Raw genomic sequence first — 53,938 nt, forward strand, 5'->3', positions numbered from 1 at the left:
AGCGCGGTCTTGCCGGTCTGGCGGTCGCCGATGACCAGCTCGCGCTGGCCGCGGCCGATCGGGATCATGGCGTCGACCGACTTGTAGCCGGTCTGCACCGGCTGGTCGACCGACTTGCGCCAGATCACGCCCGGCGCCACGCGCTCCACCGGCGCGGTCTGGCTGGTGCCCAGCGGGCCCTTGCCGTCGATCGGCTCGCCCAGCGCGTTGACCACGCGGCCCAGCAATTCCTTGCCGACCGGCACTTCCAGGATGCGGCCGGTGGTCTTGGCCACGTCGCCTTCGCGCAGGTTCTCGTAGTCGCCGAGCACCACGGCGCCGACCGAGTCGCGCTCCAGGTTCAGCGCCAGGGCGTAGGTGTCGTTCGGCAGTTCGATCATTTCGCCCTGCATCACGTCGGCCAGGCCGAAGATGCGCACGATGCCGTCGGACACGCTGGTGACCGTGCCTTCGTTGCGCGACTCCGCGGCCAGCTTGACCTGCTCGATGCGGTTCTTGATCAGTTCGCTGATTTCGGAGGGGTTGAGCGTGGTTGCCATCTTGGTTTCCTTCGGATCGTCCATCGCGCAGCGGCGGATGGCGACGTGTGGTTAGCTTCTTTGAGAATCGGGAATGGGGAATCGGGAATCGCGGGTGGCGTCGCCGCCGGGCCGGGTTCTCTCCTCTCTATTCGCCATTCCCGTTTCTTAGTGGGCCAGTGCGGATTGCAGACGCGACAGCTTGCCTTTCAACGAACCGTCGATGACCACGTCGCCGGCGTCGATCACCGCGCCGCCGATCAGCGAAGCGTCCACCGCCGTGGTGATCTCGACCTCGCGGCCGAAGCGCTGCTTCAGCGCCACCTTCAGCGAGGCCACCTCGGCATCGCTCAGCGCCGTCGCGGAGGTCACGTTGGCCTGCACCACGCGCTCGGCCTCGGCCCGCAGCTGGTCGTACAGCCCGGCGATCTCCGGCAGCAGCGGCAGCCGCTGGCCTTCGGCCAGCAGGCTCAGGAAGCGCTGGTACTGCTCATCGGCCGCTTCCGGCGCCAGCAGCGACACCGCCTGCTCCCGCTGCAGCAGCGGGTTGTGCAGCAGCGCGGCCACGCGCGGGTCGGCGGCGACCTGGGCGGAGAACGCCAGCGCCTGCGACCAGGGCGCGAGCTTGCCGGCGTCGCTGGCCGCGGCGAACGCGGCGCGAGCGTAGGGACGCGCCAGTGTGAGGGCCTGGCTCATCTCAGATCTCCGCCGCCAGCTCGTCGAGCAGCGCCTTGTGGGCGTTGGCGTCGATTTCGCGCTTGAGCAGCTTCTCGGCGCCGCTCACCGCCAGCAGCGACACCTGGCGACGCAGGTCTTCGCGCGCGCGGTTGGCCGCGGCGTCGATCTCGGCCTGGGCCAGTTCCTTCTGCCGGGTGGCTTCGACGATCGCCTCGTGCTTGGCCGCCTCGACGATCTGGTTGGCGCGCGCATGGGCCTGATCGATGATCTCGTTGGCCTTGATGCGGGCATCCTTCAACGCTTCGTTGACCTTTTCCTGCGCCTGCGCCAGATCCTTCTGGCTGCGATCGGCGGCGGCCAGGCCTTCGGCGATCTTCTGTTGGCGCTCTTCGATGGCCTGCATCAGCGGCGGCCAGATCTTGGTCGCGACGATCCAGATCAGACCGGCGAACGCCAGCGCCTGGGCAAAGAGGGTGAGACCGATATTCATGGGGTACGCTCAGCCAATGGTGACGGGGTGGACGCGCCGCCAGCACGGCGACGCGTCCGAACCTTCATCCGTAGCGGCGGCCGCCGATGGCGACCGCACGCCGGTACGACGGGATCAACCGCCCTGCGGCAGACGCGCGACGAACTCGCCGATCATCGGGTTGGCGAACGCGAACAGCAGGCCGACCGCGACGCTGATGATGAACGCGGCGTCGATCAGGCCGGCGGTGATGAACATGCGGACCTGCAGCACCGGGATCAGTTCCGGCTGGCGCGCGGCCGATTCCAGGAACTTGCCGGCCATGATGGCCAGACCGAGGCCGGCGCCCAGCGCGGCCAGGCCGATCATGATGCCGACGGCGAGGACGGTGGAGCTCTGGACTTGGGCGAGGTTGGTCAGGACGGCGAAGTACATGGTTTTCTCCAGGAACAAAGTTGCTTGAGGATGGTGAATCGAACGAAGGGTTGCTTAGAACGCGTGAAACAGAAACGTCAGTGGCTGTCTTCCGCCAGGCTCAGGTACACGATGGACAGCATCATGAAAATGAACGCCTGCAGCGGAATCACCAGCAGGTGGAACAGCATCCAGCCGAAGCCGAACGCGCCGCCGGCCAGCGCACCGAGGATGCCGGCACCGCCCAGCACCCAGATCAGCAGGAACACGATCTCGCCGCCGAACATGTTGCCGAACAGTCGCATCGCCAGCGACACCGGCTTGCTCAGCCATTCGACGATATTGAGGATCAGGTTGAACGGCAGCATCCACTTGCCGAACGGCGCGGTGAGGAATTCCTTGGTCATCCCGCCCACGCCCTTGGAGCGCAGCGAGAAGAACAGCATCAGGAAGAACACGCTGATCGACATGCCCAGGGTGGCATTGACGTCGGCGGTGGGCACCGGCTTCCAGTAGTGCACGCCGACCCAGCCCAGCGGGATCGCGAGGAAGTCCGCCGGGATCATCTTGATGAGGTTCATCAACAGGATCCAGAAGAACAGGGTGATCGCGATCGGGGTCACCAGCTTGCTGGTGCCGTGGTAGGTGTCCTTGGCCTGGCGGTCGACGAACTCCAGCATGATTTCCACGAACGCCTGCCACTTGCCGGGCACGCCCGCGGTGGCCTTGCGCGTGGCCAGCCAGAAGCCGAACACCATCAGCAGGCCCATCAGCAGCGACATCACCAGGGTGTCGACATGCAATTGCCAGAACCCGCCTTCCTGCACCTGGAAGGTGAGGTTGTGCAGATGGTGCTGGATGTAGGAGGTAGGGGTTTCTGCCTCGCCCGCCATGAGTCCTGAGCCTTTTCTTGATTCGATCAACGCCTGGCCAGAGCCAGAACCTGGAACATCAGCCCGACGGCGATACCCGCCAACAGGGCCAGAGGAGGCAACCGCCACCAGGCAAAGCCCAGCGCCAGCACCGCGAACACCAACACCCACTTCAGCACCATGGCCACGATCAACCGCGCCAGCGCCGAACCCGCCGCCTGCACGCCGCCATTGAGCGCGGTGCGTGCGGCCAGCCATCCCCCTGCCACGGTCGCCAGCCCGGTTGCGGCGGCGCCCATCGCGTATTTCGGTCCCAGCAGCAGGAACAGCAGGGACACCACGGCCACCGCCACCAGCGGGTAAATCGCTGCGCGCAGCATCAGCCGCCGACCCGCATCAACGGAGTTCAGCACAGAAAATCCTGCAATTGGTGGTGGATTGAGGACGTCTTCGCGTCCGTCGAGCCGCGGAATTATAGCAATGGGACAATTTGCGAGACAACCGCCAGGGGTCCTGGCCGCGTCCGAATGCCCATCCGCCCGTAGACGATAACACGGCCACCGCCCGCCGCCGGCGCCGAATGCGGCGTTGCAGCACGCCTTTGCGGAGGAACTTTCTGTCCACTGCGCTGTCTGATCGGACAGGGACTGCGCCCATCCTCGTCGGCCCACAGCGCAGACCCACCGAGCCCCGGTCCTCCCGGGGCTCTTTTCGTTGCGCGTTCTGGGACGGGCGTGGCGGCCCGCGCCACCATACCTTCACGAATGGTGGACGCGAATTTAAGGATAGTGACGGCACGCGGTGGCCCTGCCATCGACGCCCCATCCAAAAAAATCCCAAGACGACGGAGCTTGCCCCCCCATGAAACACTTGCTTGCCCTGGCACTGCCGTGCGCGCTCGCCGCCGCTTATGCGCTGCCCGCCCACGCCGAAGACGGCGACGACCGCTTCACCCTGCGCCTGGGCGCGATGAACGTCGACAACAACAACACCCTGCGCGGCAACACCGTCATCAACGGCAATGCCATCTCCGGGTCGCAGGACTTCAAGCTGGGCGGCAAGGAGTGGGAGCCGCGCGTGGACGGCGTGTTCCGCATCAGCACCCGCCAGCGCCTGATCTTCGACTACTTCAAGTACGACAAGGACCGCCGCGAGGAGCTGGGCCAGGACGTCAGCTATGGCGGCGTCACCGTGCCGTCGGGCAGCTTCGTCAAGGGCCAACTGAAATATCAGGTCGCCAGCCTGGTGTACGACTACTCGGTGATCGATACGCCGCAGTTCAGCATGGGCCTGCAGCTCGGTGCCGAGTGGGCCAAGGTCAACGGCAAGGCCTATGCCGACCTGGGCCCGCTGTACACCGGCACCTTCGTCGACGAAAGCGACGACGGCGCCGCGCCGGTGGTCGGCCTGCGCTTCACCGCGCACCCGAACGAACACTGGCTGTTCAATGTGCAGGGGCAGTACGTCAACACCAAGTGGGGCGATTTCAAGAAATACGACGGCGACCTGAGCCGCGCCAACGCCATCGCCGAGTATCGCTTCACCCGCAACTTCGGCATCTTTGCCGGCTACGACTGGTTCAAGCTCGACGTGGACCGCAAGGGCGGCAACGCCGCGATCGGCCTGAAGCAGGAGTTCAAGGGTCCGGTCGCGGGCGTGACCTTCGCGTTCTGATCTTTCGGGACCCGGAACCCGGGACCCGCGAGCGGTTCCATGCAGAACCCCGCAGCGATGCGGGGTTTTGTCGTTCAACGGGGTGCGCGGCAGATCGCAGAGGCGGTGGCAGCGACTGCGGCAGCCGACACAGGCTCACGGCGGCTTGGTCGCTCCCGCCACCAGCAGATGCTGGTGCGTCGAGCAGTAGCACTCGTCGTGCCAGCCGTAGTGCGGATCGGTGCAGATCGCATGCTGCACCGTCGCCGGCAGCGCCGCCACGTCGCTGCGCAGGTCGCGCTTCAGCGACACGAAGACCGAGCCCGGATGCGGCCAGTCGGTCCGGCGCGGCGGCTCGGCGATGCGGTTGCCGCTGGCCAGTTCGCGCTGCAGCAGCGCCTGCAGTTCGGGACATAGGGTGCCCTGCCCCACGGCAACCTCCATGCGTGGATTCACCACGGCCGCGACCGCACCGCACGCAGCGGCACGGTCGCGCCGGGCGGCGTCACTTCTTCTTCGGGATGTACAGGTCGGTGATGGTGCCGTCGTAGACCTCGGCGCTCATGCCGACCGATTCGCTCAGGGTCGGATGCGCGTGGATGGTGTGGCCGATGTCCTCGGCCTCCGCGCCCATCTCGATCGCCAGGCCGATCTCGGCCAGCAGGTCGCCGGCGTGCACGCCGACGATCGCGCCGCCGATGATGCGGTGCGTCTCCTCGTCGAAGATCAGCTTGGTGAAGCCCTCGGTGCGGCCGATGCCGATCGCGCGGCCGCTGGCCGCCCACGGGAACTTGGCCACGCCGACCTTCAGCCCCTTGGCCTTGGCCTCGGTCTCGGTGACGCCGACCCAGGCGATTTCCGGGTTGGTGTAGGCCACCGACGGGATCACCCGCGCCACCCACTCCTTCTTCTCGCCGGCGGCCACTTCCGCGGCCAGCTTGCCCTCGTGGGTGGCCTTGTGCGCCAGCATCGGGTTACCGACGATGTCGCCGATGGCGAAGATATGCGGCACGTTGGTGCGCATCTGCCGGTCGACCGGGATGAAACCGCGCTCGGTGACGTTGATGCCGGCCTTGTCGGCGCCGATCTTCTTGCCGTTGGGCGCGCGACCCACCGCGACCAGCACGCGGTCGTAGGTGGTGGCGGCCAGCGCCGGGGTCTCGCCCGCGGTGGCGGCTTCGAAGGTCACGGTGATGCCCTTCTTATCGGCCTTGACCTCGGCCGCCTTGGTCTTGAGATGGACCTCCACGCCCTGCTTCTTCAAGCGGTCGGCCAGCGGCTTGACCAGGTCCTTGTCCGCGCCCGGCATCAGCTGGTCCATGAACTCGACCACGGTGACCTTGCTGCCCAGCGCGCTGTACACGGTGGCCATTTCCAGGCCGATGATGCCGCCGCCGACCACCAGCAGGGTCTTGGGGATCTCCTGCAGTTCCAGCGCGTCTGTGGAGTCCATCACCCGCTTGTCGTCCCACGGGAAATTCGGCAGCTTCACCGCCTGCGAGCCGGCGGCGACGATGCAGTGCTCGAAACGCAGCAACTGGGTCTTGCCGTCCGCGCCGACGATCTCCAGCTCGTTCGGCGACACGAACGACGCCACGCCGGTGACGGTGCGCACCTTGCGCTGCTTGGCCATGCTGGCCAGGCCGCCGGTGAGCTTGCCGACCACCTTTTCCTTGTACTCGCGCAGCTTGTCCAGGGTGATCTTGGGCTTGCCGAAGTCCACGCCGAAATCGCCGGCATGGGCGACCTCGTCGATCACCGCGGCCGCATGCAGCAGCGCCTTGGACGGGATGCAGCCGACATTGAGGCAGACGCCGCCGAGGCTGGCGTAGCGCTCGATCAGCACCGTGTCCAGGCCCAGGTCGGCGGCGCGGAACGCGGCGGTGTAGCCGCCGGGGCCGGCGCCGAGCACCACCATCTTGCATTCGATGTCGGCGGGCTTGCCGCTGGCCAGCGCCGGCTTCGGTGCCGGCGGCTCGGCCGGGGCGCGGTGCGACGGCGCCACCGGCGGCTTGCTGGCCGGCACTTCGGCCGGGGCCGCGGCGGGCGCGCCGGCGGCGGCACCATCGGCGGTCTCCAGCAGCGCGATCACCGCGCCCTCGGAGAGGGTGTCGCCGAGCTTGACCTTCAGTTCCTTGATCACGCCGGCAGCCGCGGACGGCACTTCCAGCGTGGCCTTGTCCGACTCCAGCGTCACCAGGCCCTGGTCCTTCTTCACCGTGTCGCCGACGGCGACCAGCACCTCGATGACCGGAACGTCGCTGTAGTCGCCGATATCCGGGACCTTGACCTCAATGACCGCCATGCAGCTTCTCCTGTGGCCCTTCGCCGCGGCGAGGGGCGTTTGCAGTTCGTCGGCGCGACCGCGCAAACAGGCGGCGCGCGCAGGTGGGGGAAAACCGGCGCCGCGACGGACGCGGCGCCGTGACGACAGGGCTTACAGCAGCACGCGGCGCATGTCCGCCAGCACCTGGCTCAGGTAGGTGGTGAAGCGCGCGGCGGCGGCGCCGTCGATGACCCGGTGGTCGTAGCTCAGCGACAGCGGCAGCATCAGCCTGGGCGCGAATTCCTTGCCATTCCAGACCGGCTGGATCGACGACTTGGACACGCCCAGGATCGCCACTTCCGGCGCATTGACGATCGGGGTGAAGGCGGTGCCGCCGATGCCGCCGAGCGAGCTGATCGAGAAGCAGCCGCCGCTCATGTCGGCCGGGCCGAGCTTGCCGTCGCGCGCCTTCTTGGCCAGCTCGCCGCTCTCGCGCGCCAGCTCGACCACGCCCTTCTTGTCCACGTCGCGGATCACCGGCACCACCAGCCCGTTCGGGGTGTCGGCGGCGAAGCCGATGTGGAAGTACTTCTTCAGGGTCAGGTTCTCGCCGCTGGCATCGAGCGAGGCGTTGAACTCGGGGAACTGCTTCAGCGCCGCGGCGCTGGCCTTGAGCAGGAAGGCGAGCATGGTCAGCTTGATGCCGGCCTTCTCGTTCTCCTTGTTCAACGCCACACGCAGGGCTTCCAGGTCGGTGATGTCGGCCTGCTCGAACTGGGTGACGTGCGGGATCATCGCCCAGTTGCGCGCCAGATTGGCGCCGGAAATCTTCTTGATCCGCGACAGCGGCTTGACCTCGACCTCGCCGAACTTGGCGAAGTCCACCTTCGGCCACGGCAGCAGGTTCAGGCCATTGCCGCCCGCGGCGGGCGCGGCACCGGCGGCGGCCGGCGCGGCGCCGGACAGCGCCGCCTTGACGTAGCGCTGCACGTCGTCCTTGGTGATGCGGCCACCCTGCTCCGAGCCGCTGACCTGGAACAGGTCCACGCCGAGTTCGCGGGCGAACACGCGCACCGCCGGGCTCGCATAGGGCACCTTCTGCGGCAGCACGCTGTCGGCGTCGAACGCCACCGGCGGGCTGCTCTGGGTGGCGGACGGCGCGGCGGCCTTGGCCGGCGCCGTGGCCTGGACCTGGGCGATCTCGCGCTGGGCCAGCTTGTCCGGCGCGGACGAGGCCGGCACCGGCTCCACGCCGCCGCCGGTCTCGGCGCTGGGCTGGACCGCGGACGCGGCCGGCGCGTCGGCATCGCTGCCGGCCACCTCGATCAGCGCCACCAGCTTGCCCTCGGACAGGCTGTCGCCGACCTTGACCTTGAGTTCCTTGACCACGCCGGCCACCGACGAGGGCACTTCCATCGTCGCCTTGTCCGACTCCAGGGTGACCAGGCCCTGATCCTTCTTGACCGTGTCGCCGACCGCGACCAGCACTTCGATCACCGGCACGTCGCTGTAGTCGCCGATGTCCGGCACCCGGGCCTCGACCACGCCGGCGGGCGCGGCCGGGGCCGGCTTGACCGCGCTCTGCGCGGGCGCCGCGGCCGGAGCGGCGGCCTGCTGGGCCGGCGCGGGCGTGGCCTTGGCGGCCGCAGGCGCGGCGGCTGCGGCGCTGGCGCCGCCCTCGGCCACTTCGATCAGCGCCACCACCTTGCCCTCGGACAGGCTGTCGCCGACCTTGACCTTGATCTCCTTGACCACACCGGCGAACGGCGACGGCACTTCCATCGTCGCCTTGTCCGATTCCAGGGTGACCAGGCTCTGGTCCTTCTTCACCGTGTCGCCGACGGCCACCAGCACTTCGATTACCGGGACGTCGCTGTAGTCACCGATATCGGGGACAAGTGCTTCCTTGATTTCGGCCATGCGGGGAACTCCGGCAACTAATGAGGGGGAAACCCCTATTGTGGCGGCCCGCAGCCGCAGCGCCAACCTTTGGCGGGCAAAAAAGCCCGATCGCCTGCAGGGGGCGCCACTGCCGGCGGACAGTACGCCGGCGCATGTTGCACAGCCATCGCCGGTGCACCGCCTTCACGGCGCCACGGCTAGGCTCGCCGCAGATTTCCGGAGGGCAGGCATGCGGATCCTGGTGCTGTTGATGGCGTTGGCGATGCCGTTGGTCGCCTGGTTCTCGCAACGCGGCGCGTTCGGCCCGACCAACGGCGCCATCTCCGACCGCTACCCGACCCTGATCGTCGCCGCCGGCTACGCCTTCGCGATCTGGGGGGTGATCTTCCTGCTCGACCTGGCCTTCGGCCTGTGGCAATCCAGCGCGCGGCGCCGTCGCATCAGCGCGCTGGCGCAGGTGCGGGCGCCGGCGGCGCTGGGCTTCGCGCTGACGGCGGCGTGGATGCCGGTGTTCTCGCAGCAGCACTTCCTGTTGGCGCTGGCGGTGATCTGGACCGCGCTGGCGGCGATGCTGCTGGCCGCGCTGCGGCTGTCGCGCGACCCCTCCCCCGAATCCGGCCAGACCCTGTGGGCCTGGCTGCCGCTGTCGCTGCACGCCGGCTGGCTGTCGCTGGCGGCATTCCTGAACACCGCGCAGGTGATCGTGGCCTACCGCTGGCTCTCGACCGAGCGGATGTTGCCGTGGAGCCTGGTGCTGTTCGCGTTGGCGGCGGTGCTGCTGCTGGGCATGAACCGGGCCATGCGCGGCAACCTCGCCTACGCGGCGGCGGCGCTGTGGGCGCTGGCCGCGGTCTACGCCAAACAGGCCGCCAGCACGCTGGCCGGTGCGCAGACTGCGGCGTGGGTGGCCTTGCTGCTCGCCGCGGTGCTGGCGCTGCAGACCCTGTGGCTGCGCCTGCGCGCGCGGCGCTGATCCATGGACGCAACGCCAGCGCGCCGCCAATCACCTGTTTTTGCCACATCGCGCTGTCTCGCAAGAGTGGCTTCGGCCGCGCCAGCGCTGTCGGGATCGCCGCGTCGCGGCTGAAGCCGCCCCTGCGCGTGTGCCTCGCGCGTGATTGGAGGCACCCGTCAATCGCCAGCCATCGGCACCCGCAGCCATTGCTGCAGCGGCGACCACGCCTGCAGCAGCCGCGGCCAGGCGAACGCCGCATTGGCCGGGCTGCTGGACGGCAGCGCCAGCAGCACCAGCGGCGGATCGCGCAGCGGCAGGTGCGGCTGCACGAAGCGCGCGAACGCCTGCGCCGCCGCCGCGCCATTGCAGGCGATGGCGCGCAGCTGCGGCAATTGCGCGATGCGCTCGGGCAAGGCATTGGGAATTTCGCTGCCGCGCACGATCGCCGCGTCCAGGCTGCCGCGGCGTCGGCACTGGCCGATCACATCCCACAGGCCCACGCCGGCCGCGTGCAGCGCCTGCATCCGCGCTTCGGCGTCCAGTGCCGCATCGAAGCCGCACAGCGCCGCCATCAGCGGCCAGAACCGGTTGCGCGGATGCGCGTAGTAACGCGCCTGCTGCAACGACGCCGCACCGGGCATGGAGCCGAGCACAAGCACGCGGCAATCGTCGCGAATCCGCGCGGGCAGGCCCTGCAACAGCGGCTGCGTCGTCACGTCGCGCGCACCTGGATGAACAGCCAAAAGCCTTAAAACCTCGTTATTTCAAGCATCGGGCGCAAGTGCCTGAACGTCGCCTGCATTCGTCCGGCGAGGGTCGGCGCCGATTCATCTTCTCATCGATACGGTGTGCGCGCCCACTCCCGTGGCCCCACAAGAAAAAGATGAGGAGATACCCCATGCGGTCCATTCAGATCCTGAGCCTGGCTGTCGTGTCCGCCCTTGCGTTTGCGCCCGCCGCATTCGCACAGGATGCCGATACCGCTTCCGGCAAGCACTTCTCCGTCGTCGGCAGCGCGACTCTGCTCGACCCGCATTCCAAGCCGGCGGCCGGCCTCGACGTCGATGGCGGCCCGGCGCCCACCATCAGCGCCAGCTGGCTGATCGACGACAACTGGGCGGTCGAACTGTGGGGCGCTGCCGACAAGTTCAACCACCGCGTCAAGGCCGACGGCATCGGCAAGGTCGGTACCGTCGAGCAGCAGCCGATCGCGCTGAGCGGTCAGTACCACTTCGGCCAGGCGGACAACGTGTTCCGTCCGTTCGTCGGCGTCGGTTACTACGAGTCCAACTTCAGCAACGAGAAGCTGGCTGGCCTGAACCCGGACCAGCACATCAGCCTGGACACCGCCAAGGGCGCCATCGGCACCGTCGGCGTGGACATGAACATCAACTCCACCTGGTTCGCCCGTGCCGATGCGCGCTACATGCACTCGCGTCCGGAGCTGAAGGTGGCCGGCGAAGGCACCGGCGAAGACCTGAAGCTGGATCCGTGGCTGTTCAGCTTCGGCGTCGGCGCGCGCTTCTAAGCGTTCCGTCTCCAGCGTTTGCGCAAACGGGCCCGCAAGGGCCCGTTTGTTTTTGTGCGTGCGCCGGATCGAGCGCGCGACCAGCGAAAACCGCAGTGCGCGTGCACGCGGGCGCGGCCGCCTTCAGCGCGGCGAGCGATCGAAACCGCGGTAGCGGTCGAACCGGCGCAGGCGCCGCCGCAGCAGCCAGGCGTAGGCGCAGGCATAGCCGAGCAGCAAGGCCGCGGCGGCCAGCAGACTGGCATGACTCATCCAGCCCTCGGTCGGCCACGCCGCACCATCGGCCAGACTGCGCCAGCCCTGCCACAGCCCGGCACCGATGCGTACCGCCACCAGCGCGGTCAGGCCCAAGACCAGCCACAGATTCGGCGTGTAGTGCAGCCCGTGCGGCAACGGCTCGAAGCGGGTGGCGACGATGCCGAGCGCCCCCAGCGGTACGCCGATGCCCCAGCCGGCCAGCGCATGCGTGGCCGCACCGGGCCACCAGTGCGCGGCGATCAGGGCGAAGACCAGCAACACCACGCTGGACAGCAGCGCCGACCACAGTTGCACCGCGACCAGCCAACCGCGCGCCTGACGCCGCGCCGTGCCCACGCGGAACCGCTGCAGCAGCGACAGCGGCAAGAGCACCGCGGTCACCGCCAGCGCGATCACGATCGCCAGCGGAATGGCCAGCAGCAGCGGCATGCGCGTGGCCGATCAGAACGCCGGCAGCACCGCGCCCTGGTACTTGCGCTGGATGAAGGCCTTCACTTCCGGGCTGGTCAGCGCCTTGGCCAGCTTCTGCACGCGCGGATCGTCCTTGTTGTCGCGACGCGCGACCAGGAAGTTCACGTACGGCGAATCCTTGCTTTCGATCGCCAGCGCGTCGCGGGTCGGGTTGAGGCCGGCGTCGAGCGCGTAGTTGGTATTGATCAGCGCCAGGTCGACCTGGTCCAGCACCCGCGGCAGCATCGCCGAATCCAGCTCGCGGAACTTCAGCTGCTTGGGATTGGCGACAATGTCGCGCTGGGTGGACAGCGCATTGCTCGGGTCCTTGAGCTTGATGACCCCGGCCTTGTCCAGCAGGATCAGCGCGCGGCTGTTGTTGCTGGGATCGTTGGGGATCACCACGTCGGCGCCCTGCGGCAGCGCGTCCAGCGACTTGTAGCGGCGCGAGTAGGCGCCGAACGGCTCGATGTGCACGCCGACCACGGTCACCAGGTCGCTCTTGCGGTCGCGGTTGTAGGCCTGCAGGTAGGGCTCGGTCTGGAAGTAGTTCACGTCGATCTGCTTCTGCACCACCTGGTCGTTGGGCTGCACGTAGTCGTTGAACACGCGCACGTCCAGGGTCAGGCCCTGCTGCTCCAGCATCGGCTTGACCACCTCCAGGATCTCGGCGTGCGGCACCGCAGTGGCGGCGACGCTGAGATGGTCGCCGGCGGCGCCGGCATCGGGCTTGCCGCAGCCGCCGAGCACGAGCACAGCGCTGGCGAGCAGAAGGCGGAACGGGAATCGGGTCATGGCAGGTATCCGGAGAAACGGGGGGAGTGGAGGAGCGCGACCCGCGGCCGCGATGCGTGCACGCTAGCAGACGGCCGTGCAGGCGGGGCGATCCATGCGCGTGGGAACGGCTTCAGCCGCGACCGCTCCACCGGTCAGGGGCGCGCTGAAGCCGTTCCTACCGCGGTACGCAGGACATCAGCGCCGGCTGTAGTGCGCGACCAGGCGGTCGCCGAGCATCTGCAGCGCCTGCACCAGCAGCAGCAGGATCACCACGGTCACCAGGGCCACGTCGGCGTGCGAGCGCTGGTAGCCGTCGCGGTAGGCCAGGTCGCCGAGGCCGCCCGACCCGATCGCGCCGCCCATCGCGGTGAAGCCGATCAGGGCGATGGTGGTCACCGTGGCGCCGGCGATCAGGCCCGGCCGCGCTTCCGGCAGCAGCACCCGCGTCACCAGTTGCCAGGTGGTCGCGCCCATCGCCAGGCTGGCCTCGACCACGCCGCGGTCCACTTCGCGCAGTGCGGTCTCCACCAGCCGCGCGTAGAACGGCGCCGCGCCCACCACCAGCGGCAGGATCGCGCCGCGCACGCCCAGCGAGGTGCCCATCGCCCACAGCGTCAGCGGGATCATCGCGATCATCAAAATGATGAAGGGCACCGAGCGCAGCACGTTGATGACCAGCGCCAGGCTGCCGTACAGCAGCGGCTTCTGGTGGGTCTGGCGCGGGCCGGTGAGGAACAGCAGCACGCCCAGCGGCAGGCCGATCAGCAGGGTCAGCGGCAGCGAGCCGCCGAGCATCAGCAGCGTATCGACGGTGGCGCGACCGATCTCGCTCCACTTGCCGGCATCGAGATTGCGGAAGAAGCCGGTGGCGGCGGTGGCGATCGGACTCATCGGCGCAGCTCCTGCACATGCACGCCGGCCGCGACGAAGGCGGCCTGCGCCGCATCCATGTCGCCGCCGACCAGGGCCACGGTCAGCTGGCCGTAGGGGGTGTCCTTGATCCGGTCGATGCGCCCGGACAGGATGTTGTAGTCCACCGCGGTGGCGCGGGCGATGCGCCCGAGCAGCGGCGCGTAGGTGTCGGCGCCGAGGAAGGTCAGCCGCAGGATGCGCCCGTCCACGGCGGTGAAATCGCGGTACAGCTCGGCCTCGTCGACGTGCTCGGCCTCGGACACGAAGCGCTTGGTGGTCGGATGCTGCGGGTGCAGGAACACCTCGGTGACCGGCCCGCTCTCGACCAGATGCCCGGCATCGAGCACCGCCACGCGATCGCACACGCGGCGGATCACTTCCATCTCATGGGTGATCAGCACGATGGTCAGGCCCAGCTCGCGGTTGATCTGCGCCAGCAGCGCCAGCACCGAGGCGGTGGTCTGCGGGTCCAGCGCGCTGGTGGCCTCGTCGCACAGCAGGATCCGCGGGCGAGTGGCCAGGGCGCGGGCGATGCCGACGCGCTGCTTCTGCCCGCCAGACAGCTGCGCCGGGTACTTGCCGGCATGCGCGGCCAGCCCGACCCGCTCCAGCAGCTCGGCCACCCGCGCGTCGATCTCCGCGCGCGGCGTGCCGGCCAGTTCCAGCGGGAACGCGACGTTGCCTGCGACCGTGCGCGAGGACAGCAGGTTGAAGTGCTGGAAGATCATGCCCACGCGCTGGCGCAGCGTGCGCAGCCCGGCGCGGTCCAGCGCGGTGACGTCCTCGCCGTCGATGATCAGGCGACCGCCGCTGGGTTCCTCGAGCCGGTTGATCAGCCGGATCAGGGTCGACTTGCCGGCGCCGGAATGGCCGATGATGCCGAACACCTCGCCGGCCTCGATGCGCAGGTCGAGCGGATGCAGCGCCACGACCGGCTGGCCGGCGACGGAATAGGACTTGTGCAGGCGCTCGAACTGGATCAACGCGCGGGACCGGCAGCGACGGGGGGCGCAAAGCCTAGCAGGCCAGGATGGCGTGCGTTATTCCATTCGATTCTAACGTAGGCGCGCATCGCGGGGCCTAGGGGCGTGCCTGCGGCGGCGGATGCGCCACCGCGCGGATCCGCTCGCGGTGCAGCAGGTACAGGCCGCTGGCGACGATGATCGCCCCGCCCACCCAGGTCCAGGCGTCGGGCAGCTTGCGCCACAGCAGCCAGTCCCAGGGAATCACCCACAACAGGCCGCTGTACTCCAGCGGCGCGACCAGCGAGGCGTCGCCGCGGCGAAACGCCTGGGTCAGCGCCACCTGCCCCAGCGCCCCGGCCAGGCCCATGCCGGCGATCCAGCCGGTGTCGGCCGGGCGCAGCGGGGTCCACTCCGGTAACGCCAACGCGCCGGCGCCCAGCGCCATGATCAGCAGGAACCACACCACCAGCGACTGCGACGTGTCGGTGCGCGCCAGCAGGCTGACCAGCACCGAGGCCACCGCATACGCGATGGCCGCCAGCAGCACCATCAGCCCCGGCAGCGAGACGAACCCGTCCATGCCCGGGCGCAGCACCACCAGCACGCCGACCAGGCCGACGCCGATCGCCGCCCAGCGCCGCGGACCCACGTATTCGCCGAGCAGCGGCACCGACAGCGCCGCCACCAGCAGCGGCGCGACGAAGTAGATGGTGTAGGCGGTGGACAGCGGCAGGCTGCGCAAGGCCCAGGCGAAACAGCCGATCATGGCGATGCCGAGCACGCCGCGCAGCAGGTGTAAGCCCCAGCGCACCGGCCAGATCGCGCGCGGCCCGGCGCTGGCCAGCACCCACACCAGCACGAACGGCAGCGAAGCCCCACCGCGCAATGCCGCGACCTGCAGCGCCGGATAATGCGTGCTGAGCTGCTTCATGGACGCATCCATCAGCGAGAAGAACGCGACCGCAGCGATCATCCACGCGGCGGCGGCATTGGAACGGGAGTTGGGCATCGGCGCATTATCGCCGCGATCGGCGATGTGCGTGGTGCCGGGGCTCATCGCGTCGGGACTGAAGTCCCTCCCACATGGCTCCAGCCCCGGCTGCATCGGCTGACACAGCCTTCTGTGAGAGCGACTTCAAGACATCTCCTGATCGTCGGGACTGAAGTCCCTCCCACATGACTCCAGCCGGCGCACCGGCCGATGCCGCTTCTTGTGGAAGCGACTTCAGTCGCGACGCGCGGCGCCCACCAACGCACGACATTGCGCAACGCGCCGGAACCGACATCCATTCCACGCTGCACCTGCCAGCCCCTGCGACACCTGCGCTGCCACTTCCCACCTGCCGCGCCCCACTCCTCGCCCGCACGTCTTACGATAGGCATCTTTGCCGAGGACTTGCCCATGCCTTCCTTCGATATCGTGTCCGAAGTCGACAAGCACGAACTGACCAATGCCGTCGACCAGGCCAACCGCGAGCTGTCGACGCGCTTCGACTTCAAGGGCGTGGACGCCAAGTTCGCGCTCGACGAGCAGGTCATCACCCAATCGGCGCCCAGCGACTTCCAGGTCAAGCAGATGACCGACATCCTGCGCGCACGCCTGCTGGCGCGCGGCATCGACGTGCGCTGCCTGGAATTCGGCGACGTGGAGACCAACCTCGCCGGCGCGCGGCAGAAGATCACCGTCAAGCAGGGCATCGAGCAGAAGCTGGGCAAGAAGATCGTGGCCACGCTCAAGGAAGCCAAGCTCAAGGTGGAAGCCCAGATCAACGGCGACAAGCTGCGGGTCAGCGGCAAGAAGCGCGACGACCTGCAGGACGCGATCGCGCTGCTGAAGAAGAGCGATTTCGAGCTACCGCTGCAGTTCGACAATTTCCGCGACTGAAGCCGCCGCGCAAACGCCTCGCGCGTCATCGCCATGCCGGTGCAAGGGTGCAGGACGACCACCGCGTGGCGATGGTCGTTCTGCAGTCGACCGCGCGATATCGTCGCCACGCTGCGTGAGTGCACACGGCTGCGCATCGCCTCGCCTTGCAGGGCGGCACGGCAGACAGGCGATACGCCCATGTCGCGACCTGCGCATGCCGTCCGGCCTGCGCAAGCAGGCATGCCGGCATGACCACGCGAGCGCATCCCGGCCATTGCAGCCCATGCGAAAGCGACGCACTCCGCATCGGAACGAGACGACACCACGCAACGGCACTCCCGCCTCCGCGCCGGGACGCGGACGCCTAGCGCCGCAATTTCTTGCTAGGCACCCGCGGTGACGCCCGCGGCCAGCATTCTCCGCCCCTGCGCCACTTCGGCTTCCAGGTCGTGCGTCCAGATCCAGTCGAAGCGCTGCGCCAGCGTCTGCGCCAGCCGCGTATCGTCGGCGCCGGCCTGCGGATCGCGCAGTTCGTACAGCTCGCCGGCCTCGCGCGAGGTGCGCTGCACGCGGCAGGCGCGCGGCAGGCGCAGGCGCTCGTAGACCTGCAGCAGGGCCGGCAGATCGCCGCGCGTCAGGCCAGGCGTGGCCAGCAGTTGCGCCAGCAGATAGGCATCCTCCAGGCCCTGCCCGGCGCCGGCGCCCTGGTGCGGCAACATCGCGTGCGCGGCATCGCCGATCAGCGCCAGCCGCCCATGCACATAGCCGGGCAGCTCGGCCAGATCGTGCAGCGCCCAGTGCGTGGGCGTGTCGATGCACTCCAGCAGCGTACGCGCCGCCTCGCCCCAGTGCGCGAACGCCTCCAGCATCTCGCGGCGGCTGGCCTCGCGTACCCAGGCCTGGCCAGCGCGCCATTGCGGCGCCGGCTCGCTGCGGTCGGAGACGAAGGCAACCACGTTGATCAGCCTTCCCTGCTTCACCGGGAAGGTCAGGATGTGCGCGTCCAGGCCCAGCAACATCTGCGGCACGTCGACCAGGTGCGCGTCCACGCCGCGGGCGGCGAAAGCGGCACGCAGCCGCGCGGCGTCGATCAGGCCGCGATAGGCGCAGGTGCCGGTGAAACGCGGTTCGGCCGGTGCATGGCCGAGCGCACGCAGCACTTCGCCGCGCATGGCGGACTTGATGCCGTCGGCGGCGATCAGCACGTCGCCTTCGTACTGGCTGCCGTCGGCGAAGCGCACGCGCGCCACGTCGGCGTCCTGGTCCACGGCGACTGCGCGTTTGCCGAACCTGGCCAGCCCGAACGGCAGGCGGGTGGCCAACGCATCGAGGAAGTCGGCGCGGTGCACCGACGACTGGCCGACGCCGGGCGCCAGGGTCTGGCCCAGCAGCCGCGCGTCCTCGCCGCGGCGCCATTCGAACCAGACGTCCTGCCATGGGGCGGGGGTGCGGTCGGCGAGTTCGGCATAGGGCTCGCCCATGCCCAGGCCGGCCAGCGCGCGTACCGCATTGGGGCCGAACGAGACGCCGGCGCCGATTTCGCCGAAGGCCGGCGCCGATTCGAACAGTTGCACGTCGAGATGGCGGTGCCGGCACAGGCCCAGGGCCAGACCGACGCCGGCGATGCCGCCGCCGACGATGCCGATGCGCAGGGGGGATGCAGGATTCATCTGGAGTCTCCGGTGGGGAATGTCAGTCGCGGCCAGCCAGCAGGATTTTCTCGGCCAGCAGCGCAGGCGCGCTGAAACACACTTCGTGGCTGCCCGGCAGGCTGACCAGACGGTAACCGCCCAGGCGCGCGCTCAGCCGCGGATGCCAGCCGTACTCGCCCGGCGGCAGTGCCACATCGTCGGTGGCATAGAGCCAGCTGCGCGGGATCTGCAGCTCGTGGAAACGCTTGAGCGGTACCGCGTCGAAATGGCTGCGCGCGGGGGTCGGACTCAACTGCGCGTACGCCTGCTGCGCCTGCGCCAGGTCGGCGTCGCCGATGAAGCCGTCGCGCCAGATCGGAAACGGCAGCATGATGCCGCCGTCGGCATCGACCGCGTTCTTCCACAGCGCCTGATAGTGCGGCGGCAACAGATCGAACAGCGCCTCGCCGTCGCGCAGCACGAAGGCGTTGTGGAAGATCAGCCGCTTGCAGCGCTCCGGCTCCTCCTCGGCCAGGCGTTGCACGATGCTGCCGCCCCAGCTGTGGCCGAGCACGACCAGGTCGCGTAGGTCGTGGCGGCGCACGTAGTCCACCACCGAGGCCACGCAGTCGGCGTGCGAGACGCGCTTGTCGGCGCCCACGCCATGCCCGGCGATGGTCGGTGCGTGCACCTGCACGCCGTGCGCGCGCAGATGGGCGGCGACGCCGTCCCAGGCGTGGCCGTCGTGCCAGGAACCGTGCAGCAACAGATAGGTTTGCATGGGGTCGTCTCCGTGTGGCTCAGCGGAAGGTCCAGCCGAGGCCGAAAGTGAGATAGGTGAGGTCGCGGGTCCCGGCCTGCACGCCGCCGCTGGCGACCGAACCGCCCGGTGCGTGGGTGACGCTGCCGGTCAGCGACAGCTGCGGCGACAGCCGCCAGGTCGCGCCAAGCGCGTAGTGGCGGTACTGCGCCAACGGCGCCAGCACCGCGAGTTGCGCCTGGCTGTCGGGGATCAGGCGGCTGCCGCGGGAATAGCCGGCCCGCAGCGACCAGGCATCGTTGAGGCGGTAGTCGGCACCCAGGCGGAACACGCGCTGGCTACGCCAGCCGAAGCCCGGACCGTTCGGATCGCCGAACGCGCCGCCCTCATCGACGCGATTGCCGTAGGAGCGCTCGCCGGCCCAGTCGATCCACAGCCAGTCGGCCGCCACGGTCAGCGCATCGCTGGCCTGCCAGGCCAGACCGACACCGGCCTGCTGCGGCATGTTCAGACGGCCTTCCGGCAGCAGCGCACGGTAGCGCTGCATCTGGCCGAAGCGGATGCGGCTGGACCAGGTGACGCCGGCGCTCAGGCGCGGCGCGAGCTGGCCGTACCAGCCCACGGCGACACCGTACCCGTAGGCCGCATCGGCCCCGGCCGACTGGAAGCCGACCCCCTCCAGGCCGGCGACGTGCAAGCGCTGGTAGGCCAGCCGCGGCGAGATGCCCAGGTACTGGTGCTCGCCCACGCGCCAGGCCAGGGTCGGCGCGAACACCACCTGCTGCAGCTTGGACAGGGTGTTGTGGCTGCCATACACCGGAGCGCCGTAGTCCAGCGCGACGCCGTGGCCGAACACCGACACCCCCAGGCTCAGGTCGTCGTTGAGTTGATGGTTGTAGCCGGCGGTGGGCACCGGAACCAGCGCATCGTCGCCGTAGCGGTTGGGGCCGACCTGCGCGCGCACCGGCGCCGCGATCAAGGTGAGGTCGGCGTCCATGCGGTCGCCGACCGCGCCCATGCCGGCCGGGTTGTTGGCGGACGCCGCCGCGTCCAGCGGCAACGCGATCGAGGTGCCGGCCAGGCCCTGGGTCTGCGCGCCGTAGCCGGGCAAGGCGACGCCGTTGTTGGCGGCGGCACCACCCGAAACCGCCGCCACGGTCCACAGCAGCGTGGTCCAGCGTGGCGTGCCCTGTCGTTGCGCCCTGCGGCGCATTGGATGTGCGAACTGCTGCATGATCGAGCCCTCCCTCCGAGCCGATGCGTGGGTGCGGCCGCCGACCGGCGGCACGCGGGGTCCGCACTGCCGTCGTGACGACCGGCAGCGCGGGATGTTGGAAACGGCACTCATCCTTTGTGCACGCGTCGGCCGACACGGCGACGCGGTACGACGCGAACGCAAGACCGTGCGCGCGACCGGTACGGACGCTCGCGACGATCGAAGCAGGAGACGACTGACCTCGGCGATGCATCCATGCGTCCGACACTGCCCCGCATCACACCAGGCGTCCAAGACCATGTCAGTCTCGTTTCATACCCTGCTGGTATGTTCATCGCGCGATGCGCGCTAGCACTGGATCTTCCGCGATGCAACATGCGCGTTCGATGGCGTGCATGCCGACGCAGCGGCAGCGTCGCCGCAGGCGCACGCCCGCATCGCTTGCGCAAACGCCAACGCCTGGACGCGCACGCACACGCGCTCTGCGCCGCCTCGGCAAGGTTGCGCATGCCAGTGTCTGCATGCCACTGGACACCCCGCGCGCCGCAGCGCGCAGACAGCCACGCACGCGCAGCGCAGCGGCGCGCGGCGCGCGGCGCTACACGGCACGGGCTTCATCGGGCGGCGGCGCGCCGCCATCGCACGCGCGCTGCGGCGGTGCGGTCCGGCAACGCAAGGTGGGCAACGCAGACACCGCTCAGGCGCTGCACTGCGGCGCAGCCTGGCACGCGCGCCGGCCTCCCGCGTCTCGGCCGAGGCAGGCAGGATGCCGGCGAACGCGCACGGCGAGGGCCCGATCAAAAAAAACGGCACCGGCATCGCCCACGGCAGCGTGTGGCGACGTCGGTGCCGAGGCAGGCGCGACGCCTGCTGCGGGGACACGCGCGACGGCAGCGCCGTCGCCAGCGCAAGGCTCAGCTGGCCATGCGCAGGATCGGCTTGAGGGTGATGCCGCTGCTGCTGTCGGCGGCGGCCTGGTTGATGTCGCTCAACGGATAGAACTTCACCAGCTTGTCGAACGGGAAGCGGCCCTGCTGGTACAGCGTCACCAGTTGCGGAATGAACACCTGCGGCACGCTGTCGCCCTCGACGATGCCGCGGATGCTGCGTCCGCCCAGCAGCAGGTTGTTGACGTCGAAACCGGCCATGGTGCCGAGCTTGGGTGCGCCGACCACGCCGATCGTGCCCAGGCTGGCCAACGCTTCGATGCCCGCCTCCAGCAACTGCGGACGCCCGGTGGATTCGAGCGCGAAGTCGGCGCCGCCGCCGGTGATCGCGCGCACCGCTTCCACCAGATCGCCTTCGCGGTTGTCGATCACGTGCGTGGCGCCCAGTTCCTTGGCCAGCGCCAGCCGCGACGGCACCACGTCCACGGCGATGATGCAGGCGGCGCCGGCCACGTGCGCGGCCATCACCGCGCTGAGTCCGACCGCACCGGCGCCGATCGCCACGAAGCTGCTGCCAGGACGCACCTTCAGCGCATTGATCACCGCGCCGGCTCCGGTCTGGATGCCGCAGCCCAGCGGGCCGAGCAGTTCCAGCGGCGCCTCGCGCGACACCCTGATCGCATTGTTCTCGCGCGCCAGCGCATAGGTAGCGAACGAGGACTGGGCGAAGAAGTGGTCGTGCAGCGGCTGCCCGTGCAGATCCTCGATGGCGGTATGGCCATGCGCGTCGGCACCGCCGAAGTTGCGCGGGAAGAACTCCTGGCAATACGCGGCATGCCCGCCATCGCAGGGATTGCAGTGGCCGCAGGCGCCATAGGTGAGCACCACGTGGTCGCCGACCTGCAGGCTCTTGACGTTGGGACCCAGCGCTTCGACCACGCCGGCGCCCTCATGGCCGAGCACCGCCGGCAGCGGCACCGGATAGTACTGATCGCGCACGATCAGGTCGGTGTGGCACAGGCCGGTGGCCACCACCCGCACCAGCACCTCGTCGTCCTGCGGCGCGCGGATGCGCGCCTGCTCGATGGTGAAGGGCTGTTGCGGCGCGTGCGCGACCGCCACGGTGATCTCGCGTTTATCGGTTGCTGCGTTCATCGCACTGTCTCCTGGGGTTCAAAGCGGATAGGCGGGCGCTGCGCCCTTGACGGTCAGCCATTGCCATTGGGTGAATTCCTCCCAGTTGGCGGGGCCGCCGATGCTGCTGCCGTTGCCCGACGCGCCGACGCCGCCGAACGGATTGATGACCTCGTCGTTGACGGTCTGGTCGTTGATGTGCAGCAGGCCGGTGCGCAACTGCTCGCCCAGCGCCAGCGCGCGGCCCACATCGGCCGACAGCACCGCCATCGACAGGCCGTATTCGGTGTCGTTGGCCAGGGCCACGGCCTCGGCGTCGGTGTCGAACGGCACCACCACCGCCACCGGAGCGAAGATCTCCTCGCGGAAGGCCGGGTTGTCGGGGGTGACGTCGCTGAGCACGGTGGGCTCGAAGAACAGGTCGCGGTAGCCGCCGCCGGCGGCGACGGTGGCACCGGCCTCGCGCGCGGCCGCGACCAGGCGCGCGGCGTGATCGCGCTGGGTCGCATCGATCAACGGGCCGAGCGCGACCTCGCCGCTGGCCGGGTCGCCGACGCTCAGGCTCCTGGCCTTGGCCGCCAGCCGCTCGACGAACTGCGGGTAGAGTGCGCGCTGCACCAGCACGCGGCCGGCGGACATGCAGATCTGGCCCTGGTGCAGATACGCGCCCCAGGCGGTGTTGGCGATCGCCAGATCCAGGTCGGCATCGTCGAGCACGATCAGCGAGTTCTTGCCGCCCAGCTCCAGCGACACCTTCTTCAGATGACGGCTGGCCGCCTCGCCGACCTTGCGCCCGGCCGCGGTGGAACCGGTGAACTGGATCATCGCCACGTGCGGATCGGCGGTCAGTGCGGCGCCGGCGCCGCCATCGCCGGGCAGCACGTGCAGCACGCCGGCCGGCAGGCCGGCCAGTTCGAACAGCCGCGCGATGACCGCGCCGCCGCAGATCGCGGTGCGCGGATCGGGCTTGAGCACCACCGCGTTGCCCAGCGCCAGCGCCGGCGCCACCGCGCGCATGGCCAGGTACAGCGGGAAATTGAACGGCGCGATGACGCCGACCACGCCCAGCGGACGGCGCCGCGCCAGACTCAGGCGCCCCGCCGCGGAGGGCAGCACCTCGCCGGCGCTGCGCGACGGCAGCGCCGCCGCTTCGTGCAGGGCGGTGGCGCACAGGGCCGCTTCGAAGCCGGCCTTGCCTTGGGTGGAACCGCTCTCGCGCACCAGCCAATCGGCGATCTCCTGCTGGAACCGCTCGGCCAGTTGCGCGGCCTGGCGCAGTACCTGCGCGCGTTGCGCATACGGCGCCGCGGCCCAGCCGCGTTGCGCCTGCGCAGCGGCGGCGGCCGAGACCGCGACCTGCGCCGGGCCAGCCAGGCCGACGCGGCCGAGCTGCTCTCCGCTGGCCGGCGCGATCGCCTCCGCGCTCTCGGTGGCGGCCTGCCACTGACCGGTGAAAAGCGCTCCGTGCCAGAAATCGTGCTGCAGCAAAAGCGTATCGTTCATGCGGGTGTTCTCCTGGGAATCGGGGTTGCCGGTCATGCCAGTCGCGCGCTCAGGAAGGCGGCGGCATGTTCGATGGCGCGCACGGCGGCCGGCAGCACGCCGGCCATTTCGACGAAGCCGTGCACCATGCCCGGCAGTTCGACGTACTCCACCGCCACCCCGGCCGTGCGCAGGGCATCGGCGTAGTGGCGGCCGTCGTCGCGCAGCACGTCGCAGGCGGCGGTGTAGATCAAGGCCGGTGGCAGTCCGCGCAGATCGGCCGCGCGCAGCGGCGACAGCCGGCTGTCGCTGGGGTCGTACTCGGCCACGAACGGCGCCGACATCGCCTGCATCACCGCCAGCGTCAGCGGCGGCACATGCGCGTTCTCGTGGCGCGCCGCAAAGTCCTGCGATGCCGGCGACAGATCCGTACTCGGATAGAACAGCGCCTGCGCGCGCAGCGCCACCGCACTGCCGCGCAACTGCTGACAGGCCACCGCCGCCAGACTGCCGCCGGCGCTGTCGCCGGCCACGGCCAGGCGGCCGGCATCCAGGCCCAGCTCGCCGGCATGCGCCGCCAGCCAGGCGATCGCCGCGACCACGTCCTGCGGGCCGGCCGGGGCCGGATGTTCCGGCGCCAGCCGGTAGTCCACCGCCACCACCGCGCACGCGGCCGCCTGCGCCAGGCGCCGGCAGACCGGATCGTGGGTGTCCAGATCGCCGGCACTCCAGCCGCCGCCGTGCAGATAGACGATGGCCGCGGTGGCCTGCGGCGCGCTGACCGGCCGATACAGGCGCAGCGGGATCGGACCGGCCGGCCCCGTGGCGGTCAGCGCACGGACCTCGGCCACCGGCAACGGCGTGCCGCCGAGCAGCGCGCCGATCTGACCGTAGGCCTGGCGCAGCTGCGGGATCGGCAGGGTCTCCAGCGGGGGCGCGCCGCTGGCGGCCATGCCTTGCAACACCGCCAGCACGTCCGGCGCCAGCCGCGAAGGGTCGAAGAGAGGGGACTGCATGGCGTTCGCTCCAGGAAAGGACAGAGGTGAGGACACGGGGGTCAGTGGGCGCCGCCGGTGCGCGGCGGCAGGCCGCGGCGACGCGCGCACGGCGGGCCGGGCGGGTGGATCATCCCTGGTCGCCGCCGCCCACCGGCAGCACCGTCCCGGTGATGTAGGAAGCCTCGTCCGAGGCCAGGAACAGGATCGCCGCGGCCTGCTCGTCGAGCGTGCCGTAGCGTTTCATCAGGCTCGATTCCACGGTCTGCGCGACGATCTGCTGATACCAGGCCTGCGCCTGCGCGCTCTGCGCATCGGCATTGCGCGGCACCCGCCGCGGCGGCGCCTCGGTACCGCCCGGGGCGACCGCGTTGACGCGGATGCCATGCGCGGCGTGCTCGAACGCCAGGCACGCGGTCAGCGCGTTGACCCCGCCCTTGGCCGCGCCGTACGGCACGCGATGGATGCTGCGGGTGGCGATGGAGGAGACGTTGACGATCGCCCCGCCACCCTGCGCGATCATGTACGGCAGCGCCGCGCGGCATCCCCACAGCGCCGGGAACAACGAGCGCCGCACCTCGGCCTCGATCTGCGCCGGGGTGTATTCCTGGTACGGCTGCGCCCAGATGGTGCCGCCGACGTTGTTCACCAGCACGTCGATGCGGCCCATCTGCGCCTGCGCGAACTGCATCGCCCGCGCGTTTTCCTCGTAGTGTTCCAGGTCGGCCACCAGCGTGGCGACTTCGGCCGGCGCCAGTGCCTGGGACAGTTCGGCGACATGGTCGGCGCGGTCCACCAGCACCAGCCGTGCGCCCTCGGCGGCGGCACGCTCGGCCACGCGCAGGCCGATGCCCTGCGCCGCGCCGGTAATCACCACCACCTTGCCGGCGAAACGCGCGCTCATGCGGCCCGTTCCTGCACCGGCGCCACGGCGCTGGGGGTGAACTTCTCGTAGTGGAAGGCGGCCGGAACCAGCCCGATGCCGGAAAAATGCGTGCGCACCGCTTCGACCATCGGCGGCGGTCCGCACAGGTACACGTCCACGTCGCCGCCGTGCAGGGCGTGCGCCGGCAGGTGCTCGGTGACGTAGCCGGTGCGCGGATGCGCCGCCGCCGGATCGACCACGCAGGTATCGAACGTGAACCAGTCGGCCTGCTCGGCCAGCGCCTGCAGGCGCTCCAGCAGCACCAGATCGGCGCCGCGGGTCACGCCGTACATCAGATGCACCGGATGCGCGCAGCCGCTGGCCTGCAATTGCGCCAGCATCGACAGGAACGGCGCCAGGCCGGTGCCGCCGGCCAGCAACAGCAGCGGCCGGGTGATCTCGCGCAGGTAGAAGCTGCCCAGCGGGCCGTTGAGGTCCAGGACCTGTCCCGGCGTGGCCGTGTCCAGGTAGGCGCTCATCAGGCCACCGGGGACGCGCCGGATGAGGAAGGTCAGCGTGGACGCGCCCGGCGCGGAACTGAAGGAATACGCGCGCAACTGGCCGCTGCCGGGCACGGCGATGTTGACGTACTGGCCGGGCAGGAAGGCCGGCGCCGGGCCGATCGTCTCCAGGGTCAGTTCCAGCGCGGCGTCGGCATGCGCGACCACCGCCGCCACCGTGGCCTGGAAGTGCACGCTCCCGGTCTTGCAGGCGAGCGAGGTCGCCGGCACCGCCACGGCGCAGTCCGACTGCGGCCGCATCTGGCAGGTCAGGACCATGCCGGCGGCGGCTTCATCGGCGCTGAGCGCGTCCTCGATGTAGTCCTCGCCCAGATCGTAGCGCCCACGTTCGGCGCGGCACTTGCAGGTGCCGCACACGCCGTCGGCGCAATCCATCGGCAGGTTGATGCGCTGGCGGAAGGCGGCGTCGAGCACCGTCTCGCCGTCGTTGCAGTCGATGAAGCGGGTGATGCCGTCTTCGAAATTCAGCGCGATGCGATAGGACATGGCGGTTGCTCGCAGGTGCGTGCCGATCAGACGTGGTAGACGTCGACGACCTGGCGGATGTAATCGTTCTTCAGCACGATGGTCTTGCGCGCGATGCGCAGCGCGTCGTCCTGCCGGCGCAGGGTCAGCGTCACCGTGCCGAAGAATTGGTCGGTGACCTTGTAGCGATGGCTGAGCGTGTGGAAATTGTGCCGCACCTCGATGTCCTGCCCGTGCTCGGACAGCACCTCGATGTTGCTCAGGTTGTGGCTGGTGCGCGGCTCCGGCGTGGAGGCGCCGGAGCGCTCGGTCTTGATCCGGAACACGCGGTCTTCCAGCCCGGAGCGATCGGCGTAGTAGATCAGCGAGATCTGCGACTGCGGATCGTCGGTGAGGCGGTCGTCGTCGTCCCAGGCCGGCATCCAGTACACCGCGTCCTCGGCGTACAGGGTCAGCCACTCGTCCCACTGGCGGTCGTCGAGCAGGCGCGCCTCGCGGTACAGGAAGGCGCAGATGGTCTGGTAGTCGGTGCTCATGCCGTACCCTCGCGTTCGCGTGCGATCGCCTCGCGCATCGCCTCCGCCCAGTACGCGTGCTGGCGCACGAACAGGCCTTCGTCCTCGCTGCGCTCGCCCGACAGCAGCGGCGCCAGTCCCATCCGCCGCGCATTCTCGTCGGGGCCGTCGATCCACAACGGCGCGCCGCGGCTGAGATCGTTCCACGGCGCCGCGCCGGCGGCGTAGCCGGCCTGGCACGCGCGGAACTCCTCCAGGTCGTCGGCGGTGCCCATCCCCGAGACGTTGAAGAAATCCTCGTACTGGCGGATGCGCAGCGCACGGTCGCGCGCGCTTTCGCCCTTGGGCGCGAAGCAGAAGATGCTGACCTCGGTCTTGTCCACGTCCAGCGGCCTGACCACGCGGATCTGCGTGGAGAACTGGTCCATCAGGAACAGGTTCGGATACAGACACAGGTTGCGCGTCTGCTCGACGATGAACGCGGCGCGGTCGGCGCCCAGGCGCTGCGCCAGTTCCTCGCGCTGCGCGTACACCGGGCGCACTTCCGGGTTCATGGTCTTGGTCCACAGCAGGATGTGGCCGTTCTCGAAGCCGTACACGCCGGCGACGCTCTTGCTCCAGCTGCCGGCATCGACCGCCGGGGTGCCTTCCTGCTTGCGCCGGCTCATGGTGGCGGCGTAATTCCAGTGCACGGTGCTGACGTGGTAGCCGTCGCAGCCGTTCTCCATCTGCAGCTTCCAGTTGCCGTCGTAGACATAGGACGAGTTGCCGCGCAGCACTTCCAGCCCCTGCGGCGCCTGATCGACGATCTGGTCGATGATGATCCGGGTCTGCCCCAGGAACTCGTGCAGTGGCGCCACGTCCTCGCGCAGGCTGCCGAACAGGAAGCCGCGGTAGCTCTCGAAGCGCGGCACGCGCTTGAGATCGTGGCTGCCGTCCTGGCCGAACTGCGGCGGGTACTGGGTGGTCTTCTCGTCCTTGACCTTGAGCAGCTTGCCGGTATTGGAGAAGGTCCAGCCATGGAACGGACAGGTGAAGCTGCCCTTGTTGCCGTGCTTGCGCCGGCACAGCATCGCGCCGCGATGCGCGCAGGCGTTGATGACCGCGTGCAGTTCGCCGTGCTTGTCGCGGGTGATCACCACCGGCTGACGGCCGATGTAGGTGCTGTAGTAGTCGTTCGGCGCGGGGATCTGGCTCTCGTGCGCCAGATAGATCCAGTTGCCCTCGAAGATGTGCTTCATCTCCAGCTCGAACAGGTCGGCGTTGGTGAAGATGTCGCGGCGGCAGCGGAACCTGCCTTCGGCATGGTCGTCCTGCACGGCGCTGGCGAGCAGGTCGTCGAGCGCGGTCGCTTTGTCGATGACGGCGGACATGTGGCGTTGTCTCCTGGGGGAAGGCGGCGGCCGTGCGCGGCGGCAGGCCGCCGCGACGACGACGGACGCGGTTGGCGCAGCAGACGCCTAGGCGGCGGCGCGCCGGCGCAGCGGGTTGGCCTGGTTGTCGACGCCGTCGACAAGCGCGGTGAGGCGGAAGTCGAAATGGATCTCGGCGAACGGACCGTCCACGCCATTGGCGGCGATGCTGGCCGCGTCGCTGTGCTCGACGATCGCCGGCACCAGGCCGTCACGGGTGGCGTAGGCGAAGTCGTCGTTGACCAGCGGGTCGCCGGCGATGTTGATCTGCGTGGTCAGCTTGCGGTGGCCGTCGGCGCCGACGAAGAAGTGGATGTGCGCCGGACGCTGGCCATGGCGGCCGAGCGCGAACAGCAGGCGTTCGGTCGGGCTGCCCGGCGGCACGCCGTAGCCCTTGGGCACGATGCTCTGGAAACGGTACTGGCCGTTGTCGTCGGCGACGATGGTGCGGCGCATGTTGAACGGCGCCTGCTTGCCGGTGGGATCGAAGTGCGAATAGAAACCGCGCGTGTCGCAGTGCCACACCTCCACCGTGGCGCCGGGCAGCGGGCGGCCGTCGGCGGCGTACACGGTGCCGTGCATGATCAGGGTATGGCCGTTTTCGTCGCTGCCGTCGTCGAGCCGGGCGAAGCCGTGCGCCACCGGCGCACCGGCCACGTACAGCGGCCCTTCGATGGTGCGCGGGGTCGGATTGTCGATGCCCAGTTCGGCGTCGATGGCGTCCAGGCGCAGGTCCAGGAAGTGGTCAACGCCCAGCCCGGGCGAGATCAGCCCGGCCTGACCGGCCGCACCCAGGTCGTTGAGCCAGGCGACGGCGGTCCAGTATTCGTCGGGGGTGACGTTCAGGTCGTCGATGGCCTTGAACAGGTCCGACAACAACCGGTGCATGATCTGCTTCGCCCGTGCGTCGCCGCCGGCCTGGTCCAAACCGCAGACCGACCGCAGAAATGCCTGCACGTTCGCAGTCTCGAAAATCTTGACGCTCATCGTATGGTCCCTTCTTTGCTCATGGTGGCGTTGGCTGCCTTGAGACGTTCCCCTCCCCAGGGAAGCGTCGTTGCTTCGGTTCTAGCGATCGTCCTCGTACAGCGAGGACGGGTGCCGGCACAGCGGCGTGACGGCGATACGCATGTAGGGAAACAGCGGCAGCGACAGCAGCAGGGCGTGCAACTGGGTGTTGTCGGCCACGTCGAAGATGCTGACGTTGGCGTATTGCCCGACCACCCGCCAGATGTGCCGCCACTGGCCGCTGCGCTGCAGTTCCTGGAAACGCGCCTTTTCCTGCGCCTTGAGTTGCTCGGCGCGCTCGGGCGGCATGTCGCCGGGCAGGTTCACTTCCATGGTCACGTGGAACAGCATGGTCATGGCTCCTGGCTGGGCGCGACCGGCACCGCCACGCGGCGGCGGTCGCGACGGAAGGCATCCACCCGCGCCTCGTCCAGGGCGATGCCCAGGCCCGGCGCGCGCGGTACGTGCAGATGGAAATCCTCGTAGCGCAGCGGCTCGGCGAGGATCTCTTCGGTCAGCAGCAGCGGCCCGAACAGTTCGGTGCCCCACTGCAGATGGGGGAAGGTGGCGAAGACATGGGCCGAGGCGATGCTGCCGATCGCCCCTTCCAGCATCGTGCCGCCGTACAGGCCGATGCCGGCGGCATCGGCGATCGCGGCGACCTTCTGCGCGGCGAACAGGCCGCCGGATTGTTCGATCTTCACCGCGAACACGTCGGCGGCGCCCTGCTGGGCGGCCTGGAAGGCGCTGTCCGGGCCGTTGAGCATCTCATCGGCCATCAGCGCGATCGGGAAGCGCCGCATCAGCCGCCGCATCGCCGCCAGCGACGCCACCGGCTGTTCGACCAGTTCGCAGCCAGCGTCGGCCAGCGCCGGCAGCGCGCGCACCGCCTCGGTCTCGCTCCAGGCCATGTTGACGTCCACCCGCACCGCGCCGCGCGCCCCCAACGCGCGCTTGATCGCCGCCACGTGGGCCACGTCCTCGGCGACGCTGCGCGTGCCGATCTTCAGCTTGAACACGTTGTGCCGGCGCTCGGCGAGCATGCGTTCGGCCTCGGCGATGTCGCGTTCGGTGTCGCCGGAGGCCAGCGTCCACGCCACCGGCAGGCGATCGCGCAGGCGCCCGCCCAGCAGCTCGGACACCGGCAGGCCGAGCCGCTGGCCGTGGGCGTCGAGCAGCGCGGTCTCGATCGCGCACTTGGCGAAATGGTTGCCCTTGACCAGGCCGCCGATCCGCTGCATCAGCGCCTGCACCGCGCAGGCATCGGCCCCGACCAGCAGCGGCGCGATGTAGCGGTCGATCGTCAACTGCATGCCTTCCGGGCTCTCCGCGCCGTAGGCCAGACCGGCGATCGTGGTGCCCTCGCCCAGCCCGACCACGCCGTCGCTGCAATGCAGGCGCACCAGCATCAGGGTCTGCCCGCGCATCGTCGCCATCGACAGGCGATGCGGGCGGATCGTGGGCAGGTCGAGCAGCAGCGTCTCGACGCGTTCGACGGTGGCGGTGGTGGGGTGCGGTGACATGGCGCCGATTCTTGGCCCGGCACGGCACTGCCGTCCAAGACTGAATGCAGCACCATTTCATACCCTGAAGATATAGTATGGCGGGAAACCTAGACGTTCATGATTTGCTGCAGCACAGCATACTTTGAATGTCATGTAACTTTCCGCCACAGCGAGCGTCTATGGATCTGCGTCAACTCCGCTACTTCGTGGCCGTCGCCCGCGAACGCAACTTCACCCGTGCCGCAGAAATCCTGCATATCGCGCAACCGCCGCTGAGCCGGCAGATCCAGCAGATCGAGCAGCAACTGGGCGTGCCGCTGCTGGTACGGCGCAGCCGCCCGCTGCGTCTCACCGACGCCGGACGGCTGTTCTACGAGGAAGCGCTGCAGGTGCTGGGCCGGGTCGAGCAGATGACCGAGGCCGCGCGCCGGCTCGGCCGCAGCGAGCGCCGCGTGGCCTCGATCGGCTTCGTCGCCTCCACCCTGTACGGCGGTCTGCCCACGGTGGTGCGGCGCCTGCGCCAGGCGCGACCGGACCTGGAAGTGCGCCTGGTCGAGCTGATGTCCAGCCAGCAGGTGGAAGCGCTGAAGGAAGGCCGCATCGACCTGGGCTTCGGCCGCGTGCGCAGCAGCGACCAGCATGTCGAACGCCTGGTCCTGCGCGAGGAGCGCCTGGTCGCGGCGATCCCGATGGAACACCCGCTGGCCGCGGAGGACGCGCCGCTGCCGCCGGCGGCGCTGGCCGGGCAACGGCTGCTGCTCTATCCCAGCCATCCGCGCCCCAGCTTCGCCGATCAGGTGCTGTCGCTGCTGCAGGATCACGGCGCGCATCCCAGCGAACTGCAGGAGGTGCGCGAGCTGCAGACCGCGCTGGGCCTGGTCGCGGCCGAGAGCGGGATCTGCCTGATCCCGGCCTCGGCGCGGTCGATGCGCAGCGACCTGCATTACCGCCTGATCGACGACGAACACGCCACCTCGCCGATCATCATGAGTTATCGCCGCAACGACGACTCCGGCCTGGTGGAACTGACCAAGCAACTGATCCGCGAGATGTATGCCGAGCATCCGCCGTGGCTGGACGTGTCCTACAACCGCTGGAACGCACCGTAACCCCGGCCACCGGCGCCTATCCGGCATACACTGGCCGCCGCGCGCGGCCCCGTGCCCACGCGCGCCGCCCCTTCGCCGCCGCCGACGCCATGCCTCCCACCTCGCTTGCCCCCGCCTCCGACGACCCGATCGCCCTGACCCGCCGATGGCTGGAGCGCGCGGTGATCGGGCTGAACCTGTGTCCGTTCGCCAAGGCGGTGTACGTCAAGCAGCAGGTGCGTTTCGTGCTCAGCGATGCGAGTACGCCCGAGGCACTGCTCGAACAGCTGGCCGAGGAACTGGTGCTGCTGCGCGACACCCCGGCCGAGCAGATCGACACCACGTTGATCGTGCATCCGGACGTGCTGCAGGACTTCCTGGACTACAACGACTTCCTCGACAACGCCGACGCCGCGGTCGAGGCGCTGGACCTGCACGGCATCCTGCAGGTGGCCAGCTTCCATCCGCAGTACCAGTTCGCCGGCACCGCGGCGGACGACATCGGCAACTACACCAACCGCGCGCCCTACCCGACCCTGCACCTGCTGCGCGAGGACAGCGTGGAGCGCGCGGTGGCCGCGTTCCCCGACGCCGACGTGATCGTCGAGCGCAATCTGCAGACCCTGGAGACGCTGGGGCTGGAGGGCTGGAAGCGGGCGGTTGGGGAGCGGGATTCGTGATTTGGGATTCGGGATTCGTAGAAGCGGGATTTGCGACGGTGCGTGGCGCCACGCGCTTTTGCCAATCCCCAATCCCGACTCCCTAATCCCGGCCCTCGAACAGCACCGCCACGTCCGCCGCCTCCAGCACCCGCCACTGCCCCGAGGGCAGATCGTCCAGGCCGAAGCCGCCGATGCGGCTGCGGTGCAGTGCGGCCACGTGGTTGCCGACGGCCGCGAACATGCGCCGCACCTGGTGGTAGCGGCCTTCGTGCAGGGCCACGCGCACCTGCCGCGGCCCCAGCGTCTCCAGTTGCACCGGCAGCAGCGGCGTGGTCTCGCCGTCGAGCATCAGCGTGCCGCTGGCGAACTGCGCGGCCTCGTCGCCGCGCAGGTCCTCGGCCAGGGTGGCCTCGTAGACCTTGGCCAGCCGCGCCTTGGGCGAGACGATGCGATGCAGCAGCGCACCGTCGTCGGTCATCAGCAGCAGACCGCTGGTGTCGCGGTCCAGCCGCCCCACCGTGGACAGCAGCGGCGAGCGCAGGCGGAAGCGCGGCGGCAGCAGATCGTAGACGATGCGCCCCGGATCCTTGGTCGAGCAGGTGTAGCCCACCGGCTTGTGCAGCGCCAGGATCAGCCCGGGCGGCGGGTCCAGCGGCTCGCTGTCGACGCGGATCGTGGCGTGCGGCACTTGGTCGTCGGCATACAGCACCTCGCCCTCAGCGTCGGTGATGCGGCCCTCACGGAACATCAGCGCCACCTGCTTGCGGCTGCCGTAGCCCAGGTTGGCCAGGTGCTTGACCAGTTTCATCGGCGCGCTCCGGCACGGCTGCGCACCGCGTGGATCAGCTTGAAGCCGTCGCGGGTGGCGAGCACCTCGGTCTCCCCGAAGCTGGCGTCGAGCACCGCCTCGTAGGGCAGATGCCGGTTGGCGACCAGGAACAGCCGCCCGCCGGGCGCCAGCGCCTGCGCCGCCACCGCGATGAAGCGCCGGCCGATGTCCGGCCGCTCCATCCGCCCCGGCGCATGGAACGGCGGATTGCTGACGATGACGTCGTACTGCCCCGGCAGTCCGGTGGTCACGTCGTGCCAGTGGAAACCCAGCGTCGGGACGGCCGGTGCCTGCGCCAGATTCGCGCGCGCCAGCGCCAGCGCGCGCGCGTCGGCCTCGAACAGATCCAGCGCGATCAGTTGCGGGCAGCGCGCCAGCAGTTCGGCCGACAGGTAGCCGTAGCCGGCGCCGAGATCGGCGGCACGGCCGCGCAGATCGGCGGGCAGGTGCTCGGCCAGCAGCGCCGAGGCCGGGTCGATGCGATCCCAGGCGAACACGCCCGGGCGGCTGCGGAAGCGACCGTCGAGAATCGGCCGCACCGCATCCAGCGTCGCCCAGCGCTGCTGCAGCGCGGCGTCGTGGCCGCCCTGCAACGGCGCGGTCCAGTACACCCGGCAGTGGTGCTTGGTCAGCTTGCCGCCGAGTCCAGCCAGTTGCTGCAAATCGTCCTCGCCGGAGCGCGCGCCCTCGTTGTTGGCCTGGCAGGCCACCACCATGCCGCCCGGCGCGGCCAGCGCCACGGCGCGCGCCAGCAGCGCCCGCGCTTCCTCGCGCTGGCGCGGCGGCAGCACCAGCACCAGCGCGTAGCCGCCGGTGTCGGCGGCGCCGTCCTGCTCCGCACGCACCGTCCAGCCGCCCTGCTGCAGCGCGCTGGCGAACGGCCGGTAGTCCTGCTCGCAGACCAGTTGCGGCGGCTGCGCGTGCTGGCGCAGCGCCCAGCCGTCGCGGGCGCGCAGGAACAGCACCTTGCCGGCAGGCCAGCGCAGCACGCCCTGGGCGAACGGCAGGAACAGGGTGTCGAGGGGGGCGTCTTGCGCAGCCGGCATCGGGCGTGAGTCATCGGAACAGGGACGCGCATTCTACCGGCAGTGCGCGGCGACCCCGGTTTTGCGCGAATCCAACGCATCATTGATGTTTCGGCAACATCGCCGCGCCTAGTCTGCAAGGTACCCAATGACCGGAGAGGCAGCATGCGCGCAGTGTTCATCGGCGGCGTCGTCGACAACAGCGAAGTGGACCTGGATGGCAGCCAGCCGCCGTTGCACTACCCGGAGAACACCGGCACCGGCCGTCCGCGCTACCGCCTGCACCAGCGCGGCGCACGCGACGACGGCAGCGTGGTGTATGCCGTCTACGCCGCCCCGGAGCTGGGCGATACCGAAGTGGAGCGCGTCTTCAACGAACGCGGCTACGCCCGCCGCTTCGGTGTGGAACCGGCGCCTGTGGAGCACTGACGCCAGGCTTTCGGCTCGGTCAATCAGACATGCAGGAGCGGCGTCGGCCGCGACCGGGCCTTGTCAGGCGCATCCCGGTCGCGGCCGACGCCGCTCCTGCACGCGTCAGCAGAGATGGAGTTGCCCTCGTGCTCACTCGCGCGATTTTCGATTGCAGCAAACAAGGCCGGCTTCCAGGAAGCGGCTGCGGTCGTGGTTTTCCCGTTTTTCGAAGCACGCGGCCGCGCAATGAGATGCGCGATGCAGCAGCCCTGGGGGCACGCGCCACACCGCCGCAGTGGTCCTTTGCAGGAACGGCCTAAGCCGCGATCGGGCTTCACCATGAAGCCCACGTCGCAGCCATCAATCCCGCATCGCGACCATGAACCCGCGCCGCGACCGAAGCCACCCCTACGATCGATGCGGAAACACGCGGCTAACCAGACCGCTCACTTCCCCGGCTTCGGCGTCACCCGCCACACCACATTGCCGACGTCGTCGGCGACCAGCAGCGCGCCCGGCTTGTCCACCGCCACGCCGACCGGGCGGCCCTGCGCACGGCCCTCGGCGTCGAGGAAGCCGGTCAGCACGTCCTGCGGTTTGCCGCTGGGCTTGCCGTTGGCGAAGGGCACGTAGATCACCTTGTAGCCCGACGGCGGGTCGCGGTTCCAGGAGCCGTGCTGGCCGATGAAGGCACCGCCGCGGTAGGGCTGCGGCAGCAGCGCACCTTCGTAGAAGGCCAGGCCCAGCGAGGCGGTATGCGCGCCCAGCGCGTAGTCCGGCTTGATCGCGCTGGCCACCATCTCCGGGTTCTGCGGCTGCACGCGCTCGTCCACGTGCTGGCCGTAGTAGCTGTACGGCCAGCCGTAGAAACCGCCCTCGCGCACCGAGGTCAGATAATCCGGCACCAGGTCGCTGCCGATCTCGTCGCGTTCGTTGACCACGGTCCACAGCGTGTCAGTGCCGGGCTGCCAGGCCAGGCCGACCGGATTGCGCAGGCCGCTGGCGAACACGCGGGTGGCGCCGCTGGCGGCGTCCACTTCCAGGATCGCGGCGCGGTTGAGTTCCTGCTCCATGCCGTTCTCGGCGACGTTGCTGTTGGAGCCGACGCCCACGTACAGCTTCTTGCCGTCGCGGCTGGCCAGCAGGCTCTTGGTCCAGTGGTGGTTGATGCCGCCGGGCAGGTTGGCGACGAAGCTGGGCGCGGCGGTGATCTGGGTGTCGCCGTCCTTGTACGGGAAGCTGACCAGGGCATCGGCATTGGCGATGTACAGACGGTCGCCGACCAGGGCCATGCCGAACGGCGAATACAGTCCCTTGAGGAACTGCGTGCGCACTTCGGCGACGCCATCGCCGTCGGCGTCGCGCAGCAGGGTGATGCGGTTGGCGCTGGGCACGGCGGCGCCGGCCTTGGCCATCATCGCGCCCTGGATCTTGTCGCGCAGGCCGCTGCTCTCCTTTTCCGGTGTCGGCGGCTCGGCGGTCTCGGCGACCAGCACGTCGCCGTTGGGCAGCACGTACAGCCAGCGCGGATGGTCCAGGTCGCGGGCGAAGGCCTGCACCGCCAGGTCGGCGGCCGGCATCGGTGCGGCGCCATCGGCCCAGCGCTTGACCTCCGCGACCTTGACCGTGGGGATCATGCGCTTGACCGGATCGGGCAACACCGGATCCGGCCCCATGCCCTCCTCGATGGCGTGCTTGGCGGTGTCGCCGCAGGCGGCGAGCAGGGCAGCACTGAGCGCACACAACACCCAACGGGCGCGAATCGGCGAAGACATGGCCATGTGTCTTGGATATCCGGGAACACGGGGGAACGCCGATGATGCACAGCCCCGACGCGAAAAAAGTGAAAGATGCGTCAAGAGGCGTCGCCGCGCGGATCGGTCTCCCAGGGCCGTGCCGGCAACTGGCGCACGCTGCGGATTTCGTCCAGCCACAGGTAGCGGTGCCGGGCCGGATCGTCGAGGTCGTCGATGCGCACCTGCGCATTGCTGCCCTCGTTGCCATCGGCGTCGCGGAACTGCTGGATGCTGGGCCGGACCGACACGGTGCCGAAGCACACGCTGCCGTCGTGCAATTCGATGCGCACATGCGCCTGCCCGGGCAGTTGCAGGATCAACGCTTCCAGCGCCTGGATCTGCGCCTGGTCGGTGTGGATACGCTCGGCAAACTGGGTCATCGGCGGACTCCTGAGGGGGAACCGCAGCACCCTAACGCCGGCCGCGTGAGCCGGCGGGCAAGACCGCGCTAACGCTGCCGCGCGAAGCGCACGGCCGAGACCAACTGCGCCACGCTGTACGGCTTGGCCAGGTGTTCCTGGAAGCCGGACTGCAGCGCGCGCTGGCGATCGTCGGCACGCGCCAGCGCAGTCACCGCGACCGCCGGCAGTTCGTCCGCGCCCAGGCCCATGTTCTCGCGCACGGTGCGGATCAGCCCGTAGCCATCCATGCCCGGCATGCCGATGTCGGTGACCATCACGTCGATCGCCGCATGGCCGCCGCCGTCGAGCACCTCCAGCGCCTCGCTGGCCGAGCCCACCGCGACCACCTCCGCGCCCTGCTCCTCGAGCAGGCGCCGCAGGTAGTCGAGCATGTCCGGCTGGTCCTCCACCGCCAACAGGCGCACGCCCTTGAGCGAATACGCCTCGACCACCTGTTCGGCCATCGCGAACGCGCGCACTTCGCGCAACGGGCGCGAGCCCGGCGCATCGCGGTGCAGCGGCAGGCGCACGGTGAAGACCGAGCCGCAGCCGCGACCTTCGCTGGCCGCACTGATCTGGCCGCCATGCATTTCCACCAGTTGCTGCACGATCGCCAGGCCCAGGCCGAGGCCGCCGTGCAGGCGCGTGGTGGTGCTGTCGGCCTGGCGGAAGCGCCCGAACAGATGCGGCAGGAACTCCGGCGGAATGCCGTCGCCGGAATCGCGCACCGCCACGCTGACGTGCTCGCCATCGTCGTCGAGCGCGATCGCCAGGGCGATGCGCCCGTGCGCGGGCGTGAACTTGATCGCGTTGGACAACAGATTCCAGAACACCTGCTGCAGGCGCGTGGCGTCGCCCAGCACCATGCACTGCTGCGACGGCGCCTGCAGGGTCAGCGCCTGGTCCTTGCCTTCGGCCACCGGCTCCTGCGCGCGCATCGCCTCGCGCACCTGTTCGGCCAGGTCCAGCGCCTCCACTTCCAACTGCACCTTGCCCAGCAGCATGCTGCTGAGATCGAGCATGTCCGAGATCAGCCGCTGCTGCGCGCGCGCGCTGCTGGCGATCACCGACAGGCCCTTGCTGCTCGGGTCGCCCGGCGGCAGCCGCTGCAGCAGCAGGTCGCTCCAGCCGAGGATGGTGGTGAGCGGCGTGCGCAGTTCGTGCGACAGCGTCGCCAGGAATTCGTCCTTCAGCCGTGCCATGCTCTCGGCGGCGTTGCGTGCGCTGCGCTCGGATTCCAGCAGTTGCTCGCGCGCCAGTTCGATGTCGCGGCGTTCGGTGACGTCCGGACTGCTGCCGGCCAGGCCGATGAACTGGCCCTCGGCGGAATAGCGCGGCACCGCGGTCATTTCCACCCAGCGCCACTCGCCGTCGTGGCGGCGCGCGCGCACCAGCGCGCGCAGGTTGCGCTGGTCGTGCAGCGCGTTGCGCAATTCGTAGGCGAACACGCCCACGTCTTCCGGATGCAGCACGTCGCCCCAACCCGGGCGCGCAGCATCGGTGTCCAGATCGATGCCGAAGAATTCTGCATAGGCGGTGTTGGTGAAGCGCATTTCGCCCTGGGCGTCCAGCACCCACACCGGCATCGGCAGGCCCTCTGCCAGCGCGCTGAAGCGCGCCTCGCTCTCGGCCAGGTCGCGCTCCATCCGCTTGCGCTCGGTGATGTCGAGGAACTGCACGGCGACCTGGCGCAGTTCCGGCGCGCCGACGCGGAACGAATCCACTGCCCACCAGCGGTCCAGCGCAGTCGCGAAGTTCTCGAACTTGTCCGGACGGCCTGTCAACGCGACGGCGCCGTAGCGCTGGAACCAGTGCTCCTCGTGGGTCGGCGAGATCTCGCGCATGCGCCGCCCGACCACATCGCGCAGGCCGGTCTCGCGCTCGAAGGCCGGATTGACCTGCAGGAACACGTAATCGACCGCGCGCTCGCCCTCGAACAGCATCTGGATCACGCAGAAGCCGGAATCGATCTTGTCGAAGATCTCGCGGTACTGCAGGTCCGTCGCCTGCGCGAACGAGGAAGCGGTGGAGTCTGGACTGGCATGCATGACGGACTAGCTCTGGAAGCGGCCTACGGCAACGGATGAAGACGGTGCCCGGCATCCGCGGCGCAACGACGATGCGCCAGGAGCGGCAAGGCGTAAACCCCCATCTTGTTAAGCCACTCCGCCGCCGTCAAGCCAGCGCCTGTGCTGCGCCTGCCCGAACGATGTCACCAGAAGAACGCGATCACCAGCACGATGCCCAGCAACGACAGGCCGATGCCGGCGAGCACCATCCACTGGGTCAGGCGCGCGCTGCGCAAGGCCTGCTCTTCCAGCCAACGCTCGGCTTCCTCGCGCCACGGCGGCGGCGAAGAGGATTCCAGCAACTGCTGCACGCGTGCCGGCCCCAGCTGCCGGCATTGCCGGCGGCATTCTTCGGGAACCACGGATCGCTCGGGTGCGCTGACGACGGACATCACAACGTTCCTGAATTGCTCAGCCGAGCGTGAAACGCGGCGCGTCACCGGCGAGCTCGTGCTCCACCGCCATCCGCGCCAGGCGCGTGTAGTTGGCGCGCGGGCCGGCACCGCGGCCGACGATCAGGCCCAGGTACTCCAGGCCGGTCCACACCCGCGCCTTCCACTCCACGCCGTCTTCGGCCAGCACCAGGGTCAGCGTGTAGCGGAAGCTCTGCCCCTGCGGACTGCGGTAGTGGTAGCTGGGCGGGAACTGCACGGCCACGTCCTGCGCCTCGCCGAGCGAGACCAGGTAGCGCCGCAGCAGATGGCGCACGTCGTCGCCGGGGTTGAGGCGCAACTGCCGCGCCGCCTCGTCCAGGTTGGCCTGGTGCTCGACGAACGCGGCCGCACCGCTGGCCGGGCTGTGCCCATGCCGCTTGGCCCAGTCGATGAACTGCAGGCGCACATCGCTGCCGGTGTGGGCCTGGTGGAACAGCGGCGTCTTCATGCGATCCCCGTCGTGCTCGAGTGGCGGCCATGCTCCCGCGCGCGCCGTGAAGCAGGCGGCGAGGCGATGTGAGCCGCCCGTCACGCCGGAGCGGATGAATCGGCGGCCAACGGTCGTCGCCGCACGCCTCGCCGCGATTGCGGGCACGCCGGCACAGGCACACACTGGACGCACGCCTCCTGGAGATCCGCCATGAAGATCCGCTATGCCTGGACGGCGCTGGCGCTTGCCTGCCTGTGGGCGGGCGGCGCCTCCGCCGAGATCCGCAACGTCACCGACCCGCAAGCGCCGCGCAGCCTCGTCAGCGACGGCCCGGTGCAGGTGAGCTGGGCCGACCCGTCCACCTTCAGCGAACTGCGGCAGAGCCGCAACCGCTGGGAAGCCGAACGCGGCGACTGGGTGCAGGACCTGGCCGCCTACCTGCAGAAGCAGGCCGCCAAGCAACTGCAGCCCGGGCAGCGCTTGGACATCAAGCTGACCGACATCAAGCGCGCCGGCGACTTCGAGCCGTGGCACGGCCCGAACTGGAACGACGTGCGGGTGATGCGCGACCTGTACCCGCCGCGGATCAGCCTCGACTTCACCCTGTACGGCGCCGACGGCCAAGTGATCGCGCAGGGCCAGCCGAAACTGATGGACCCCAGCTATCTGTACAACAGCTCGGTCGGCCTGAGCACCGATCCGCTGCGCTACGAAAAGCGCATGCTCGACGACTGGCTGCGCCGCCAGTTCCGCAACAAGGACAGCGCAGTCGCCGAGCGCTGAGGCCGCACGCGCGGCGCCGGTATCGCGCCGGCGCCGTCAGCCATTGGCTTACGCGTCGAGATAGACGCGCGGCGCGCGCTTGAGGCCGCACAGCAAGCGGTAGGCGCTGGAACTGCAGCGCCCGGCCAGCGCGTCGATGCGCGGCTGTTCGCCCCACAACTGCACCTCGCTGCCGAGCCCGGCCTGCGGGTGGTCGGTCAGGTCCACGGTCAGCATGTCCATCGACACGCGCCCGATCAGTGCGCCGGGCGCGCCGTCGATCAGCACCGGGGTGCCGTTGGGCGCGAACTGCGGATAGCCGTCGGCATAACCGATCGCCACCACGCCGACCCGGGTCGGACGCGCCGCGACGAAGCGCGCGCCGTAGCCGACCGGCTCGCCCGGCGCGATAGTGCGCACGGAGATGATCCTGGACTGCAGGGTCATCACCGGACGCAGTTCGCCGGGCAGCGCGGCCGCGGCGGCGAACGGGTCGGCGCCGTACAGCATCAGTCCCGGCCGTCCCCAGTCGTTGCGCAGCTCCGGCCAGCCGAGCAGGGCTGGCGAGTTGCACAGGCTGGTCTCGCCGGCCAGGCCGGCGGTGGCCTGACGGAACACCTCCACCTGCTCGCGGGTGCGCGCGCTATCGAGTTCGTCGGCGCGGGCGAAGTGGCTCATCAGCACCAGCCGCTCGACCTGCGGCAGCGCGCTCAGGCGCGCGTGCGCGGCGCGGAATTCCTCCGGCGCCAGGCCCAGCCGGTGCATGCCGCTGTCCAGCTTCAGCCACAGGCACAGCGGCTGCGGTGCGGCGAAGGCGGCGATCGCCTCCACCTGCCAGGGCGAGGCCACCGCGCACCACAGCCGGTGTTCGGCGACCAGCGGCAGTTCGTCGGCGTCGAAGATGCCTTCCAGCAGCAGGATCGGCGCGGCGATGCCGGCCTGGCGCAATTCCAGCGCCTCCTCGATGCAGGCCACCGCGAAGCCGTCGGCCTCGCCGTCCAGCGCGCGCGCGCAGGCCACCGCGCCGTGCCCGTAGGCATCGGCCTTGACCACCGCCAGCGCCTTGCCGCCGCTCAGCCGGCGGGCCAGGCGGTAGTTGTGGCGCAGCGCGTCGAGATCGATCAATGCACGGGCTGGGCGCACGCGACGGCCTCGGCGACGGACGCGGCGGAACCGCGGGAATAACGGAAGATGTCCAGGCCCTCGCCGCTGATCTGCGGCTGCCGCGAGACCATCAGGTCGGCCAGGTAGCGACCGGAGCCGCAGGCCATGGTCCAGCCCAGCGTGCCGTGGCCGGTATTGAGGAACAGGTTGCGGTAGCCGGTGGCGCCGACCACTGGGGTGCCGTCCGGGGTGGCCGGGCGCAGCCCGGTCCAGAACTCGGCCGCGACCAGGTCGCCGCCGCGCGGGTACAGGTCGTTGACCACCTTCTCCAGGGTGGCGCGGCGGCGCGCCGGCCGCGACAGATCGAAGCCGGCCAGTTCGGCCATGCCGCCGACGCGGATGCGATCGTCGAAGCGGGTGATTGCCACCTTGTAGCTCTCGTCGAGGATGGTAGAGGTGGGCGCCAGCGCCGCGTCGCGGATCGGCAGGGTCAGCGAGTAGCCCTTCAGCGGGTACACCGGCAGGCGGATGCCCAGCGGCGCCAGCAGGCCCGGCGAATAGCTGCCCAGCGCGACCACGTAGCGGTCGGCCCGCTCCACCCGCCCGCCGATGCGCACGCCATCGATGCAGTCGCCATCGGCCTGCAGCGCCTCGATGGTCTCGCCCTGGCGGAACTGCACGCCGGCCGCGGCGGCCATCGCCGCCAGGCGCTGGGTGAACAGGCGGCAGTCGCCGGTCTGGTCGTTGGGCAGGCGCAGCGCGCCGACCAGGGTCGCCGGTGCGCTGGCCAGGGCCGGCTCGACCCGGGCGATGCCGGCACGGTCCAGCAGCTCGTAGGGCACGCCGTACTCGCGCAGCACCTCGATGTCCTTGGCCGCACCGTCCAGTTGCTGCTGGGTGCGGAACAACTGGGTGGTCCCGAGCTGGCGGCCTTCGTAGGCGATGCCGGTCTCGGCACGCAGCTGGTCCAGGCAGTCGCGGCTGTACTCGGACAGGCGCACCATCCGCGCCTTGTTGATGGCGTAGCGCTCGGCGGTGCAGTTGCGCAGCATCTGCGCCAGCCACAGGTACTGCTGCAGATCGGCGGTCGGGGTGATCGCCAGCGGCGCATGGCGCTGGAACAGCCATTTCAGCGCCTTCAGCGGCACCCCGGGCGCCGCCCACGGCGAGGCGTAGCCGGGCGAGACCTGGCCGGCATTGGCATAACTGGTCTCCAGCCCGGCCGCCGGCTGGCGGTCGACCACCGTCACCTCGCAGCCGCTGCGGGCCAGATACCACGCCGTGGCCGTGCCGATCACACCGCTGCCGAGAACCAGAACCCGCATGCGCCTACTCCGTTCGGATCAATTCCCTGGCTGGATGGCGCCAGGGCAGAAGTTCGGTGCAGTATAGGCAGCAGAACCCAGGATTTTCCCCTGACTTCTGCCGACCCGGCAGGCCAAACCCCTGAGACCGCCCCGCATGGCCGCACGCCTCCGCGAACTGGACAAGATCGACCGCAAGATCCTGCGCATCCTGCAGCAGGAAGGGCGCATCTCCTTCACCGAACTGGGCGAGCGGGTGGGCCTGTCCACTACCCCGTGCACCGAGCGGGTGCGCCGGCTGGAACGCGACGGCGCCATCACCGGCTACTACGCACGGCTGGACCCGCATTACCTCAAGGCCAGCCTGCTGGTGTTCGTGGAGATCAGCCTGGCCTACAAGTCTGGCGACATCTTCGAGGAGTTCCGCCGCGCCGCGCTGAAGCTGCCCAACGTGCTCGAGTGCCACCTGGTCTCGGGCGACTTCGATTACCTGCTCAAGGCCCGCATCAGCGAGATGGCGTCCTACCGCAAGCTGCTGGGCAGCACCCTGCTGACCCTGCCGCATGTGCGCGAGTCCAAGAGCTACATCGTGATGGAGGAAGTGAAGGAAACGCTCAGCCTGCCGATCGCCGACTGAGCGTTCCGCGCGAGGGGCGGGTCAGGAGACCAGCAGCTTCTCGAGGTCGTCGCGCGAGGAATTGGCGTGATTCTTGGCCAGTTCGGCCACCACCCGCTTCTGGACCTCCTTGTGCAGCAGCGGCCGCAACTGGCCCAGCGTGTGCGGGTCGGCGACCAGCATCAGGTGCTCGACATCGCCGCGCAACGCGTCCTGGTACAGGCGCTCGGCGATCTGACGCACGAACCCGGCTTCATCCATGGTCATCGGCCGGTCGCCGTCCTCCACGCCCTCGATCGGCGTCGGGTTCAGCACTTCGGTCTGCTCCAGCAGCGCGGTCTCGCCGGCCAGATTGACCCGGAACAGGCGCGCGCTGGTGCGGTCGGCGACGACGATCAGGGTGTTGTCGGGAAGCTTGCTCATCGGTTCTCCTGCGAAAACATGGCGCCGCGGCAGTCGCGGCCGGTCCGTCAGTCTAGGAACCGATTCGTGAGGATGGCGGCCACGCGGCGTTCGCCGCGCGTTCGCCGCCGGGGCGCAGGCGCTCAGTCCTGGATGCGGACCCCGTCGCCGCTGGGCACGGTGTCGTAGTAACGGCCGGTGCGGGTATCCAGCGCGCGGTTCGGCCCCACCTGCATCGCCCCGGGCACCAGCTGGCCGCGGCGGTCGTAGAGGCGGACCGGGCGGCGTGCGGACGGGTCGGCGAGCGCGGCGGCCGCCGGCACCGCCTGGCTGGCCGGGTGCTTGCGCTTGGCCTGCCCCTGCGGCCGGTCGTCCAGGTTGGAGGGGGCTGGCGTCGTCTTGGGAGCGGAGGCCGATGCCGGAGGACGCTCGTCGAGGCGGCTGGCCACCGAGGGCGCCGGCGGCGGCGCGGACTGCAGGGTGTTGGCGTCGCGATTGCCGGCCGGTGCGCCGGGGACTGGCTGGAGACTCTGCGCGGCGGCGAGTGCCGGCACGAGCAGGGCGATGGCAACGCAGGGCAGCAGGCGCTTCACGGTGGCTCCATCGACGGGCCGCAAGAGAGCGTTCCACGCTAGCGCATCGCCAACTCGGCGTCGACGCGGCGCGGCGCGCTTGATCCACCCCGTACAGCCCTCATGTTGTTTTCCCCTCCTCCAGCCACGGGCCCCGCCATGAGCCGATTCGACCTCACGCCTCCTACCGCTGCCGAGCGCGAGCAGTTGATCGGCGGACTGAATGCGGAGGAACGCCGGGTGCTGCTGCAGCACGGCACCGAAGCGCCGTTCTGCGGCGTGTTCCTGGACAACAAGCTGGAGGGCGTCTACACCTGCCGGATGTGCGGGCTGCCGCTGTTCCGCTCCAGCGCCAAGTTCGATTCCGGCACCGGCTGGCCGAGCTTCTTCGCGCCCTACCACCCCGACCACGTGCGCGAGATACGCGACACCAGCCACGGCATGATCCGCACCGAGATCGTCTGCGCCCGCTGCGACAGCCATCTCGGCCATGTGTTTCCGGACGGCCCGCCGCCGAGCGGCGAGCGCCACTGCCTGAATTCGGTGTCGCTGCAGTTCACCGAACAGGGCCAGGCGCTGCCCAACCCGCTGCACCGCAGCGGCGGCGAGACCGAACCGGCCTGATTCCGGCGCAGCCGCGCCGCCACAGGGAGACCACCGGTATGCGTCGAACTCCGTTGCTTCCCCTTTTGCTCCTGCCACTGGCCCTGGCCGCCTGTCAGCGCAGCCCCACCCCGCCCGCGCAGGCCGCCCCCGCGGCGGCGGTCTCACCGGCCGCCGCGCCCGGCCTGCAGGCCGATGCCCTGCCCATGCAGTGGCGCTGCGGCGAGGAACTGGTGCAGGCGGCCGCCGATCCGGCGCGCGAGCGCCTGGCCCTGCAGGTGCGCGGCACCCGCCTGGACATGCAGCGCACCGATGCCGGCGGCGCCACCGGCGCGCGCTACACCGACGCCCTGGGCAATACCTTCTGGCAGTCGCAGCCGGACCAGGCCACACTGACCCTGGCCGGCCTGGGCGAGACCCTCAAATGCGTCCGCCACGACAGCGGCATGACCGGCTGAAGACCGGCGCGGGCGCGGCCGCCGCCAAAAACCCGGCACAGTTCACACCTTCAGAATGGCGCGGCGGGGCCGACATCTAGAGCGTCCCCGCTTCGGCCCGCAGGCTGCCCCGCCATGCTCATCATCGTTGGCTTCATCGTCGTCATCATCAGCGTGGTCGGCGGCTACGTGCTGTCGCACGGCAAACTCGGCGCGCTGTGGCAGCCCTACGAGCTGATGATCATCGGTGGCGCGGCGCTGGGCGCGTTCCTGGTCAGCACCCCGGGCAAGATCGTCAAGGCGACGCTCTCCGGCGTGCTGGGCGTGTTCAAGGGCCCGCAGTACAAGGCCGACGACTACCGCAGCACCCTGACCCTGATCTACGAACTGCTGAACAAGGCGCGCCGCGACGGCTTCATGGCCCTGGAAGACCACGTCGAGCGCCCGGCCGACAGCGCGATCTTCGGCAACTACCCGAAGGTGCTGGCCGACCACCACCTGCTCGACTTCATCACCGACTGCCTGCGCCTGATGATCGGCAGCAACATCGAGCCGCACGAACTGGAACCGCTGCTGGAACTGGAGCTGGAGAAGCACCACCACGAGGCGATGGCGCCGGCGCATGCGCTGAGCAAGGTGTCCGACGGCCTGCCCGGTTTCGGCATCGTCGCCGCGGTGCTGGGCATCGTCATCACCATGGGCTCGATCGGCGGCCCGATCGAAGAGATCGGCCACCACGTCGGCGCGGCGCTGGTCGGCACCTTCCTCGGCATCCTGCTGGCCTACGGCTTCGTCGCGCCGCTGTCGGCGGCGATGGAAGCGCGCGCCGAGCAGGACAGCCGCATCTTCGAATCGGTGAAGACCGCGCTGCTGGCCTGCCTGCGCGGCTACAACCCGAAGATCGCCCTCGAATTCGCGCGCAAGACCCTGCCGACCGACGTGCGGCCGAGCTTCGCCGACTTCGAATCGCATCTGAAGACGATCAAGTAACGCGGTCATGGCCGAGACCAAATCCACCGTCGTCATCCGCCGGGTCAAGAAGGTCCAGGGCGGCGGCCACCACGGCGGCGCGTGGAAGGTGGCCTATGCCGACTTCGTGACCGCGATGATGGCGTTCTTCCTGGTGCTGTGGCTGGTGGCGGCCACCACCAAGGAACAGCGCGCGGCGATCGCCGAATACTTCCGCAATCCCAGCCCGCTGGCCGGCAAGAGCCCGGCGCCGAGCCCCGGCATGGCCGGCCCCGGCGGCGCCAGCACCTCGATGATCAAGCTCGGCGGCGCCGGCGAGATGCAGCGCGGCAACAACAAGGATCCGTTCGGCAGCAAGAGCCTGAAGGGCGACGACAGCAAGACCACGCAGCGCGAGAAGGAGAAGCAACGCCTGGAAACGCTGATGCAGGAGCTGAAGGAAGCCATCGACAAGAGCCAGGCGCTGGAACCGTTCAAGGACCAGCTGCTGCTGGACCTGACCCCGGACGGCCTGCGCATCCAGATCGTGGACAAGGAAAACCGGCCGATGTTCGACCTCGGCAGCGCGGTGCTCAAGCCCTACACCCGCGGCATCCTCCACGAGCTGTCCGGCTTCATCAACCAGGTGCCCAACCACATCAGCATCACCGGCCACACCGACGTCACCCAGTACAGCGGCAAGAACGGCTACAGCAACTGGGAACTGAGCGCGGACCGCGCCAACGCCGCGCGCCGCGAACTGGTCGCCGGCGGCATGGGCGAGGACAAGGTCTCGCGCGTGGTCGGGCTGTCCTCCTCGGTGCTGTTCGACAAGCAGGTGCCGAACAATCCGATCAACCGCCGCATCAGCATCGTGGTGATGACCAAGGATGCCGAGGACGCCGCCACCGCCGACGGCGATCACAGCGTCGCCCTGGGCACGGTGCAGCCCGACGCCGACACCAAGGTGCCTGACCTGAGCGCCGCGGCGGGGGACGCGGCCGCCGCGCCGACCACCGGCAAGGGCGCGCCCGCGGCGGCGCCTGCCGCCAGCAACGGCGCTACCCCGACGGCGCCGGCCGCGACGTCGGGCAAGGCCTCGGTGCAAATCGCCGAGCCGCGCACGACCTCGCCGGAAGCCGCGGCCGCCGCCGCGCGCGATGCCTTGCGCAGCATCAACGGCAGCGCACCGGTGGCGAGCACCGCCGCCCCCGGCGGGACCCCGGCAGCGGCCAACACGCGCTGACCGCGGCGCCACCGCGCGCGCCGCCAGCGGCCGCGCAGGCGCGGGCGACGACCGCGCCGCACCGGCCCGGCGGGACCGCACACGGCGCGGCGCTTACAATGGCCGCCACTTCGCCAACGAGACCGCCGTGTCCAAGCAATCCAAAGCCAAGCGCGACAAGCGCAAGAAGCAGCAGTCGCCGCGCCCCTTCGCCCGCCTGGGCCGCGAGCAGCCCATCGCCAACCACGCCGTGCTGCAGAACGAGAGCGGCCGCGTGCTGGCCGCGATCGGCCTGCAGGGTCGCCAGTGGTTGCTGTCGGTCGGTGGCCAGACCATGGGCAATGCCGACAATCCGGTGCCGATGCTGGCGATGCTCAAGCACCTGGCCAACCTGCAGGAGCAGGAAGGCAACACCATCACCCTGGACTACTCCACGCAGCTGCAGCAGATGATCGACGCACTGGCGGCCGAGGCCGGCCAGACCCCGACCGAGTACCTGGACGCGCTGGTTGCCGAGTTCGCCGCGGGCGATGGCGCGGCAGAGGATGCGGACGAGGACGGGGCCGACGCGGACGCCGCGGCGGAGACGGGCGATGCCGCTCCGGCCGAGGCCGACGGCAGCGCCACCGCGGAACCCGCGGCGGACGCCGACGGCACGCACAAGCCGGCCTGACCTGGCGCGTGGCGGTCTACATCGACGATGCGGTGCATCCCTGGCGCGGCCAGCGCTGGGGCCACCTGCTCGCCGACACGCTGGACGAACTGCACGCCATGGCGGCGCGGCTGGGCATCCCCCGCCGCGCCTTCCAGAACAAGCTCAGCGGCGCGCACTACGACGTGCCCGCCGCCCTGCGCGACGACGCGATCCGTCTGGGCGCGGTGCCGGTCTCGCGACACAGCGACCGCGAGCTGCTGAAAGCATTGATCCGCAATGCACGTGCGCAGGCGCGCGGCGAGGCGCCGTGAACGGTGGCGCCACGTCCGCCTAGAACGGATCGCTGCCCGGGCGCAGTTCGATGTCCAGCAGCGCCGCCAGGCGCCGCATGTCCTCGTCGTCGCGGCTGAGCGCCATCCACCCGGCGTACGCATCGCCCTCGGTGTCCCAGCACCAGAGGGTGTAGCCGTGTTCGCGCAGGCGGTCGTAGGCCACGTTCAGCAGCGCCGGCACGTCATGACTGTCGAGGAAGTCCTCGTCGTCCACGTCGCCGCCCCAATCGATGCGCAGGTTCCAGCGCGTCGCCAGTTCGTCGATCGCGCCGATCAGCGACTCGGTGTCCTTCCAGTCCACGTAGAAGCCGGCACTCCAGTCGATGGCATCCTTCAGCGTCCACAACCAGCCGTCGTTCTCTTCGCCCTCGTGCTCGGCGCGCGCTTCGCGGAACGCGTTGAACTGACGCAGCGCACTTTCCTCGTCGCCGGGATTGATCAGCAGCAGCAGGTTCCAGATCAGCCCTTGCTGGGTGTCCGGATCGTCGTCGAGCTCGTCGTGCAGATCGTCGGGATCGTCGTAATCGGTGCTGTTGTCGGGCATGGCGTGAGCCGGCGGATGGAAGGGAAGGTGCAAGTGTGCCGTGCCCGCCGCGGCGACGGAAGCGCACGGAACTCGGCAACGGCGCCGCAGGCGTTTATCCTTCGCAGCCCGGAAGACGGCGCTGTCCGCCGCCACGCGAAGCCACCACGATGTCCGACACGCCCCCCGACCGCCTGGCGGTCAGCCCGCAGAGCCCCTTCCACGATGCCGAGACGCTGTCGCGCGGCGTCGGCATCCGCTTCAACGGCGTGGAGCGCGACAACGTCGAGGAGTACTCGATCAGCGAAGGCTGGATCCGCGTCCAGGTCGGCAAGGCGCGCGACCGCCGCGGCAACCCGATGACCATGAAGGTCAAGGGCACGGTCGAAGCCTTCTGGCTCGACGCCAAGTAATCGCGACCGCCGGCAGGCGCCGCGCCTGCCGGCATGTTGCTGCGACGCACGGCCGCACGCCGCGGCCCCCGCTGCCGCCTCAGGGCTTGAGCCGATAGCCGCTGCGGAAGATCGCCCATACCACGCCCAGGCACAGCGCCAGGAACGCCAGGGTCATGCCCAGGCTGACCGCGATGTGCACGTCGGCCTTGCCGTAGAACGCCCAGCGGAAGCCGCTGACCAGGTACACCACCGGGTTGAACAGGCTGATCTTCTGCCACAGCGGCGGCAGCATGTTGATCGAGTAGAAACTGCCGCCGAGGAAGGTCAGCGGCGTGATCACCATCAGCGGGATCACCTGCAGCTTCTCGAAGCCGTCGGCCCACACGCCGATGATGAAGCCGAACAGGCTGAAGGTCAGCGCGGTCAGCACCAGGAAGCCGAACATCCACAGCGGATGCGCGATCTCGTACGGCACGAAGGCGCGTGCGGTGAGCAGGATCAGCAGGCCCAGCAGCACCGACTTGCTGGCCGCCGCGCCGACGTAGCCGATCACCACCTCCCACCACGCCACCGGCGCCGACAGCACCTCGTAGATGGTGCCGGCCCAGCGCGGCATGTAGATGCCGAAGGAGGCGTTGGAGATGCTTTCGCTGAGCAGCGACAGCATCACCAGCCCGGGGATGATGTAGGCGCCATAGCTGATACCGTCGATGGCGCCCATGCGCGAACCGATCGCCGCGCCGAACACCACGAAGTACAGCGAGGTCGACAGCACCGGCGAGGCGATGGACTGGGTCAGCGTGCGGAAGGTGCGCGCCATCTCGAAGCGGTAGATCGCGGCGATCGCGTGCAGGTTCATGCGCGCACCTCCGCAGTGGCCGATGCCGGCCGCACCAGGTTGACGAAGATCTCCTCCAGCGAACTCTCGCTGGACTGCAGATCCTTGATCTCCACGCCCTGCGCCTCCAGTTGCCGCAGCAGCGGGCCGATGCCGGTCTGCGCGGCCTGCGCGTCGTAGGTGTAGGTCAGTGTCGTGCCGTCGGCGGACAGCTCCAATGGCTGCGCCGCCAGCGCCGGCGGCAACGCGTGCAGCGGTGCCTGCAGGGTCAGCGCCAGTTGCTTCTTGCCGAGCTTGCGCATCAGCGTGCGCTTGTCCTCCACCAGCACCAGTTCGCCGCGATTGACCACGCCCACGCGGTCGGCCATGTCCTCGGCTTCCTCGATGTAGTGCGTGGTCAGGATGATGGTGGTGCCCTGCTCGCGCAGGCGCCGCACCATCTGCCACATGTCGTGGCGCAGCTCCACGTCGACCCCGGCGGTGGGTTCGTCCAGGAACAGGATGGACGGCTCGTGCGCCAGCGCCTTGGCGATCAGCACGCGCCGCTTCATGCCGCCGGACAGGGTGGAGATGCGGCTGTCGCGCTTGTCCCACAGCGACAGCTCGCGCAGCACCCGCTCCAGATGGGCGTCGTCGCGCGGCTTGCCGAACAGGCCGCGGCTGAAGCGCACCGTCGCCCACACCGTCTCGAACGCATCGGTGGCCAGTTCCTGCGGCACCAGGCCGATCTTGCCGCGCGCGGCGCGGTAGTCGCGCACGATGTCGTGGCCATCGGCCAGCACCCGGCCGCTGCTGGGATTGACCAGCCCGCAGATGATGCTGATCAGCGTGGTCTTGCCGGCACCGTTGGGACCGAGCAGGGCGAAGATCTCGCCGCGATGGATCTCCAAGTCGATGCCCTTCAGTGCCTGGAAACCCCCGGCGTAGGTCTTGGTCAGGTGTTGTACGGAAATGATCGGCGACACGGGAACTCCCTGGGCGCGCGGCGGCTGCGGAAACGGCCCCCAGGGTAGAAGCCGGCTCGTGATGGATAAATCCCGATCCGGCGGAAGCACTCTCCCGCGTGCGGGACAGTACGTCGGCCAGTGCCTGCACACGCAGGGCAACGTGACCGTCTTGGCCGTGGCGACGCCTGGTTAGCCTTGTCCGGTGTCGACGTCGACGACGGCCGGTCGCGCAGGGCGCGGCCACGGCAGCACGCGCCAGCCGAAGTTGACCCCGGCCGCCGCCAGCAGGATCAGCAGCGCCCCGAGTACCTGCGTCCACGCCAGCGACTGCCCGAAGGCGATGCGATCGACCGCGATCGCCACCACCGGATAGATGAACGACAGCGCCCCGATCATCGCGGTGGGCAGCGCCTGAATGGCGCCGTACAGCAGCACGTACATCACCCCGGTGTTGACCACGCCGAGCACGACCAGGTCCAGCCACTGGCCGGGACGGGCAGGTAAGGCATCGAAATGCACGAACGGCGCCAGCAACACGATGCCGATGCCCAGTTGCAGCAGCGCGAGCAGATGCGGCGGCGTGCCTTTCAGGTGCTTGGTGACGATCGACGACACCGCGTACAGAAACGCGGCACCGAGCGCCAGGGCGACGCCCTGCAGGTACTCGCCCGGCACCGCGAGCACCGCAGGCGCGATGCGCACCACGCCCACCAGGCCGACGAACGCCACCGCCAGCCACCCCACGGTCGAGGCGCTGATGCGCTCGCGGAACACGAGCGCGCCGAGCCCGACCAGCATGAACGGCTGCGTGTTGTAGACGGCGGTGGCCATCGAAATCGACGCGCGGCCGTAGGCGGCGAACAGCAGCAGCCAGTTGCCCACGATCGCGATCCCGCCGAGCAGCACCAGCGCCAGCATCCGCGGCGAGAACGCCTTGCGCCGCAACAGGCCCAGCGCCGCGCAGAGCACGAGCAGGGTGGCGGCGCCGAACAGGCAGCGGAAGAACACCACATTGACCGGCGACTGCCGCGACGACACCACCAGCCAGCCGATCGTGCCGGACATGAGCATGGCCACGACCATCTCGGCCGCACCACGGCGAATCTCGTTCGAGGCCATCCCGGTTCCTTTCAATGCTGCGAACAGCCGTCATTGTAGAAACCGAAATTCCGCGAATATATGCTTAAACTTAGGCGAATTACGGAATTCACCTAAAAAAGGAAGGCCGCTATGCAAACCCGCCTTTCCCCTCCCGCCATCGCCCCACTCGACGCGATCGACCGCGCCATCCTGGCTGCATTGGCGCAAGACGCGCGCATGGCGACCAGCGAACTGGCCCGGCAGATCGGCCTGTCGGCCCCGGCAACCGCCGACCGCGTGCGCCGGCTGCAGCACCAGGGCGTGATCGCCGGATTCACGGTCGAGCTCGATCCGCGCGCGCTGGGCTACACCTTGCAGGCGATCGTGCGGGTCAAACCGCTGCCGGGGCAGTTGCACCTGGTGGAGGAACTGCTGCAGCGCATCCCGGAATTCGTCGAGTGCGACAAGGTGACCGGCGAGGACTGCTTCATCTGCCGGCTGTACCTGCGCAACATCGCGCACCTGGACAGCATCCTGGCAAAAGTCTCCGATCGCGCCGAAACCAACTCCGCCATCGTGAAGTCGACCCCGGTGCCGCGACGGCTGCCGCCGCTGGCCGAGGACGCCTAGCGCGATGCGCTAGCCACGCGGCTTGCAACAGACCACACAGCGCCAGGGGCGCAGGCCGGCGTGCGCCCCTGGCGGGTAGAAAGCGACGAGCAGTGAACCGGCGCGCGCCGAAAGTGGCATCGCGGCGAGCCCAAAACGACGCCAGGAAGCCGCTTTCACGAATCCCCATTCCCGACTCCCCATTCCCGGCCGTCGATCAACTCTTGCGCCGCGCCTCCAGCAGATCCAGGTTGCGGATCAGCCGCCGGGCGATCTCGTCGGAGATCTTGCGCTGGCGGGTCAGCTTGAACAGTTCCTGGCGTTCGGCCTGCAGGCCGGCGTGCCGCAGCTGGCGCAGCACCGCGTCCAGGCGCCGCGCCTCCTCCGGATCGCTCTCCATCGCCTCGCCATGGTCGAGATGGCGCTGGTACAGCGCGCTGACCCGGTTGGCGGCCTCGTTGTAGAGATCGGCGTGCTCGCTGTCCTGCACCAGCCGCTGGC

61 protein-coding genes and 1 pseudogene (2 of these 62 only partly in view) are annotated in these 53,938 nt (G+C 69.5%); 18 read left to right on the forward strand and 44 right to left on the reverse strand.

The window, feature by feature from the left end:
• The 6 genes from atpA to SLW55_RS04195 all read right to left on the reverse strand — a co-directional run.
• On the reverse strand, positions 1–539 hold the beginning of the coding sequence (gene atpA / locus SLW55_RS04170) for a F0F1 ATP synthase subunit alpha (RefSeq protein WP_026143773.1). It extends 1,009 nt beyond the left edge of the window; the window shows 539 of its 1,548 coding nt (coding positions 1–539); its start codon is at positions 537–539; its stop codon lies beyond the left edge, outside the window.
• A gap of 147 nt (positions 540–686) precedes the next feature.
• Positions 687–1,214 carry a F0F1 ATP synthase subunit delta gene (locus tag SLW55_RS04175; protein WP_017910292.1) on the reverse strand — a complete coding sequence of 176 codons (528 nt, stop codon included), beginning with the start codon at positions 1,212–1,214 and terminating at the stop codon, positions 687–689.
• A gap of 1 nt (position 1,215) precedes the next feature.
• Positions 1,216–1,686: a F0F1 ATP synthase subunit B gene (locus SLW55_RS04180; RefSeq protein WP_010340680.1), complete on the reverse strand. Its 471-nt coding sequence runs from the start codon at positions 1,684–1,686 to the stop codon at positions 1,216–1,218.
• A gap of 114 nt (positions 1,687–1,800) precedes the next feature.
• A complete protein-coding gene (gene atpE, locus SLW55_RS04185; RefSeq protein ID WP_010340497.1) occupies positions 1,801–2,100 on the reverse strand; it encodes a F0F1 ATP synthase subunit C in 300 nt (99 codons plus the stop codon).
• Between the two features lie 77 nt (positions 2,101–2,177).
• The gene (gene atpB, locus SLW55_RS04190) at positions 2,178–2,972 is read right to left on the reverse strand and encodes a F0F1 ATP synthase subunit A (protein ID WP_017910289.1); all 795 of its coding nucleotides are present in this window, start codon (positions 2,970–2,972) and stop codon (positions 2,178–2,180) included.
• A 26-nt stretch (positions 2,973–2,998) separates the two neighbouring features.
• Positions 2,999–3,364, reverse strand: a complete 366-nt coding sequence (locus SLW55_RS04195; protein ID WP_026143249.1) for an ATP synthase subunit I — start codon at positions 3,362–3,364, stop codon at positions 2,999–3,001.
• 448 nt (positions 3,365–3,812) lie between these two features.
• Here SLW55_RS04195 and SLW55_RS04200 point away from each other — a divergent pair, with 448 nt between their 5' ends.
• Positions 3,813–4,625, forward strand: coding sequence for a hypothetical protein (locus SLW55_RS04200; RefSeq protein ID WP_017911696.1), 813 nt, complete (start codon positions 3,813–3,815; stop codon positions 4,623–4,625).
• 135 nt (positions 4,626–4,760) lie between these two features.
• On the opposite strand, the gene SLW55_RS04205 is transcribed toward SLW55_RS04200, so the two are convergent.
• The 3 genes from SLW55_RS04205 to aceF all read right to left on the reverse strand — a co-directional run bounded on the left by SLW55_RS04205 (position 4,761) and on the right by aceF (position 8,790).
• Positions 4,761–5,048 (reverse strand): hypothetical protein, encoded by a 288-nt coding sequence (locus tag SLW55_RS04205; RefSeq protein ID WP_150411109.1) that lies wholly within the window; start codon positions 5,046–5,048, stop codon positions 4,761–4,763.
• A gap of 61 nt (positions 5,049–5,109) precedes the next feature.
• Complete coding sequence (gene lpdA, locus SLW55_RS04210; protein WP_152236502.1) at positions 5,110–6,909, reverse strand: dihydrolipoyl dehydrogenase; 1,800 nt, start codon at positions 6,907–6,909, stop codon at positions 5,110–5,112.
• A 132-nt stretch (positions 6,910–7,041) separates the two neighbouring features.
• Positions 7,042–8,790, reverse strand: a complete 1,749-nt coding sequence (aceF, locus tag SLW55_RS04215) for a dihydrolipoyllysine-residue acetyltransferase (RefSeq protein ID WP_320744665.1) — start codon at positions 8,788–8,790, stop codon at positions 7,042–7,044.
• Between the two features lie 211 nt (positions 8,791–9,001).
• Here aceF and SLW55_RS04220 point away from each other — a divergent pair, with 211 nt between their 5' ends.
• Positions 9,002–9,745, forward strand: a complete 744-nt coding sequence (locus SLW55_RS04220) for a hypothetical protein (RefSeq protein WP_295965367.1) — start codon at positions 9,002–9,004, stop codon at positions 9,743–9,745.
• Between the two features lie 158 nt (positions 9,746–9,903).
• Here SLW55_RS04220 and SLW55_RS04225 read toward each other — a convergent pair whose 3' ends face one another.
• A complete protein-coding gene (locus SLW55_RS04225; protein WP_295965366.1) occupies positions 9,904–10,443 on the reverse strand; it encodes a DNA-deoxyinosine glycosylase in 540 nt (179 codons plus the stop codon).
• A gap of 182 nt (positions 10,444–10,625) precedes the next feature.
• On the opposite strand from SLW55_RS04225, the gene SLW55_RS04230 reads away from it, so the two are divergent.
• Positions 10,626–11,255: an OmpW family outer membrane protein gene (locus SLW55_RS04230; RefSeq protein WP_017907486.1), complete on the forward strand. Its 630-nt coding sequence runs from the start codon at positions 10,626–10,628 to the stop codon at positions 11,253–11,255.
• A gap of 123 nt (positions 11,256–11,378) precedes the next feature.
• Here SLW55_RS04230 and SLW55_RS04235 read toward each other — a convergent pair whose 3' ends face one another.
• The 5 genes from SLW55_RS04235 to SLW55_RS04255 form a co-directional block, all read right to left on the reverse strand.
• Positions 11,379–11,942 (reverse strand): DUF1453 domain-containing protein, encoded by a 564-nt coding sequence (locus SLW55_RS04235; protein ID WP_267102381.1) that lies wholly within the window; start codon positions 11,940–11,942, stop codon positions 11,379–11,381.
• Positions 11,943–11,954: 12 nt separating this feature from the next.
• Entirely contained in the window at positions 11,955–12,758 is an 804-nt protein-coding gene (locus SLW55_RS04240) for a MetQ/NlpA family ABC transporter substrate-binding protein (RefSeq protein ID WP_017907484.1), read from the reverse strand.
• A 177-nt stretch (positions 12,759–12,935) separates the two neighbouring features.
• On the reverse strand, positions 12,936–13,631 hold the full coding sequence (locus SLW55_RS04245; RefSeq protein ID WP_017916296.1) for a methionine ABC transporter permease: 696 nt from the start codon (positions 13,629–13,631) through the stop codon (positions 12,936–12,938).
• Positions 13,628–14,635 (reverse strand): methionine ABC transporter ATP-binding protein, encoded by a 1,008-nt coding sequence (locus SLW55_RS04250; protein ID WP_267100674.1) that lies wholly within the window; start codon positions 14,633–14,635, stop codon positions 13,628–13,630. Before SLW55_RS04250 ends, SLW55_RS04245 begins: the two co-directional genes overlap by 4 nt.
• Before the next feature lie 97 nt (positions 14,636–14,732).
• Positions 14,733–15,626 carry a DMT family transporter gene (locus SLW55_RS04255; RefSeq protein WP_152236508.1) on the reverse strand — a complete coding sequence of 298 codons (894 nt, stop codon included), beginning with the start codon at positions 15,624–15,626 and terminating at the stop codon, positions 14,733–14,735.
• On the opposite strand from SLW55_RS04255, the gene SLW55_RS04260 reads away from it, so the two are divergent.
• Together SLW55_RS04260 and SLW55_RS04265 are read left to right on the forward strand one after the other, a co-directional pair.
• A complete protein-coding gene (locus SLW55_RS04260; RefSeq protein WP_295965469.1) occupies positions 15,547–15,729 on the forward strand; it encodes a hypothetical protein in 183 nt (60 codons plus the stop codon). The two genes, SLW55_RS04255 and SLW55_RS04260, sit on opposite strands and share 80 nt — an antisense overlap.
• 290 nt (positions 15,730–16,019) lie before the next feature.
• Entirely contained in the window at positions 16,020–16,502 is a 483-nt protein-coding gene (locus SLW55_RS04265; RefSeq protein ID WP_152236509.1) for a YajQ family cyclic di-GMP-binding protein, read from the forward strand.
• A gap of 365 nt (positions 16,503–16,867) precedes the next feature.
• Here the strand turns inward: SLW55_RS04265 and salA are convergent, their stop codons facing one another.
• The 13 genes from salA to SLW55_RS04330 form a co-directional block, all read right to left on the reverse strand.
• Positions 16,868–18,154, reverse strand: a complete 1,287-nt coding sequence (gene salA / locus SLW55_RS04270) for a salicylate 1-monooxygenase (protein WP_152236510.1) — start codon at positions 18,152–18,154, stop codon at positions 16,868–16,870.
• 22 nt (positions 18,155–18,176) lie between these two features.
• Positions 18,177–18,896, reverse strand: coding sequence for an alpha/beta hydrolase (locus SLW55_RS04275; protein WP_017915018.1), 720 nt, complete (start codon positions 18,894–18,896; stop codon positions 18,177–18,179).
• 19 nt (positions 18,897–18,915) lie between these two features.
• Complete coding sequence (locus SLW55_RS04280) at positions 18,916–20,109, reverse strand: outer membrane protein transport protein (protein ID WP_043093398.1); 1,194 nt, start codon at positions 20,107–20,109, stop codon at positions 18,916–18,918.
• Between the two features lie 896 nt (positions 20,110–21,005).
• The gene (locus SLW55_RS04285; RefSeq protein WP_017913080.1) at positions 21,006–22,133 is read right to left on the reverse strand and encodes an NAD(P)-dependent alcohol dehydrogenase; all 1,128 of its coding nucleotides are present in this window, start codon (positions 22,131–22,133) and stop codon (positions 21,006–21,008) included.
• Positions 22,134–22,151: 18 nt separating this feature from the next.
• The gene (locus SLW55_RS04290) at positions 22,152–23,615 is read right to left on the reverse strand and encodes a benzaldehyde dehydrogenase (RefSeq protein WP_267097236.1); all 1,464 of its coding nucleotides are present in this window, start codon (positions 23,613–23,615) and stop codon (positions 22,152–22,154) included.
• 32 nt (positions 23,616–23,647) lie between these two features.
• Positions 23,648–24,610, reverse strand: coding sequence for an alpha/beta hydrolase (locus tag SLW55_RS04295; RefSeq protein WP_017908782.1), 963 nt, complete (start codon positions 24,608–24,610; stop codon positions 23,648–23,650).
• 109 nt (positions 24,611–24,719) lie between these two features.
• The gene (locus SLW55_RS04300; protein ID WP_152238512.1) at positions 24,720–25,493 is read right to left on the reverse strand and encodes a 1,6-dihydroxycyclohexa-2,4-diene-1-carboxylate dehydrogenase; all 774 of its coding nucleotides are present in this window, start codon (positions 25,491–25,493) and stop codon (positions 24,720–24,722) included.
• On the reverse strand, positions 25,490–26,521 hold the full coding sequence (gene benC / locus SLW55_RS04305) for a benzoate 1,2-dioxygenase electron transfer component BenC (protein ID WP_152238511.1): 1,032 nt from the start codon (positions 26,519–26,521) through the stop codon (positions 25,490–25,492). The genes SLW55_RS04300 and benC overlap by 4 nt, the downstream gene beginning before the upstream one ends.
• Positions 26,522–26,547: 26 nt before the next feature.
• Positions 26,548–27,036 (reverse strand): benzoate 1,2-dioxygenase small subunit, encoded by a 489-nt coding sequence (gene benB / locus SLW55_RS04310; RefSeq protein ID WP_017908779.1) that lies wholly within the window; start codon positions 27,034–27,036, stop codon positions 26,548–26,550.
• Positions 27,033–28,388, reverse strand: coding sequence for a Rieske 2Fe-2S domain-containing protein (locus SLW55_RS04315; protein ID WP_152236513.1), 1,356 nt, complete (start codon positions 28,386–28,388; stop codon positions 27,033–27,035). The genes benB and SLW55_RS04315 overlap by 4 nt, the downstream gene beginning before the upstream one ends.
• Before the next feature lie 87 nt (positions 28,389–28,475).
• Positions 28,476–29,414: a catechol 1,2-dioxygenase gene (gene catA / locus SLW55_RS04320; RefSeq protein WP_148828004.1), complete on the reverse strand. Its 939-nt coding sequence runs from the start codon at positions 29,412–29,414 to the stop codon at positions 28,476–28,478.
• An 81-nt stretch (positions 29,415–29,495) separates the two neighbouring features.
• Positions 29,496–29,786 (reverse strand): muconolactone Delta-isomerase, encoded by a 291-nt coding sequence (gene catC, locus SLW55_RS04325; protein WP_170268170.1) that lies wholly within the window; start codon positions 29,784–29,786, stop codon positions 29,496–29,498.
• Between the two features lie 2 nt (positions 29,787–29,788).
• Positions 29,789–30,958, reverse strand: a complete 1,170-nt coding sequence (locus SLW55_RS04330; protein WP_148828006.1) for a muconate/chloromuconate family cycloisomerase — start codon at positions 30,956–30,958, stop codon at positions 29,789–29,791.
• A 161-nt stretch (positions 30,959–31,119) separates the two neighbouring features.
• On the opposite strand from SLW55_RS04330, the gene SLW55_RS04335 reads away from it, so the two are divergent.
• On the forward strand, positions 31,120–32,049 hold the full coding sequence (locus tag SLW55_RS04335) for a LysR family transcriptional regulator (protein ID WP_017908774.1): 930 nt from the start codon (positions 31,120–31,122) through the stop codon (positions 32,047–32,049).
• Between the two features lie 89 nt (positions 32,050–32,138).
• Positions 32,139–32,708 (forward strand): DUF1415 domain-containing protein, encoded by a 570-nt coding sequence (locus tag SLW55_RS04340; protein ID WP_267085765.1) that lies wholly within the window; start codon positions 32,139–32,141, stop codon positions 32,706–32,708.
• 82 nt (positions 32,709–32,790) lie between these two features.
• On the opposite strand, the gene SLW55_RS04345 is transcribed toward SLW55_RS04340, so the two are convergent.
• Positions 32,791–33,498 (reverse strand): pseudouridine synthase, encoded by a 708-nt coding sequence (locus SLW55_RS04345; protein WP_267097239.1) that lies wholly within the window; start codon positions 33,496–33,498, stop codon positions 32,791–32,793.
• A complete protein-coding gene (locus SLW55_RS04350; RefSeq protein ID WP_320744667.1) occupies positions 33,495–34,565 on the reverse strand; it encodes a methyltransferase in 1,071 nt (356 codons plus the stop codon). The genes SLW55_RS04345 and SLW55_RS04350 overlap by 4 nt, the downstream gene beginning before the upstream one ends.
• A 144-nt stretch (positions 34,566–34,709) precedes the next feature.
• Here SLW55_RS04350 and SLW55_RS04355 point away from each other — a divergent pair, with 144 nt between their 5' ends.
• Positions 34,710–34,973, forward strand: a complete 264-nt coding sequence (locus SLW55_RS04355; protein WP_017908770.1) for a hypothetical protein — start codon at positions 34,710–34,712, stop codon at positions 34,971–34,973.
• A gap of 428 nt (positions 34,974–35,401) precedes the next feature.
• Here SLW55_RS04355 and SLW55_RS04360 read toward each other — a convergent pair whose 3' ends face one another.
• From SLW55_RS04360 to SLW55_RS04380, 5 genes and pseudogenes are all read right to left on the reverse strand, one after another.
• The gene (locus tag SLW55_RS04360) at positions 35,402–36,736 is read right to left on the reverse strand and encodes a sorbosone dehydrogenase family protein (protein ID WP_267117081.1); all 1,335 of its coding nucleotides are present in this window, start codon (positions 36,734–36,736) and stop codon (positions 35,402–35,404) included.
• A gap of 74 nt (positions 36,737–36,810) precedes the next feature.
• Entirely contained in the window at positions 36,811–37,131 is a 321-nt protein-coding gene (locus SLW55_RS04365; RefSeq protein ID WP_017908768.1) for a DUF3247 family protein, read from the reverse strand.
• A gap of 68 nt (positions 37,132–37,199) precedes the next feature.
• Positions 37,200–39,143 (reverse strand): annotated as a pseudogene (locus tag SLW55_RS04370) (ATP-binding protein); the annotation flags it as partial.
• A 221-nt stretch (positions 39,144–39,364) separates the two neighbouring features.
• On the reverse strand, positions 39,365–39,583 hold the full coding sequence (locus SLW55_RS04375; RefSeq protein ID WP_295927521.1) for a hypothetical protein: 219 nt from the start codon (positions 39,581–39,583) through the stop codon (positions 39,365–39,367).
• A gap of 49 nt (positions 39,584–39,632) precedes the next feature.
• Entirely contained in the window at positions 39,633–40,103 is a 471-nt protein-coding gene (locus tag SLW55_RS04380) for a hypothetical protein (RefSeq protein WP_017914945.1), read from the reverse strand.
• 192 nt (positions 40,104–40,295) lie between these two features.
• On the opposite strand from SLW55_RS04380, the gene SLW55_RS04385 reads away from it, so the two are divergent.
• Positions 40,296–40,868, forward strand: a complete 573-nt coding sequence (locus SLW55_RS04385; RefSeq protein WP_150411046.1) for a DUF3016 domain-containing protein — start codon at positions 40,296–40,298, stop codon at positions 40,866–40,868.
• A gap of 48 nt (positions 40,869–40,916) precedes the next feature.
• On the opposite strand, the gene alr is transcribed toward SLW55_RS04385, so the two are convergent.
• Together alr and SLW55_RS04395 are read right to left on the reverse strand one after the other, a co-directional pair.
• On the reverse strand, positions 40,917–41,990 hold the full coding sequence (gene alr / locus SLW55_RS04390; protein ID WP_267092950.1) for an alanine racemase: 1,074 nt from the start codon (positions 41,988–41,990) through the stop codon (positions 40,917–40,919).
• On the reverse strand, positions 41,969–43,276 hold the full coding sequence (locus SLW55_RS04395; RefSeq protein WP_320744668.1) for a D-amino acid dehydrogenase: 1,308 nt from the start codon (positions 43,274–43,276) through the stop codon (positions 41,969–41,971). Before SLW55_RS04395 ends, alr begins: the two co-directional genes overlap by 22 nt.
• Before the next feature lie 136 nt (positions 43,277–43,412).
• Between SLW55_RS04395 and SLW55_RS04400 the strand changes: the two genes are divergently transcribed.
• The gene (locus SLW55_RS04400; protein ID WP_017908762.1) at positions 43,413–43,892 is read left to right on the forward strand and encodes an Lrp/AsnC ligand binding domain-containing protein; all 480 of its coding nucleotides are present in this window, start codon (positions 43,413–43,415) and stop codon (positions 43,890–43,892) included.
• 21 nt (positions 43,893–43,913) lie between these two features.
• On the opposite strand, the gene SLW55_RS04405 is transcribed toward SLW55_RS04400, so the two are convergent.
• Positions 43,914–44,294: a host attachment protein gene (locus SLW55_RS04405; RefSeq protein ID WP_017914941.1), complete on the reverse strand. Its 381-nt coding sequence runs from the start codon at positions 44,292–44,294 to the stop codon at positions 43,914–43,916.
• Between the two features lie 122 nt (positions 44,295–44,416).
• On the reverse strand, positions 44,417–44,866 hold the full coding sequence (locus tag SLW55_RS04410; RefSeq protein ID WP_152236537.1) for a hypothetical protein: 450 nt from the start codon (positions 44,864–44,866) through the stop codon (positions 44,417–44,419).
• Between the two features lie 138 nt (positions 44,867–45,004).
• Here SLW55_RS04410 and msrB point away from each other — a divergent pair, with 138 nt between their 5' ends.
• From msrB to SLW55_RS04440, 6 genes are all read left to right on the forward strand, one after another.
• Positions 45,005–45,469, forward strand: a complete 465-nt coding sequence (msrB, locus tag SLW55_RS04415; protein WP_152236528.1) for a peptide-methionine (R)-S-oxide reductase MsrB — start codon at positions 45,005–45,007, stop codon at positions 45,467–45,469.
• A gap of 65 nt (positions 45,470–45,534) precedes the next feature.
• Positions 45,535–45,906 (forward strand): MliC family protein, encoded by a 372-nt coding sequence (locus tag SLW55_RS04420; protein ID WP_152238502.1) that lies wholly within the window; start codon positions 45,535–45,537, stop codon positions 45,904–45,906.
• 114 nt (positions 45,907–46,020) lie between these two features.
• The gene (gene motA, locus SLW55_RS04425) at positions 46,021–46,875 is read left to right on the forward strand and encodes a flagellar motor stator protein MotA (protein WP_017908926.1); all 855 of its coding nucleotides are present in this window, start codon (positions 46,021–46,023) and stop codon (positions 46,873–46,875) included.
• Positions 46,876–46,882: 7 nt separating this feature from the next.
• On the forward strand, positions 46,883–48,079 hold the full coding sequence (gene motB, locus SLW55_RS04430) for a flagellar motor protein MotB (protein ID WP_320744669.1): 1,197 nt from the start codon (positions 46,883–46,885) through the stop codon (positions 48,077–48,079).
• 127 nt (positions 48,080–48,206) lie between these two features.
• Positions 48,207–48,731 (forward strand): hypothetical protein, encoded by a 525-nt coding sequence (locus tag SLW55_RS04435; RefSeq protein WP_150411040.1) that lies wholly within the window; start codon positions 48,207–48,209, stop codon positions 48,729–48,731.
• Positions 48,732–48,739: 8 nt separating this feature from the next.
• Positions 48,740–49,024, forward strand: a complete 285-nt coding sequence (locus SLW55_RS04440; RefSeq protein WP_017915239.1) for a DUF4031 domain-containing protein — start codon at positions 48,740–48,742, stop codon at positions 49,022–49,024.
• Positions 49,025–49,043: 19 nt separating this feature from the next.
• Here the strand turns inward: SLW55_RS04440 and SLW55_RS04445 are convergent, their stop codons facing one another.
• Positions 49,044–49,589, reverse strand: a complete 546-nt coding sequence (locus tag SLW55_RS04445; protein ID WP_267100592.1) for a hypothetical protein — start codon at positions 49,587–49,589, stop codon at positions 49,044–49,046.
• Positions 49,590–49,738: 149 nt separating this feature from the next.
• On the opposite strand from SLW55_RS04445, the gene SLW55_RS04450 reads away from it, so the two are divergent.
• Entirely contained in the window at positions 49,739–49,981 is a 243-nt protein-coding gene (locus SLW55_RS04450; protein WP_010343635.1) for a DUF3297 family protein, read from the forward strand.
• 79 nt (positions 49,982–50,060) lie between these two features.
• Here SLW55_RS04450 and SLW55_RS04455 read toward each other — a convergent pair whose 3' ends face one another.
• The 3 genes from SLW55_RS04455 to SLW55_RS04465 form a co-directional block, all read right to left on the reverse strand.
• Complete coding sequence (locus SLW55_RS04455) at positions 50,061–50,822, reverse strand: ABC transporter permease (protein ID WP_017907655.1); 762 nt, start codon at positions 50,820–50,822, stop codon at positions 50,061–50,063.
• Complete coding sequence (locus SLW55_RS04460) at positions 50,819–51,766, reverse strand: ABC transporter ATP-binding protein (protein WP_267124095.1); 948 nt, start codon at positions 51,764–51,766, stop codon at positions 50,819–50,821. Before SLW55_RS04460 ends, SLW55_RS04455 begins: the two co-directional genes overlap by 4 nt.
• Before the next feature lie 171 nt (positions 51,767–51,937).
• Positions 51,938–52,867: a DMT family transporter gene (locus tag SLW55_RS04465; protein ID WP_267124094.1), complete on the reverse strand. Its 930-nt coding sequence runs from the start codon at positions 52,865–52,867 to the stop codon at positions 51,938–51,940.
• A gap of 111 nt (positions 52,868–52,978) precedes the next feature.
• Here SLW55_RS04465 and SLW55_RS04470 point away from each other — a divergent pair, with 111 nt between their 5' ends.
• A complete protein-coding gene (locus SLW55_RS04470; RefSeq protein WP_320744670.1) occupies positions 52,979–53,458 on the forward strand; it encodes an Lrp/AsnC family transcriptional regulator in 480 nt (159 codons plus the stop codon).
• A gap of 196 nt (positions 53,459–53,654) precedes the next feature.
• Here the strand turns inward: SLW55_RS04470 and SLW55_RS04475 are convergent, their stop codons facing one another.
• A protein-coding gene (locus SLW55_RS04475) for a Na+/H+ antiporter (protein ID WP_017907651.1) crosses the window boundary here: on the reverse strand, positions 53,655–53,938 show its end. It continues 1,354 nt past the right edge of the window; the window shows 284 of its 1,638 coding nt (coding positions 1,355–1,638); the start codon falls outside the window, past its right edge — the gene reads right to left on this strand; its stop codon occupies positions 53,655–53,657.

Source organism: Xanthomonas sp. LF06-19, assembly GCF_034105425.1.
Lineage (GTDB): Bacteria > Pseudomonadota > Gammaproteobacteria > Xanthomonadales > Xanthomonadaceae > Xanthomonas_A > Xanthomonas_A sontii.

Bases quoted from the DNA above. Each gene is read 5' to 3' on its own strand.
- SLW55_RS04175 (WP_017910292.1), bottom strand. From the start codon at position 1,214: ATGAGCCAGGCCCTCACACTGGCGCGTCCCTACGCTCGCGCCGCGTTC.
- SLW55_RS04180 (WP_010340680.1), bottom strand. From the start codon at position 1,686: ATGAATATCGGTCTCACCCTCTTTGCCCAGGCGCTGGCGTTCGCCGGT.
- atpE (WP_010340497.1), bottom strand. From the start codon at position 2,100: ATGTACTTCGCCGTCCTGACCAACCTCGCCCAAGTCCAGAGCTCCACC.
- atpB (WP_017910289.1), bottom strand. From the start codon at position 2,972: ATGGCGGGCGAGGCAGAAACCCCTACCTCCTACATCCAGCACCATCTG.
- SLW55_RS04200 (WP_017911696.1), top strand. From the start codon at position 3,813: ATGAAACACTTGCTTGCCCTGGCACTGCCGTGCGCGCTCGCCGCCGCT.
- SLW55_RS04205 (WP_150411109.1), bottom strand. From the start codon at position 5,048: ATGGAGGTTGCCGTGGGGCAGGGCACCCTATGTCCCGAACTGCAGGCG.
- lpdA (WP_152236502.1), bottom strand. From the start codon at position 6,909: ATGGCGGTCATTGAGGTCAAGGTCCCGGATATCGGCGACTACAGCGAC.
- aceF (WP_320744665.1), bottom strand. From the start codon at position 8,790: ATGGCCGAAATCAAGGAAGCACTTGTCCCCGATATCGGTGACTACAGC.
- SLW55_RS04220 (WP_295965367.1), top strand. From the start codon at position 9,002: ATGCGGATCCTGGTGCTGTTGATGGCGTTGGCGATGCCGTTGGTCGCC.
- SLW55_RS04230 (WP_017907486.1), top strand. From the start codon at position 10,626: ATGCGGTCCATTCAGATCCTGAGCCTGGCTGTCGTGTCCGCCCTTGCG.
- SLW55_RS04235 (WP_267102381.1), bottom strand. From the start codon at position 11,942: ATGCCGCTGCTGCTGGCCATTCCGCTGGCGATCGTGATCGCGCTGGCG.
- SLW55_RS04240 (WP_017907484.1), bottom strand. From the start codon at position 12,758: ATGACCCGATTCCCGTTCCGCCTTCTGCTCGCCAGCGCTGTGCTCGTG.
- SLW55_RS04245 (WP_017916296.1), bottom strand. From the start codon at position 13,631: ATGAGTCCGATCGCCACCGCCGCCACCGGCTTCTTCCGCAATCTCGAT.
- SLW55_RS04260 (WP_295965469.1), top strand. From the start codon at position 15,547: ATGGACGCATCCATCAGCGAGAAGAACGCGACCGCAGCGATCATCCAC.
- SLW55_RS04255 (WP_152236508.1), bottom strand. From the start codon at position 15,626: ATGCCCAACTCCCGTTCCAATGCCGCCGCCGCGTGGATGATCGCTGCG.
- SLW55_RS04265 (WP_152236509.1), top strand. From the start codon at position 16,020: ATGCCTTCCTTCGATATCGTGTCCGAAGTCGACAAGCACGAACTGACC.
- salA (WP_152236510.1), bottom strand. From the start codon at position 18,154: ATGAATCCTGCATCCCCCCTGCGCATCGGCATCGTCGGCGGCGGCATC.
- SLW55_RS04275 (WP_017915018.1), bottom strand. From the start codon at position 18,896: ATGCAAACCTATCTGTTGCTGCACGGTTCCTGGCACGACGGCCACGCC.
- SLW55_RS04280 (WP_043093398.1), bottom strand. From the start codon at position 20,109: ATGCAGCAGTTCGCACATCCAATGCGCCGCAGGGCGCAACGACAGGGC.
- SLW55_RS04285 (WP_017913080.1), bottom strand. From the start codon at position 22,133: ATGAACGCAGCAACCGATAAACGCGAGATCACCGTGGCGGTCGCGCAC.
- SLW55_RS04290 (WP_267097236.1), bottom strand. From the start codon at position 23,615: ATGAACGATACGCTTTTGCTGCAGCACGATTTCTGGCACGGAGCGCTT.
- SLW55_RS04295 (WP_017908782.1), bottom strand. From the start codon at position 24,610: ATGCAGTCCCCTCTCTTCGACCCTTCGCGGCTGGCGCCGGACGTGCTG.
- SLW55_RS04300 (WP_152238512.1), bottom strand. From the start codon at position 25,493: ATGAGCGCGCGTTTCGCCGGCAAGGTGGTGGTGATTACCGGCGCGGCG.
- benC (WP_152238511.1), bottom strand. From the start codon at position 26,521: ATGTCCTATCGCATCGCGCTGAATTTCGAAGACGGCATCACCCGCTTC.
- benB (WP_017908779.1), bottom strand. From the start codon at position 27,036: ATGAGCACCGACTACCAGACCATCTGCGCCTTCCTGTACCGCGAGGCG.
- SLW55_RS04315 (WP_152236513.1), bottom strand. From the start codon at position 28,388: ATGTCCGCCGTCATCGACAAAGCGACCGCGCTCGACGACCTGCTCGCC.
- catA (WP_148828004.1), bottom strand. From the start codon at position 29,414: ATGAGCGTCAAGATTTTCGAGACTGCGAACGTGCAGGCATTTCTGCGG.
- catC (WP_170268170.1), bottom strand. From the start codon at position 29,786: ATGCTGTTCCACGTGACCATGGAAGTGAACCTGCCCGGCGACATGCCG.
- SLW55_RS04330 (WP_148828006.1), bottom strand. From the start codon at position 30,958: ATGTCACCGCACCCCACCACCGCCACCGTCGAACGCGTCGAGACGCTG.
- SLW55_RS04335 (WP_017908774.1), top strand. From the start codon at position 31,120: ATGGATCTGCGTCAACTCCGCTACTTCGTGGCCGTCGCCCGCGAACGC.
- SLW55_RS04340 (WP_267085765.1), top strand. From the start codon at position 32,139: ATGCCTCCCACCTCGCTTGCCCCCGCCTCCGACGACCCGATCGCCCTG.
- SLW55_RS04345 (WP_267097239.1), bottom strand. From the start codon at position 33,498: ATGAAACTGGTCAAGCACCTGGCCAACCTGGGCTACGGCAGCCGCAAG.
- SLW55_RS04350 (WP_320744667.1), bottom strand. From the start codon at position 34,565: ATGCCGGCTGCGCAAGACGCCCCCCTCGACACCCTGTTCCTGCCGTTC.
- SLW55_RS04355 (WP_017908770.1), top strand. From the start codon at position 34,710: ATGCGCGCAGTGTTCATCGGCGGCGTCGTCGACAACAGCGAAGTGGAC.
- SLW55_RS04360 (WP_267117081.1), bottom strand. From the start codon at position 36,736: ATGGCCATGTCTTCGCCGATTCGCGCCCGTTGGGTGTTGTGTGCGCTC.
- SLW55_RS04365 (WP_017908768.1), bottom strand. From the start codon at position 37,131: ATGACCCAGTTTGCCGAGCGTATCCACACCGACCAGGCGCAGATCCAG.
- SLW55_RS04380 (WP_017914945.1), bottom strand. From the start codon at position 40,103: ATGAAGACGCCGCTGTTCCACCAGGCCCACACCGGCAGCGATGTGCGC.
- SLW55_RS04385 (WP_150411046.1), top strand. From the start codon at position 40,296: ATGAAGATCCGCTATGCCTGGACGGCGCTGGCGCTTGCCTGCCTGTGG.
- SLW55_RS04395 (WP_320744668.1), bottom strand. From the start codon at position 43,276: ATGCGGGTTCTGGTTCTCGGCAGCGGTGTGATCGGCACGGCCACGGCG.
- SLW55_RS04400 (WP_017908762.1), top strand. From the start codon at position 43,413: ATGGCCGCACGCCTCCGCGAACTGGACAAGATCGACCGCAAGATCCTG.
- SLW55_RS04405 (WP_017914941.1), bottom strand. From the start codon at position 44,294: ATGAGCAAGCTTCCCGACAACACCCTGATCGTCGTCGCCGACCGCACC.
- msrB (WP_152236528.1), top strand. From the start codon at position 45,005: ATGAGCCGATTCGACCTCACGCCTCCTACCGCTGCCGAGCGCGAGCAG.
- motA (WP_017908926.1), top strand. From the start codon at position 46,021: ATGCTCATCATCGTTGGCTTCATCGTCGTCATCATCAGCGTGGTCGGC.
- motB (WP_320744669.1), top strand. From the start codon at position 46,883: ATGGCCGAGACCAAATCCACCGTCGTCATCCGCCGGGTCAAGAAGGTC.
- SLW55_RS04445 (WP_267100592.1), bottom strand. From the start codon at position 49,589: ATGCCCGACAACAGCACCGATTACGACGATCCCGACGATCTGCACGAC.
- SLW55_RS04450 (WP_010343635.1), top strand. From the start codon at position 49,739: ATGTCCGACACGCCCCCCGACCGCCTGGCGGTCAGCCCGCAGAGCCCC.
- SLW55_RS04455 (WP_017907655.1), bottom strand. From the start codon at position 50,822: ATGAACCTGCACGCGATCGCCGCGATCTACCGCTTCGAGATGGCGCGC.
- SLW55_RS04465 (WP_267124094.1), bottom strand. From the start codon at position 52,867: ATGGCCTCGAACGAGATTCGCCGTGGTGCGGCCGAGATGGTCGTGGCC.
- SLW55_RS04470 (WP_320744670.1), top strand. From the start codon at position 52,979: ATGCAAACCCGCCTTTCCCCTCCCGCCATCGCCCCACTCGACGCGATC.